The sequence below is a fragment of the Vibrio sp. Vb1980 genome (genome assembly GCF_033338615.1).
GTDB classification, from domain to species: domain Bacteria; phylum Pseudomonadota; class Gammaproteobacteria; order Enterobacterales; family Vibrionaceae; genus Vibrio; species Vibrio alginolyticus.
In genome coordinates this window covers 230,686-288,356 of record NZ_JAWOSZ010000002.1, presented here as the reverse complement: position 1 = coordinate 288,356, position 57,671 = coordinate 230,686, and the positions used below count along the sequence as shown (strand labels likewise).

The 57,671-nt window shown below is 44.9% G+C and carries 51 protein-coding genes (2 of these 51 only partly in view); 29 read left to right on the top strand and 22 right to left on the bottom strand.

What is annotated here, in order from left to right:
- Nucleotides 1-1,201, bottom strand: partial view of an MATE family efflux transporter gene (locus R7F64_RS04540; RefSeq protein ID WP_172563313.1) — the 5' portion only. It extends 176 nt beyond the left edge of the window; only the first 1,201 of its 1,377 coding nucleotides appear in the window; its start codon is at nt 1,199-1,201; its stop codon lies off the left edge, out of view.
- Nucleotides 1,202-1,295: 94 nt separating this feature from the next.
- On the opposite strand from R7F64_RS04540, the gene R7F64_RS04535 reads away from it, so the two are divergent.
- Nucleotides 1,296-2,747: a DUF2867 domain-containing protein gene (locus R7F64_RS04535; RefSeq protein ID WP_213967377.1), complete on the top strand. Its 1,452-nt coding sequence runs from the start codon at nt 1,296-1,298 to the stop codon at nt 2,745-2,747.
- Between the two features lie 30 nt (nt 2,748-2,777).
- On the opposite strand, the gene R7F64_RS04530 is transcribed toward R7F64_RS04535, so the two are convergent.
- The 3 genes from R7F64_RS04530 to rsuA form a co-directional block, all read right to left on the bottom strand.
- Entirely contained in the window at nt 2,778-3,440 is a 663-nt protein-coding gene (locus R7F64_RS04530; protein WP_238952274.1) for a DUF2913 family protein, read from the bottom strand.
- Nucleotides 3,440-4,642, bottom strand: coding sequence for a Bcr/CflA family multidrug efflux MFS transporter (locus tag R7F64_RS04525; protein WP_017820848.1), 1,203 nt, complete (start codon nt 4,640-4,642; stop codon nt 3,440-3,442). The genes R7F64_RS04530 and R7F64_RS04525 overlap by 1 nt, the downstream gene beginning before the upstream one ends.
- 436 nt (nt 4,643-5,078) lie before the next feature.
- Nucleotides 5,079-5,780 carry a 16S rRNA pseudouridine(516) synthase RsuA gene (gene rsuA, locus R7F64_RS04520; protein WP_053303189.1) on the bottom strand — a complete coding sequence of 234 codons (702 nt, stop codon included), beginning with the start codon at nt 5,778-5,780 and terminating at the stop codon, nt 5,079-5,081.
- A 121-nt stretch (nt 5,781-5,901) separates the two neighbouring features.
- On the opposite strand from rsuA, the gene R7F64_RS04515 reads away from it, so the two are divergent.
- From R7F64_RS04515 to rplY, 5 genes are all read left to right on the top strand, one after another.
- On the top strand, nt 5,902-7,653 hold the full coding sequence (locus R7F64_RS04515) for a DEAD/DEAH box helicase (RefSeq protein WP_054729964.1): 1,752 nt from the start codon (nt 5,902-5,904) through the stop codon (nt 7,651-7,653).
- 155 nt (nt 7,654-7,808) lie between these two features.
- Nucleotides 7,809-8,174 carry a PepSY domain-containing protein gene (locus R7F64_RS04510; RefSeq protein ID WP_372036143.1) on the top strand — a complete coding sequence of 122 codons (366 nt, stop codon included), beginning with the start codon at nt 7,809-7,811 and terminating at the stop codon, nt 8,172-8,174.
- Between the two features lie 76 nt (nt 8,175-8,250).
- Nucleotides 8,251-8,910, top strand: a complete 660-nt coding sequence (locus tag R7F64_RS04505) for a response regulator transcription factor (protein ID WP_005378073.1) — start codon at nt 8,251-8,253, stop codon at nt 8,908-8,910.
- Entirely contained in the window at nt 8,900-10,249 is a 1,350-nt protein-coding gene (locus R7F64_RS04500; RefSeq protein ID WP_025766856.1) for an ATP-binding protein, read from the top strand. Before R7F64_RS04505 ends, R7F64_RS04500 begins: the two co-directional genes overlap by 11 nt.
- Before the next feature lie 284 nt (nt 10,250-10,533).
- A complete protein-coding gene (gene rplY / locus R7F64_RS04495) occupies nt 10,534-10,812 on the top strand; it encodes a 50S ribosomal protein L25 (protein ID WP_005378066.1) in 279 nt (92 codons plus the stop codon).
- Nucleotides 10,813-10,959: 147 nt separating this feature from the next.
- Here rplY and R7F64_RS04490 read toward each other — a convergent pair whose 3' ends face one another.
- Nucleotides 10,960-11,382, bottom strand: coding sequence for a GNAT family N-acetyltransferase (locus R7F64_RS04490; RefSeq protein WP_021033829.1), 423 nt, complete (start codon nt 11,380-11,382; stop codon nt 10,960-10,962).
- Nucleotides 11,383-12,227: 845 nt separating this feature from the next.
- On the opposite strand from R7F64_RS04490, the gene ushA reads away from it, so the two are divergent.
- Both ushA and R7F64_RS04480 read left to right on the top strand, forming a co-directional pair.
- A complete protein-coding gene (ushA, locus tag R7F64_RS04485) occupies nt 12,228-13,916 on the top strand; it encodes a bifunctional UDP-sugar hydrolase/5'-nucleotidase UshA (protein WP_258623560.1) in 1,689 nt (562 codons plus the stop codon).
- A gap of 415 nt (nt 13,917-14,331) precedes the next feature.
- Complete coding sequence (locus R7F64_RS04480) at nt 14,332-14,553, top strand: hypothetical protein (RefSeq protein WP_005386686.1); 222 nt, start codon at nt 14,332-14,334, stop codon at nt 14,551-14,553.
- A gap of 135 nt (nt 14,554-14,688) precedes the next feature.
- Here the strand turns inward: R7F64_RS04480 and R7F64_RS04475 are convergent, their stop codons facing one another.
- On the bottom strand, nt 14,689-14,937 hold the full coding sequence (locus tag R7F64_RS04475; RefSeq protein ID WP_005378062.1) for a DUF1289 domain-containing protein: 249 nt from the start codon (nt 14,935-14,937) through the stop codon (nt 14,689-14,691).
- Nucleotides 14,938-15,121: 184 nt separating this feature from the next.
- On the opposite strand from R7F64_RS04475, the gene R7F64_RS04470 reads away from it, so the two are divergent.
- The 9 genes from R7F64_RS04470 to R7F64_RS04430 all read left to right on the top strand — a co-directional run bounded on the left by R7F64_RS04470 (nt 15,122) and on the right by R7F64_RS04430 (nt 25,408).
- Nucleotides 15,122-15,568, top strand: a complete 447-nt coding sequence (locus tag R7F64_RS04470) for an META domain-containing protein (protein WP_042522007.1) — start codon at nt 15,122-15,124, stop codon at nt 15,566-15,568.
- Between the two features lie 435 nt (nt 15,569-16,003).
- Nucleotides 16,004-17,164 carry an ABC transporter substrate-binding protein gene (locus tag R7F64_RS04465; RefSeq protein ID WP_158173801.1) on the top strand — a complete coding sequence of 387 codons (1,161 nt, stop codon included), beginning with the start codon at nt 16,004-16,006 and terminating at the stop codon, nt 17,162-17,164.
- Between the two features lie 9 nt (nt 17,165-17,173).
- Nucleotides 17,174-18,883: a thiamine ABC transporter permease gene (locus R7F64_RS04460; RefSeq protein WP_318071486.1), complete on the top strand. Its 1,710-nt coding sequence runs from the start codon at nt 17,174-17,176 to the stop codon at nt 18,881-18,883.
- Nucleotides 18,849-19,496, top strand: coding sequence for an ATP-binding cassette domain-containing protein (locus tag R7F64_RS04455; protein ID WP_065274385.1), 648 nt, complete (start codon nt 18,849-18,851; stop codon nt 19,494-19,496). The genes R7F64_RS04460 and R7F64_RS04455 overlap by 35 nt, the downstream gene beginning before the upstream one ends.
- Nucleotides 19,489-20,100, top strand: coding sequence for a CDP-alcohol phosphatidyltransferase family protein (locus R7F64_RS04450; RefSeq protein WP_054577935.1), 612 nt, complete (start codon nt 19,489-19,491; stop codon nt 20,098-20,100). Before R7F64_RS04455 ends, R7F64_RS04450 begins: the two co-directional genes overlap by 8 nt.
- A gap of 123 nt (nt 20,101-20,223) precedes the next feature.
- Nucleotides 20,224-20,703: a glycine zipper 2TM domain-containing protein gene (locus R7F64_RS04445; protein WP_005386695.1), complete on the top strand. Its 480-nt coding sequence runs from the start codon at nt 20,224-20,226 to the stop codon at nt 20,701-20,703.
- A 202-nt stretch (nt 20,704-20,905) separates the two neighbouring features.
- Nucleotides 20,906-22,435: a nitric oxide reductase transcriptional regulator NorR gene (gene norR / locus R7F64_RS04440; RefSeq protein WP_213870488.1), complete on the top strand. Its 1,530-nt coding sequence runs from the start codon at nt 20,906-20,908 to the stop codon at nt 22,433-22,435.
- Nucleotides 22,436-22,609: 174 nt separating this feature from the next.
- Complete coding sequence (gene hcp, locus R7F64_RS04435; RefSeq protein WP_182016155.1) at nt 22,610-24,271, top strand: hydroxylamine reductase; 1,662 nt, start codon at nt 22,610-22,612, stop codon at nt 24,269-24,271.
- 81 nt (nt 24,272-24,352) lie between these two features.
- Complete coding sequence (locus R7F64_RS04430) at nt 24,353-25,408, top strand: hybrid-cluster NAD(P)-dependent oxidoreductase (RefSeq protein ID WP_213986662.1); 1,056 nt, start codon at nt 24,353-24,355, stop codon at nt 25,406-25,408.
- Between the two features lie 213 nt (nt 25,409-25,621).
- On the opposite strand, the gene R7F64_RS04425 is transcribed toward R7F64_RS04430, so the two are convergent.
- The 3 genes from R7F64_RS04425 to R7F64_RS04415 all read right to left on the bottom strand — a co-directional run bounded on the left by R7F64_RS04425 (nt 25,622) and on the right by R7F64_RS04415 (nt 28,740).
- Nucleotides 25,622-26,563: a class I SAM-dependent methyltransferase gene (locus R7F64_RS04425; protein ID WP_318071485.1), complete on the bottom strand. Its 942-nt coding sequence runs from the start codon at nt 26,561-26,563 to the stop codon at nt 25,622-25,624.
- A gap of 31 nt (nt 26,564-26,594) precedes the next feature.
- Nucleotides 26,595-27,287 carry a TIGR01621 family pseudouridine synthase gene (locus R7F64_RS04420; protein ID WP_017634666.1) on the bottom strand — a complete coding sequence of 231 codons (693 nt, stop codon included), beginning with the start codon at nt 27,285-27,287 and terminating at the stop codon, nt 26,595-26,597.
- 82 nt (nt 27,288-27,369) lie between these two features.
- On the bottom strand, nt 27,370-28,740 hold the full coding sequence (locus tag R7F64_RS04415; protein ID WP_042522154.1) for a sodium-dependent transporter: 1,371 nt from the start codon (nt 28,738-28,740) through the stop codon (nt 27,370-27,372).
- Between the two features lie 430 nt (nt 28,741-29,170).
- On the opposite strand from R7F64_RS04415, the gene cls reads away from it, so the two are divergent.
- The 4 genes from cls (at nt 29,171) to R7F64_RS04395 (ending at nt 34,069) form a co-directional block, all read left to right on the top strand.
- Nucleotides 29,171-30,625: a cardiolipin synthase gene (cls, locus tag R7F64_RS04410; protein WP_017820861.1), complete on the top strand. Its 1,455-nt coding sequence runs from the start codon at nt 29,171-29,173 to the stop codon at nt 30,623-30,625.
- 211 nt (nt 30,626-30,836) lie between these two features.
- Complete coding sequence (locus R7F64_RS04405; protein WP_238966584.1) at nt 30,837-32,042, top strand: cystathionine beta-lyase; 1,206 nt, start codon at nt 30,837-30,839, stop codon at nt 32,040-32,042.
- A gap of 248 nt (nt 32,043-32,290) precedes the next feature.
- A complete protein-coding gene (locus R7F64_RS04400; protein WP_318071539.1) occupies nt 32,291-33,196 on the top strand; it encodes a triacylglycerol lipase in 906 nt (301 codons plus the stop codon).
- A gap of 12 nt (nt 33,197-33,208) precedes the next feature.
- Nucleotides 33,209-34,069, top strand: coding sequence for a lipase secretion chaperone (locus R7F64_RS04395; protein ID WP_053303201.1), 861 nt, complete (start codon nt 33,209-33,211; stop codon nt 34,067-34,069).
- A gap of 24 nt (nt 34,070-34,093) precedes the next feature.
- On the opposite strand, the gene R7F64_RS04390 is transcribed toward R7F64_RS04395, so the two are convergent.
- The 7 genes from R7F64_RS04390 to pspA form a co-directional block, all read right to left on the bottom strand.
- Complete coding sequence (locus R7F64_RS04390; RefSeq protein ID WP_053303202.1) at nt 34,094-34,660, bottom strand: DNA-3-methyladenine glycosylase I; 567 nt, start codon at nt 34,658-34,660, stop codon at nt 34,094-34,096.
- A gap of 72 nt (nt 34,661-34,732) precedes the next feature.
- Nucleotides 34,733-37,843: an efflux RND transporter permease subunit VmeI gene (vmeI, locus tag R7F64_RS04385; protein WP_053303203.1), complete on the bottom strand. Its 3,111-nt coding sequence runs from the start codon at nt 37,841-37,843 to the stop codon at nt 34,733-34,735.
- Nucleotides 37,840-38,937: an efflux RND transporter periplasmic adaptor subunit gene (locus R7F64_RS04380; RefSeq protein ID WP_318071484.1), complete on the bottom strand. Its 1,098-nt coding sequence runs from the start codon at nt 38,935-38,937 to the stop codon at nt 37,840-37,842. The genes vmeI and R7F64_RS04380 overlap by 4 nt, the downstream gene beginning before the upstream one ends.
- A gap of 1 nt (nt 38,938) precedes the next feature.
- Complete coding sequence (locus R7F64_RS04375) at nt 38,939-39,970, bottom strand: efflux RND transporter periplasmic adaptor subunit (protein WP_005378114.1); 1,032 nt, start codon at nt 39,968-39,970, stop codon at nt 38,939-38,941.
- 161 nt (nt 39,971-40,131) lie between these two features.
- A complete protein-coding gene (gene pspC, locus R7F64_RS04370; RefSeq protein WP_025766867.1) occupies nt 40,132-40,521 on the bottom strand; it encodes an envelope stress response membrane protein PspC in 390 nt (129 codons plus the stop codon).
- Nucleotides 40,514-40,747, bottom strand: a complete 234-nt coding sequence (pspB, locus tag R7F64_RS04365) for an envelope stress response membrane protein PspB (protein WP_005378117.1) — start codon at nt 40,745-40,747, stop codon at nt 40,514-40,516. Before pspB ends, pspC begins: the two co-directional genes overlap by 8 nt.
- 14 nt (nt 40,748-40,761) lie before the next feature.
- The gene (gene pspA, locus R7F64_RS04360; RefSeq protein WP_005378119.1) at nt 40,762-41,433 is read right to left on the bottom strand and encodes a phage shock protein PspA; all 672 of its coding nucleotides are present in this window, start codon (nt 41,431-41,433) and stop codon (nt 40,762-40,764) included.
- A gap of 232 nt (nt 41,434-41,665) precedes the next feature.
- Between pspA and pspF the strand changes: the two genes are divergently transcribed.
- From pspF to R7F64_RS04330, 6 genes are all read left to right on the top strand, one after another.
- Nucleotides 41,666-42,673, top strand: coding sequence for a phage shock protein operon transcriptional activator (gene pspF / locus R7F64_RS04355; RefSeq protein WP_017820869.1), 1,008 nt, complete (start codon nt 41,666-41,668; stop codon nt 42,671-42,673).
- Between the two features lie 205 nt (nt 42,674-42,878).
- Entirely contained in the window at nt 42,879-44,498 is a 1,620-nt protein-coding gene (gene sapA, locus R7F64_RS04350) for an ABC transporter substrate-binding protein SapA (RefSeq protein WP_033905101.1), read from the top strand.
- Nucleotides 44,498-45,460, top strand: a complete 963-nt coding sequence (locus R7F64_RS04345; protein WP_005378122.1) for an ABC transporter permease — start codon at nt 44,498-44,500, stop codon at nt 45,458-45,460. The genes sapA and R7F64_RS04345 overlap by 1 nt, the downstream gene beginning before the upstream one ends.
- Complete coding sequence (locus tag R7F64_RS04340) at nt 45,447-46,334, top strand: ABC transporter permease subunit (protein ID WP_005378123.1); 888 nt, start codon at nt 45,447-45,449, stop codon at nt 46,332-46,334. Before R7F64_RS04345 ends, R7F64_RS04340 begins: the two co-directional genes overlap by 14 nt.
- Nucleotides 46,334-47,329: an oligopeptide/dipeptide ABC transporter ATP-binding protein gene (locus R7F64_RS04335; protein ID WP_005378126.1), complete on the top strand. Its 996-nt coding sequence runs from the start codon at nt 46,334-46,336 to the stop codon at nt 47,327-47,329. The genes R7F64_RS04340 and R7F64_RS04335 overlap by 1 nt, the downstream gene beginning before the upstream one ends.
- Nucleotides 47,326-48,117, top strand: a complete 792-nt coding sequence (locus R7F64_RS04330; protein WP_005393308.1) for an ATP-binding cassette domain-containing protein — start codon at nt 47,326-47,328, stop codon at nt 48,115-48,117. Before R7F64_RS04335 ends, R7F64_RS04330 begins: the two co-directional genes overlap by 4 nt.
- An 82-nt stretch (nt 48,118-48,199) precedes the next feature.
- Here the strand turns inward: R7F64_RS04330 and R7F64_RS04325 are convergent, their stop codons facing one another.
- Nucleotides 48,200-48,589 (bottom strand): DUF2750 domain-containing protein, encoded by a 390-nt coding sequence (locus R7F64_RS04325; RefSeq protein ID WP_005378129.1) that lies wholly within the window; start codon nt 48,587-48,589, stop codon nt 48,200-48,202.
- 68 nt (nt 48,590-48,657) lie between these two features.
- On the bottom strand, nt 48,658-49,563 hold the full coding sequence (locus tag R7F64_RS04320; RefSeq protein WP_017634678.1) for a manganese-dependent inorganic pyrophosphatase: 906 nt from the start codon (nt 49,561-49,563) through the stop codon (nt 48,658-48,660).
- Nucleotides 49,564-49,749: 186 nt separating this feature from the next.
- On the opposite strand from R7F64_RS04320, the gene R7F64_RS04315 reads away from it, so the two are divergent.
- Nucleotides 49,750-50,964, top strand: coding sequence for a putative manganese transporter (locus R7F64_RS04315; RefSeq protein WP_171344588.1), 1,215 nt, complete (start codon nt 49,750-49,752; stop codon nt 50,962-50,964).
- 77 nt (nt 50,965-51,041) lie between these two features.
- Here the strand turns inward: R7F64_RS04315 and R7F64_RS04310 are convergent, their stop codons facing one another.
- From R7F64_RS04310 to torE, 4 genes are all read right to left on the bottom strand, one after another.
- Nucleotides 51,042-52,781: a glycoside hydrolase family 36 protein gene (locus tag R7F64_RS04310; RefSeq protein WP_205390804.1), complete on the bottom strand. Its 1,740-nt coding sequence runs from the start codon at nt 52,779-52,781 to the stop codon at nt 51,042-51,044.
- 198 nt (nt 52,782-52,979) lie between these two features.
- A complete protein-coding gene (gene torA, locus R7F64_RS04305) occupies nt 52,980-55,442 on the bottom strand; it encodes a trimethylamine-N-oxide reductase TorA (RefSeq protein ID WP_041156583.1) in 2,463 nt (820 codons plus the stop codon).
- A gap of 26 nt (nt 55,443-55,468) precedes the next feature.
- Nucleotides 55,469-56,653 (bottom strand): pentaheme c-type cytochrome TorC, encoded by a 1,185-nt coding sequence (torC, locus tag R7F64_RS04300; protein WP_005378139.1) that lies wholly within the window; start codon nt 56,651-56,653, stop codon nt 55,469-55,471.
- A gap of 50 nt (nt 56,654-56,703) precedes the next feature.
- Nucleotides 56,704-56,883, bottom strand: a complete 180-nt coding sequence (gene torE / locus R7F64_RS04295; protein ID WP_005378141.1) for a trimethylamine N-oxide reductase system protein TorE — start codon at nt 56,881-56,883, stop codon at nt 56,704-56,706.
- Between the two features lie 462 nt (nt 56,884-57,345).
- Between torE and R7F64_RS04290 the strand changes: the two genes are divergently transcribed.
- Nucleotides 57,346-57,671: the 5' end (the start) of an ABC transporter permease gene (locus R7F64_RS04290; RefSeq protein WP_213970486.1), read on the top strand. It continues 487 nt past the right edge of the window; 326 of the gene's 813 nt are visible here — the first part of the coding sequence; its start codon is at nt 57,346-57,348; its stop codon lies off the right edge, out of view.

The window sequence follows — 57,671 nt, the reverse complement described above, 5'->3', positions numbered from 1 at the left end:
CTTGATACAAACAAAACTTAACATCACCGCCCGCACGTAATACACCAACAATAGCCATCATCGGCACCGAGCGTAGCACGACACCCAACGCTAGAATCACCATAAACTGTTCAGCTAGCTCGCGAGTGTCCGTTGTCAGTGCACTAAACGCATTAAGGATCCATTGATTTGACACTATCAACAAGACGGCGACCACAAATGCGATAAGCACATTCAAAATGACCGTAGCCCATGCTTGATAATAAACGGGTTCAAAATTACGAGCGCCGAGCTGGTTCCCGACTAGAACTGCAGCCGCATTCGATAAACCAATCATCATCGCCAATGCGATCGACTCAACAGGTGTCATTACGGAAAGCGCCGCCAAACCTTGCACGCCTGCTTGCCCCATGATCGCGTGATAAGCAAACAACCCACCAGCCCACGCCAAGAAGTTAAATGTGGTTGGCAAAGAGAGGCTCAAGAAACGCGTAATTTTATCTAAGACCAATCCTGCGCGTATATCATCCCAGCCAAATGCGATTATGTGTTTTTTCAACCATAGATAACCAAACAAGCAACCTACTTCGATCGCGCCACTGATTACCGTTGCGATCGCTGCTCCCGTAATACCCAAAGCAGGAAAGCCTAATTGACCAAAAATTAAAACCCAGTTAAGAAAAACATTAGATAAAATGCCTATACCACTAAAAAAAGTGCTTAAGCCTGGTTGGTGCATCGCCCTTAGGCCCACCGACATACTGGCCACACATGCAACAGCAAACATGCTAACCGACGAAATAATGAGATAGCTGGCCCCTAGCTCAATCACTTCTTGTGAATCGGTAGTCAAACTCATGATGAGTTGTGGAAAAACAACAAACAAAGCAACAGCAATCGCAGCAAACATCATTGCGATCATCCATGTTAAAGCGGTACTGCGACGCACCCCAACTTTATCGCCAGCCCCCCAATATTGAGCGGTTAACAACGCACCGCCCGTTGTCACCCCAACTAACATGATGGTGGTGACGAAAGTCGCGCGTGCAGCAACTCCAACAGCGGCAATTTCAGCTTCACCAAGTTGACCAAGCATAAGAACATCGACGAGGCTTCGGCTTGAAAACATCATGCTTTGCAGTGTAATTGGTAACGCGATTGCAAATAAACGACGTAAGAATGCTTTATCTGCGTGTATTGAGAGTTGAGAAAGAAAAGTCACAAGCGCTCCAACGACAACTTATTGATAGAATGGGGAAAGTGTCTCATGATTATACTCTGTGGTGTTTATTCCACCAACGATAAAAGGACAGATAATGAAAAAGGTGTTGGTGCTAGGCGCCTCGGGTTACATTGGCTCTCAACTTCTTCCGTTACTTTTAGATAAAGGTTACGCCGTCACAGCAGCGGCGCGACATATTGATTATTTAGAGTCAAGAACTCAGCCTCACCCTAATTTAACGTTAAGGTATCTCGACTTGGCTGACGCAGAGACCACGAAGGCTGTAGTGAACGATTTTGATTTAGTATTTTTTCTCGTGCACGGGATGGCTCAAGGTGATGACTTTGTTGAGTACGAACTAAACCTTGCTTTGAACTTCAAATTTGCGTTGGAACAAAGCTCCGTCGAGCATGTTATCTATTTGAGCGCCATTCAACCTCAAACCGGAAACTCTCGCCATTTAGCCGCTCGTAAAGCCACGGGAAAAATAATTCGACAGTCTGGTATTCCAGTAACTGAATTGCGTGCTGGCGTTATCATCGGCCCCGGCTCTGCCGCTTTCGAAATCATGCGTGACTTTGTCTACAACTTACCTATTTTGACCGCGCCTAAATGGGTCGACTCAAAAGCGAACCCTATTGCCTTGCCCAATCTCAACCACTATTTGTTGAAGTTAGCAGAAGCCCCCTCTCCAGAAGAAAGTCAAATTTATGAAGTTGGTGGGCCAGATACACTTAGCTACCGCGAACAGTTCAAAGTCATTTGCCGAATCACGAACAAGCCGTATCGGCTGTGGTCGACCCCGCTACTTACTCCGAAAATGGCATCGTACTGGCTAGGTTTAGTTACCTCAGTGCCAACTAGTATCGGTAAAGCATTACTTGCGGGCTTAGAGCACGACTACATTGCAGACTCCAAAGCGATTGAAGAACGATTTCCTCAAACGCTGATCAGCTACGAGCAAGCGGTAACTGATACCATTCAAGATGAAGGCACATTTGTACGCAGTAATGTCTGGGGGTTTGAACCCGCAGCGCTTCGTCGATGGCAACCAGGATATGGCTATTACCCAAAACAAGCTGGAGCGAGCATTAAAACTCATGCCTCCGCTGCGGCATTATGGAAAGTGGCGCAAAAGATCGGGAGTCGCGAAAAAGGTTATTACTTTGCCAACATCTTGTGGCGTACACGTGAATGGCTCGATATCTTTTTTGGTGGCGGAAAACCGATTCGCGTTTCTCCTCCTGGACCAGAGCTTAAAGTCGGTGATTTTATTGACTCTTGGAAAGTGATTCGCTGCGATAATAATCAGTTTCTTTCACTGTTTTTTGGTATGAAAGGCCCAGGCCTTGGGCGTTTAGAAATTACCATCAAAGATCTCGGTGACGAACGAGAGCTGGATATTACCGCCTGGTGGCACCCGCAAGGGTTTCTTGGGCTGCTTTATTGGTTTGCAATGATGCCAGCCCATCTTTTCATATTTAAAGGCATGGTCAAAGCCATCGCGAAAGAAGCAAACCGTTTAGAAAACAAAAAGCCCCAATAACAGGGGCTTCTAAACACTCAAAATGTCACTTTAGTCAGCTTTGAACGAGAGTGGAATTTCGGCTAACTGGTTGCCTTCGTTTGCTGGAAAAATAAGGTACTCGCCATGGTATTTCACCATCGATTTGTAGTCTGTTACCTTATGTACCATAAAGCCCGCTTGCGCTGCTTTCTCAACAAACTCAGCATGATTGCCACGTACAAACCAACTCATTGGCTTTACGAGCAACTCGCCATCAAAACAGCTTTCGCATTGGTCTGCACATAACGCTAAAGAGTTTTGACCTTCAGTGAAGATTTGTACTTTGCCGCACCCAATCAGTTGCTCAGACGTCGAGACTTCCCAGCCTGCTTGCTCCATCAAATCAAGAAAAGACTCAATATCTGAATCTTTGAACACTTTGAAGTCTTCACCTTCAGGGAAGAATTGCGCATAAAAAGCAGAAATACGCTTGAAGATAAACAACAAACTAGCATCGTTCCCCTTTGAGCGACCTGCTTTTTGCCAACGCGTTAAGTCATCGCCTACCGTACGTCCGAAACGTTGTGATTTTAGCGCCTTTGTTACCCAACGCACTAAATAATGGTTATTCGCAACAGGGGCATTGGCTAACTTACCCGAGCGATGCTCTTGATCTAACTCTTCAAGTGCTGAGTTAACCAAGTTTTGAATTTCTTTGGTGTAATTCGACATTACGCCTTTCTTCCTAAAGTCCAATAAAACAGTGCTGAAAGCACAGAACAAGCAAACATTACGATGATCATCGGCCAAGCAACATTCCCGGGCAGTGATGCCACCAGCGCACCAACCAATGAACCGATACCGAATCTTAATGTCCCCGCTAGAGACGACGCCGTACCCGCCATTGATGGGTAACCACTTAAAAGCAGCGCCATCGCGTTACTACCTATCGTCGACAATGTACCGATAAACAGCACAACAAAAGGTACAATGCCCCATAATCCGAAGTCCATTAACCAACTTACGAATAAACCAATCCCCGCCAAAAGTTGCACGAACAACCCAAAACGAAGCATGGCATGGGAACCAACTTTCTTCACCAAGCGACCATTAATACTGGTCATGATGATCATCGCCACAATGTTCAAACCAAATAGGTAACCAAAGTGGTCTGGTCGAACACCATATAAATCAATATAAACAAACGAACCCGCCGTCAAAAATGCAAACATTCCGGAAAATGAAAACGCACCTGAGAGCATCAAACCGATCGCTTCAGGATTGGAGCATAATCTGGCGTAGTTTCTCAGCGTCGTGCGGAAACGAAGAGGCTGACGATTTTCAGGCTGTAACGTTTCAGGGATTTTCCAAAGTACGAGAAAAATCACAACTACAGCGAAAATAGCTAGTACCCAAAAAATGGAACGCCAACCAAACCAAATCGCGAGATGGCCACCGATCATCGGTGCCACCAACGGCGCAATAGTAATGACCAGAGTAACGAAGGACATTGCGCGTGCAAAGTCTTCACGGTCAAACATGTCACGCACGACAGCTTGGATAATGACCGCCGCTGCCGCGCCAGCAAAACCTTGTGCCGTACGTACATAGGTCAGCGCATCAATGCCATTTGTTGTCGCACTCACAACAGCAGCCAAGCCGAAGAAAAGTACGCCTAAAATCAACACAGGTCTTCGACCAAAGCTATCGGCAAGCGGCCCGTGAATTAACTGGCCGATCGCAAAACCCGCGGTATAAGCCGTCAACGTAATCTGAACCGCGCCAGGCGCGACCCCCAAATCTTTCGCAATTGTCGGCATCGCAGGCAAATACATATCGATCGCCAAAGGCGTCAAAGCACCAATCGCTCCTAGTACCAGAAACAATAGAAAACTGATTTGGGATTGCGGAGCACTTTGAGCTTTTTCTGTCATTCTTTTACCTCTTGTTGGAGCCCTACCGTCAATACTTGCAGAACAAAGTGAAAATAACGGAAGTTCTCATATCGCTGAATGTAGAAGCCAAAAACCTGTTCTATCCAACGTTCGAGAATCATAAGGGCAAATATGTACCAAGGTGTGACCTTGACGAACTCGACATAGAAAAGCATGTGAAAGCGAAATGTGTTTATGGGAAACAAACACAATGCAGTAAAAATGATGGCGTTGACACCATCATTCCATTCACCGTAGCCGAAGGCTTTGCAATAAGAGTATGCATGCATCAGCTAAATGCAAAGGCATATCACTGAGATGAGTAAGCACACCGGAATTGTCTAGGCACTAATTTTGGTAGGAAAATTTATTTTGAGCCAATTTCTACCAAAAGACTAGTTCCTATTAGGAACTAAAGAATTTCCCATGCCGACAATTAATTCCAAATAGAATCAATTTCTTCTTGCGTGAGGTAGCGATAATCACCTGGTTCTAGTGCCTCATCAAGTTCGATAGAACCAATACGCTCACGATGTAAGTACTCAACTTTATTTCCTAACGCCGCGAACATACGTTTCACTTGGTGATACTTACCTTCCACGATAGTCAACAATACTTCATTCTCGGCCTCGTTCACGATTTCCAAACGAGCTGGCAATGTTGCGTCTGATTCATTGCGCAAAATGATGCCTTGTTCGAGCTTTTCCGCGTAATCTGGCTGAATAGCATCGACGAGCCAAACACGGTACGTTTTCTCACACTTATGCTTAGGTGAGGTAATACGGTGAGACCACTTACCATCATCCGTAATCAACACTAAACCAGTTGTGTCGACATCTAATCGGCCCGCAAAGTGAAGGTTTTCAATTTTAGGCTCATCAAGCAATGCGAATGCAGTTTGGTTGTAGCCATCTTCATGTGAACAAACAAAGTCAGCAGGCTTATACAACATAATGTAACGAGGACCAGGAGCACCAATAACACGGTCTTCCCACATCACTTCCGCACCTTTAGGTACTTTAAATGCACCACTTTTTTGAACCTCACCGTCAACGGTGATGTCTCCACTTTTGATGATCTTTGTTGCCTGTTTGCGTGTTGCACCCAGAGCGTCACACAAATATTTATCTAAACGCATGAATACCTCATTGAATTATACCCAAGTGATCTCTAAATCTTGGTTTAAAGGTCACTTGGGTATAAAAGTCAGGTATTATAGCGTTCCTCGTTCGAATAGTTGAGCAATTTCACATATTTTCATGTACACACTTCGTCCTTATCAAGCCGACTCGGTTAAAGCCGTTATTCATTACTTTCGTAAACACTCGACACCAGCAGTGATCGTGCTGCCAACCGGTGCAGGAAAAAGCTTGGTGATCGCAGAACTTGCTCGCCTTGCGAAAGGACGAGTGTTAGTCCTCGCCCACGTAAAAGAACTGGTCGAGCAAAACCACGCAAAGTATGAAGGTTATGGTTTAAAAGGTTCCATCTTCTCAGCAGGATTGGGACGAAAAGAAACTGACCAGCAAGTCGTGTTTGCTTCGGTTCAATCGGTCGTACGTAACTTAGATTCGTTCAAAAACCAGTTTTCTCTGCTCGTTATTGATGAGTGCCATCGTGTGCCAGATGACAAAAACAGCAGCTACCAAAAAGTTATTACTCACTTACGAGAACTGAACCCTGGCATTAAGGTGCTAGGACTAACTGCAACGCCCTATCGTTTAGGAATGGGCTGGATTTATCAGTATCACACCCGAGGTCAAGTGCGAACCGAAGAGCCTCGATTCTTCCGCGATTGTATTTTCGAACTGCCGATCCGTTACTTGCTCGACGAAAACTTCCTCACTCCAGCCCGCATGATGGATGCGCCCGTTTTGTCTTACGACTTCTCTCAGCTGAAGCCCGCTAACACCGGACGCTACAAAGAAGCAGAAATGGACATGGTGATCGATAAAGCCAAACGTGCGACTCCACAAATTGTTGAGCAAATCATGCAATATGCGAAAGAGCGTCAAGGTGTCATGATCTTCGCTGCAACTGTTCGACACGCACAGGAGATACACAGTTTATTGCCAGAAGGCGAAACTGAAATCGTCATTGGTGATACACCTACGCCGGAGCGCGATGCGATCATCCAAGCGTTCAAGAATCGTCAAATAAAATACTTAGTCAATGTTTCGGTACTGACAACCGGGTTTGATGCGCCGCATGTCGATTTAATCGCGATTTTGCGACCAACAGAGTCAGTCAGTCTGTACCAACAGATAGTAGGACGAGGATTACGCTTATCAGACGGAAAATCAGAATGTTTAGTGCTTGATTACGCAGGCAACAGCTACGATTTATACCAACCTGAAGTCGGTGATCCCAAACCAGACTCTGACAGTGAAATTATCACGATTCCTTGCCCGGCTTGCGGATTCAATAACAACTTCTGGGGTAAGTTGGATAGTAACGGTTTCTTGGTTGAACATTTTGGCAGACGTTGCCAAGGTTACTTTGAAGATGAAGACACAGGCGAACGTGAACACTGTGGCTACCGTTTTCGTGCCAAATACTGCGGTGAATGTGGTGCGGACAACGATATCGCTGCACGAATTTGTCATGAGTGTGATGCAACGCTCGTAGACCCAGATAAAAAGCTAAAAGAAGCCCTTAATCTCAAAGATGCATTAATCTTTGAATGCACAGAAATGGACCTATCTGTATTTAAGTCCAGTGATGGTAAATCTCAGCTAAAGGTGACGTATTCTGGTGAACCATACCAAGGCGAAGGCAATGCGTTAGTTCATGAGTTTTGGACATTGAGTACCAAAAAACAAAAACAAACGTTTAAAGATCAGTTCGTACGCCCCCACTTAGCAGACAAGCATCGTCCTTTTGAAGAGGCTTCACCGACACGCGTTGTCGCTAATCAACATCGTTTCCGTTTGCCTCAGTTTGTTATTGCTAGAAAATCTGGTCGCTTTTGGAAGCTGCGAGATAAAATTTTTGAAGATGAGTTGAAATAACATCCACAACACATGGCAAAACTTAATTAGCTGATTCACTCTCTGTTCATCTATATCCGATATACTGCGGCTAACGCTCCAGAAAAGGTTTGACTATGTATAAAGCAACGACTTCTCTACATTCTGCGTTACTTTTCGGCCTTATTGCGACATTCATGTGTGCACCAAGTTTTGCCAAGCATGACAACGAGTACACATCACAAAATGGCCACGCCATCGTGCAAGATGTCGAAAAGCCAGGAACACGCATCGAATTCGATGAAGATCAAGATGAGGTCTACCGCGCGGTTCAACAAGGATATATACGACCATTTTCGGAACTTTACGCCGCAGTAGAAAACGACTTATACGGCCGCATCATCAAGGTCGAGCTTGAAGAAGATGATGATGCTTGGGTGTATGAATTGAAAATTCTGTACAACAATAGCGTCCTGAAAGTTGAGTACGACGCCGCCACGCTGGAAATGCTTGAGATCAAAGGTCGCAGCTTTAACAAAGCGTTAAAGCCGCAAAACAACTAAACTTGTCTAATGCGTAATCCAGACACGATGCGTAACTTACTTCGATAAAAATCCAAACATAATAAGAATCATCAATATGAAAATACTTGTTGTTGAAGATGATCCTCGTTTAGGCGAGCAAATCATCGAAACATTAGAAAGTACCGGCTGGGTACCAGAATTGTCCCAAGATGGCATAGACGCTCTGTATCGCGCGACTTCGGAAGAATGGGACGCCATTGTTCTCGACCTCGGCTTGCCAAAACTGGATGGTCTTACCGTCCTAAAAGGCATCCGAGATGAAAACATTAATACTCCTGTCGTGATTTTAAGCGCTCGCGACACCCTAACGCAGCGAGTTGAAGGCTTAAACGCAGGTGCAGACGATTACCTAACTAAACCATTTGAAATGGTTGAGCTTATCGCTCGTATTCGTGCACAGCTGCGAAGAGCCTCTGGTAATGCCTCTCCTGTGATGCAAATTGGCGACTTGAGCTTGGATACACGCACTTCTAAAGTCATGTGGCAAGGTCAAGCGGTAAGCTTGACGGCGCTAGAGTATAAAGTGGTCGCTTACTTTATGCATAACCCGGAAAAAGTGATTTCTCGAACCGAACTCGTCGAGCACATTTACAAACAAGACTTTGATCGTGACTCCAACACAATCGAAGTTTTTATCGGCCGAATTCGTAAAAAAATCGCACCAAAGATCATCAAAACTGTCCGAGGGTTGGGATACCAATTAAATGCCGAATAGAAACAGGCTACCGTTAAACGCAATAAAACGACTGAGTATCAAAAGTCGCCTCGTTTTAGCGGCGATCGTTTGGTTAACGGCAATGATCCTCGCCGCTGGTGTGACGATACCGACGCAGGTCTACAACTATATGGTTGATGACACTCGCTCACAGCTCAGCATTTTTATGGATGAAGTCGCCGCACAGTTAGAAGTCGATAACACCGGGCATCTTTCACTCACAGCTCAGCTATCAGACCCTCGATTTAACCGACCTTACAGTGGTTTGTATTGGAGTGCCTCTACAGAGGCAAGCCTCGAACGTTCTCGTTCTTTGTGGGACAAAAAAATCGAATACAAAGGTTTGGATAAAGATGCGTATGGAGCAAGAGGCGAAAAACTAATTACGCTAGAAAAAGCGCTGTATCTTCCTGATTACGATGGTCCTATTCACATTATTATTGGTATTGACGAAGAGCCCATTAAAAATACCCTTCAGACGTTAATCGGCCAACTTTGGCTTATTTTGGGTTTATTATTCGCGGGCGTGCTTACGGTCATTTTACTGCAAATTGCTTGGTCATTGAGTCCGCTTACAAAGCTACAAAAAGAATTAGCCGAGCTGAAGTCTGGTAATAAAAAGAGTCTAGAAGAAACCTACCCAAAAGAGATTTCTCCTCTAATCTTCGACCTCAATGCTCTGCTGTTCCATTACCAAGAATTACTAGAGAGAGCTCGCAATCATGCAGGTAACCTATCTCATGCACTTAAAACGCCACTTTCTGTTCTAAAAAATGAAGTTCAGACGTTAGAACCTGAGGCACAATCCCGTCTCCGAGCTCCAATCAATCAAATACAAGACCATATCGATTACCATTTGGGTCGTGCCCGTATGGCCGGATCGATGAACATATTATCAGTGAAGTCGAACCCAGCAGATCGTGTGGACGCTATCTCAATGGCGTTTGATAAAGTGTATGCGAGCCGAAGCATTACCTTAATTAATGAACTTGATTCAGAGCTGAATGTAGCAGTAGAGCAGACCGATCTCGATGAAATGCTAGGTAACTTGCTAGAAAATGGCTATAAGTGGGCCAACAGCATGATTCGTGTGCACTCCTCTCAGGATAAGGAAAATATACACATCATTATTGAAGATGATGGGCCAGGCATCCCTAAAGAGAAACTGAGTCAAGTAATCAAGAGAGGAGTTAGATTGGATGAAACAACCCCTGGCTCAGGTCTTGGTCTAAACATAGTCAGTGAAATGGCACACAGTTACCGAGGTCAATTAACATTGGATACAAGCGCTTTAGGTGGATTAAAAGCATCTTTAGTCTTACATCTCAGCCGAACATAAAGCATATAACACATAAACTTTGTTTTTCGGACCATGATCAGTAAACCGATGAAAATGAAGTCGATGTGAACAAAATCCAAGCAAAGCGTTAAAAGGGATAGCCTTCCACCCCGCTAAATCATACCTTTTTGTTGATTTGGATACGATTTGGGTTGCCCATTTATAAGTGGAATGATAGTATCCGCGCTCGCTTGAACAGTTCCTGTTTCAAGCTTTACCACGAACAACAAGGTCGCATTGTTGATTGTGAACATTTGATTTTTACTAATTTGAGAGTAAATACTATGAAATTCGAAGCAGTAGTACGTACTGAACTAGGTAAAGGTGCGAGCCGCCGCCTACGTCACGCTGGAAAATTCCCTGCAGTTGTATACGGCGGTGAAGAAGCAGCAGTAGCTATCGTTCTTAACCACGACGACATCGTAAACCAAATGGACAAGCCTGAATTCTACGAAGGCATCGTTCTAGTTATCGATGGCAAAGAAGTTAAAGTTAAGCCACAAGACGTTCAACGTCACGCGTTCAAGCCAAAAGTTGAACACATGGACTTCATCCGTATCTAATTCCCTACCAAGGAATTAATCGGATTAAATCCAAACCTTTTGCATAAAAGATAATCGGACTTACCAACCGAGACATCTAAAAAATTTCAAAACCCCGGAGTCTTACCACCTCCGGGGTTTTACTATATTTGGCATATAGCATTTGATTTATGAGCGGGCAATATACTTCACTAAAGTGAGATCGGTCAGCGTCATACTCTCAATCACTTCCGACTCTTCCTCTCCAGTACGCACAAAACCACACTTCTTGTAAAAGTTAAGCCCCTGTTGATTAGTATCCAGTGCTTTCAAACTGATCTGCATAACTGACGTAGAGAGCAAACGTGTCTCTAACTCATCTAACAGTGCACTTCCTGCTCCTTGCCCATAATGTAGCGGCGTAACGTAGCAACATGTCACTAATGCCGTTTTATCTTCGCTGGTGTGGTTAGGTAACTCGTAACTTAAAAAGCCAACAATTTCTCCTTGCCTCTCAACTACGATCAATTGGGCCAGTTGCTCCGTCATCACTCGTGCCCACATCCTTTCTCGACGCTCAATCGTAAACTGCTCTATGTAGCTCTTTGGCATTAATCCTTTATACGCCACCTGTCAAGAATCAACGTGTATCTTGGCGATTTGGGCTGCTTCCTTTTTGAGTGCGTCCCTTACTGTGTATCTCATAAGCATCCTTTATTAGCGTTCACCACTTACAAATTCTTTTAACCCTACCCTTTAAACCAAAGCTCAAAGATAACGGCTACAGTCGCAACGCTTTACATTAATCTATTTCATTTTCATTAATTAAATGATAGTTCACATCATAATATTCGAAGAAGAACGATCCATTATTTACTTTTCATTTTGACTCATTAGGTTGAATCTATTTGTTTAAACACTCGAGTGTCAAATTCGGAATAAGCACGATAAGGTATCGGATGAGGATAAATAAACGATGCCTAAAGCATAAGGTTTCTAAACGATCGCAATTATAGTAAAGAGATAAATACAATTTTTGATAGAGTTTGGCAGAATAAAGCCATGATCAAATGAGTTTAAGCTCTGTACTGTTCATTATGCATACAAACCGAGCCCCTCATCATTAGAGCGAAAATTTATAACGATTTGTGTCATACCTATTAGGAAAAACATAAACTTGGCAAAATAATCACCAAAAATCAGCGTAATACTTCGTAAAAATGCGCATTGATTCACACAAACAACACACATTCAATTAACTACCTCACAAAAAATAGAGCTAGCGATATAAAATAAATACTAAATACCAATTCTGTTTATTTATAGACGTAGTTTGCAGGCTTATTAATTCATTTCTCCGATAGAAGTATAAATAAGAGATAGATCACTAAAGTTTCACATTAATTCCGTATATTTCACGCCGTAACAATAACAAAATCACAAAGAAAGGATCCCTTATGAAGTTTTCCAAATCTCTTTTGGTAGTGGCAGTGGGCGCTGCGCTAGCAGGATGCGGCTCAGACAGCGACAATTCTCCAGTAACCTGCGAGACTGCAGATTCTTGTACTAAGTTCACCGTTCTCCACACTAACGATAACCATGGTCGCTTTTGGCATAACAGCGACGGCGAATACGGCATGGCTGCGCGTCACACTTTAATCGAATCTATCCGCGCAGAAGTCGAAGCAAAAGGCGGTGAAACCATTCTGCTATCTGGCGGTGATATTAATACCGGTGTACCAGAATCAGACATGCAAGATGCGGTTCCAGACTTCGTAGGGATGAACCTACTTGGTTACGATGCAATGGCTGTCGGTAACCACGAATTTGATAACTCACTAGATATTCTCGATATGCAAGCCGAGCTAGCTGACTTCCCTATGCTGGCTGCGAATATCTATAAAAAAGATACAAACGAGCGTTACTTCGCCCCTTACAAAGTATTTACTATCAACGGCCTTAAGATCGCTGTTATTGGTCTAACAACGCAAGACACTGCGAAGCTAGTCAATCCAGACAACGTATCAAACATCCACTTCGAAGACCCTCAAGTAGAAATCAAAAAGGTACTGAAGGAAATCGAAGAGAACGAAAAGGTAGACCTAGTATTTGCAACGACGCACATGGGTCACTACGAAGATGGTAAAAACGGTAGTGAAGCACCAGGTGACGTGAAACTCGTTCGCTCTCTTGAAGAAGGACAGCTAAACGCTATCATCGGTGGTCACTCGCAAAACCCTGTATGTATGGAACCAGGTACCAATGAGTATGCTGATTTCAAACCTGGGGATGATTGTGCCCCAGACCAACAAAAAGGCACTTGGATTATGCAAGCGCATGAGTGGGGTAAATATGTGGGTCGTGCAGACTTCGAATACTACGACGGCAAGCTTCACTTAGCGAATTACGCACTGATTCCTGTAAACCTTCTAGACGAAAACGATGAAGTTATCGGTGAACGAATTCAACAAGATGCAACGGTAAAAGCGTTACTACTGCCATACCAACAACAAGGTCAAGAGTTATTAGATGAGAAGATTTCTAATACGACGGGTAAGTTAGAAGGTGATCGTAACGTAGTTCGCTCTCAACAAACTAACCTAGGTCACCTACTCGGCGAGGCATACCGTACTTACAAAACGGTAAATGCTGACTTTGGTGTGATGAACTCTGGCGGCGTGCGTGATTCAATCCAAGATGGTGATATCACTTACCGTGACGTACTAACGGTTCAGCCATTTGGTAACTTCGTGACTAAAGCAACTATGACAGGTAAAGAAGTTAAAGAATACTTAGATGTGGTTGCGACGAAATCTGCAGGCTCTGGTGCTTACGCTCAACTAGATAACATCACTTTAGATGTAAATTGTGATGCTGGCTCAGTAACCATTACCGATATTAACAATAAAGGCTTCGATCTAAACGAAACGTACACATTCTCTGTAATCAGCTTCAGTGCTGCTGGTGGCGATAACTATCCAATCATCGATGTTCAATCTACACAGCTAACTGATGCATACGTTTTGCGCGAGTTCTTCGTAAACAACCCACAAATCTCTGCGGATAACTACGACAAGAACTTAGAGAACATCAAATACTTCAGTAATGGCCAACCAGTAAAAGGCTGTCCTGCAACTGGTAGCTAATACTCAACACCTTACCCCTGGCGCTAAGAGCTTTTACAAGCAATTTCGTCAGGGCTTTCCTTAAAACCGAAGCTTTGTGCTTCGGTTTTTTATTTTCGATAAATTACTGAAAACTCTCCACCTTCACAATATGTTCAAAAATTGTTCATTTGTGTTATTGACGCCCCTGTGTTGGGCTTCTATGTTTGATAAGGTCTTTTAAATATGCAGGTTCATCGGCTAAATTTCGCGAAACATTTTCAATCGCACAGTCAATGATTCTGAGAAAGATGTGAATGGCGTTACAAACACTGCTCTCAAACAATTTGTCTTTGGACTTCAAACGATGGTGATGTGCCTCCACGCGCACACTAATGAGCAGCGATCTGGACGTCAATGTGTTCAAACTGCTGCCATCGAGTTCTGGAGGTCAAAAATGAAACGAGCCAGCAATAGCTACAGACTCCAAATGATCAAAGAAGTAGTTACCCGTAGAGAGCGTGAAGCTTGTACGGATCCTATGGCGAGATACATTCATCAACTCATGGATGAACGCCCAACAAGTAAATTAGATGTTGAATTCAATCATCGATTTTCAGGAAATCACTTCGACGAACAAGCGGGAGGCTGGGTTAGCGACCGTTGGTCGATGAAATAACGCCAATTACCGCTTTATAGGGAAAATAGATAGGAGATTCCCGGTTCTTAAAGGACACCTTGCCGGACCGGGAATATGTAAAAGCCTAATCAGAACCGAAAGCGAAGGCGTAACCCCACAGACTGAACAAGAGTTCTAGAATAAGTCTTGTTGAGGCGATGACTCATCTTGAAGCTGTTCTGGCTTCGTCTTCCCTGCCAACATCTTTCTTCTGTACCTTTGACGACACAACTTAATAACGTGCAACTGCTGAGCGGGGGTTAAGTTAAGCCAATTAAACCTTTCCTCTCTCTTTCTCATACACCCCTTGCAATACCCTTTTTCATCGGAGGTACATACTCCAACACAAGGGCTTGGGACAGTAAAAAACTCCAGTTGCTCCATACTAAAACCGCTCTTTCCATATTAGGGCGTATTGGCCTAGTTTAAATAATGAGAAGATTAGTCAGCAACAAAACTTGCTATATGCTTCGTTATGTCAAAAACATACGAAACCATAACCTTATGCTGACAAAAACAGTGTTTTATTACTTATACTTACCGCGTTTATAAAAACGGAGTCTATAAAATGAAGCTTAGCCTAAAAACGTTAGTTACAGCAATCTCTCTCCCTGTTCTTATGACTGCTTGTGCTAGCAACGGTGATGATGTGAAAGAAATAACGGCTCAAGATTTGCAGCACCACAACTGGGAACTTGTTCAAGTTGATGGCAAAAATATCGTTCTAGACGAACACCAAAAAGCGGCTCGCCTAGAAATCGGTGAAAATCTAACCGCAAACGGCAACGCAGGTTGTAACAACTTCTTCGGTCAAGCCGAGCTGAAAAACAACCAACTACGCATCGAAAAAATGGGCATGACCATGAAGATGTGTATGGAAGATCAAATGAAGATCGAAAACGCAATGACACAAACACTATCTAACTGGAGCGATATCACGCTAACTACAGATGGTCTTGTTCTGAAAAGTGCCGATCACGAATTGACGTTTACACTACGTGACTGGGTAAACTAATCCCAACTAAGTAAACCAGATAGTATCTTAAAGCAGCCAAACGGCTGCTTTTTTTATATCGATGAATCGTTAGTCATGCATGCCAAAGTCATTTAAATGGCCAACTTTCTTTCTCTTTTCGCCCTCAATTCCATGCTTTAAACATCAATTTTGCTCTGTAAAACAACCTATTCATATCTCTGGGGACAATAATTTTCAATTACTTGAAAGAATATCCTCAAACAAACGGTCCGCTCCTAAAATGACACCAAATTTGTCCTTTCTTCGTTTTGCTTCACATTGAGAGTAATTCTTTGAATCAATGAGTGATTCCGTTTGGGATTGGCATTGATAATAGAGAGAGATGAATTACTATCCTTGTAACAGAGCGGAACGACTTGCGAAAACGTCAATAGAAACGAAAGCAAGCACCAAAAGACATAACACGGAATAGATATGAAAAAGCTACTCAGCAGCATTGGCATTTTAGCCACGACTTTTGCGACACCTTCTTTTGCCGATTCATCAGTGAATAGCGAATGGCAAAAAATCGAACAACAAGCCGACGGGCAATCCGTCTACTTTCATGCTTGGGGCGGAAGCCAAGAAATTAATCGCTACATACAGTGGGCGAGTAGAGAGCTAAAATCACGTTATAACGTGACGCTAAACCACGTTAAAGTAACTGATATTTCTGAGACCACTACTCGACTTATCGCAGAAAAAGCGGCAGGCAAAAACAGCGGTGGCAGTGTTGATATGGTTTGGATCAATGGCGAAAACTTCAAATCAATGAAGGATAACCAATTGCTATTTGGTCCTTTTGTCGAAGGTTTGCCAAGCTGGCAATATGTGGATAAATCTCTACCAATTGATGTGGACTTCTCCGAGCCAACAGAAGGTCTAGAAGCACCTTGGGGAGTAGGACAATTAGTGTTTATCCATGACGAGCAAACCCTCCATAACCCTCCAAAATCATTCGCAGAAATGCTGAGCTATGCAAAAGCGTTCCCGAATCGCCTGACTTACCCTCGACCACCAGAGTTTCATGGCACAAGCTTTATCAAAGCATTACTCATTGAACTGTCTAACAACGCCCCTGAGCTGCAACAACCAGTTACCGATAACACGTTTGAGCAAGTCACTCAACCGCTGTGGTCTTATCTAGATGAGTTCCATAAAGTCGCTTGGCGCGGTGGTAAGCAGTTTCCAGGCGGTACAGCAGAAACCCTTCAGCTACTAGATGATGGTCAGACTGACCTGGCGATTACCTTTAACCCGAACGCGGTTTTCTCTGCGCAGTCGAGCGGTAATCTTGCAGAGAGCACCAAAGCGTACGCAATGGACGCAGGAGCACTCTCAAATATCCACTTTTTAGCGATTCCTTGGAACGCAAATGCCAGTGCTGGTGCACAAGTTGCGATAAACTTTTTATTGAGCCCTGAAGCACAGTCTCGCAAAGGTAACCTAAACATCTGGGGCGACCCTTCGGTACTAAGCAACCAATACTTAACTGGTTCGGCCAAAAACACTCAACAATTCAAATCTATCGCTGAGCCACATCCAAGTTGGCAAGCGGCGTTGGAAAAAGAATGGTTGAAACGCTACGGGAATTAGTAAGAATCCATGTTAAGAGCGCTGTATTTAGTCATTATCTCAGTTTGTATTTTGCCTACCATTCCGGGACTACTTGGAGTGGTGGTCTCTGCGCTCGGTTATGTACCTCCTATCGGTCTACACCACTTTTCTTTTGATGGCTTCAATGCCGTCTTTGATTGGGAAGGTGTTTGGACATCCATCGGGCTTACTTTCTACTCCGCCATTTTCAGTAGCTACTTGGCTTGCTTCATCGCATTTGCAATTCTACAAGCCTCTTGGGGCAGTAAGTTTTGGCGAAAAATTGAAGTTAGCCTTTCCCCACTTCTCGCGATGCCGCACGTCGCGTTTGCAATTGGCTTTGCGTTCTTGTTTGCCCCAACTGGTATGGGCGTTCGTGTTCTCAACCAACTGTTTGGTTACGACCCGAATGCACAAACGGTGAATGACTTAGCATTGCTGATTAAGGACCCACATGCACTCGGTTTGATCATCATACTTGCGATTAAAGAAGTGCCGTTTTTATTGTTGATGAGTATTCCGATCCTTCAGCAATTGAAAGTCGATAAGGTTGAAAAAGTCAGTCACTCGATGGGCTACAGTTCCGCGCAAGCGTGGTGGAAATGCGTATTTCCGCAATGGTTAGCAAAACTTCGTTTCCCAATGCTGGCGGTATTGGCTTACAGTTTGTCCGTTGTCGATGTCGCCCTGATTATTGGCCCTACCAACCCACCCACGTTTGCGGTTTTGGTATGGCAATGGTTTAACGATCCAGATTTATCGCTCCTACCAAGAGCTGCCGCTGGCGCAGTAATACTGTTTGCGATCGCTAGCGTTTTGATTGGATTTGCACGCTTAATGGAATGGTGTATTACCAAAGGCTTCAAACGCTGGCAGTACTCTGGTCGAAACGGGTTTCGTTTACCCGGTAAAACCCTATTTTCACTGGTCGCGCTACTTGCACTTCTAATGATTCCACTCATGGTGCTGTGGAGCTTTGCCCAACGTTGGCGCTTTCCAGATTTGCTCCCAAGCCGTTACAGCCTGCGTTTTTGGGAATACGAATGGCACAGTATTCTAGGGACTCTAGAACAAAGTATGTCAATCGCCCTAATCAGCGCGACTGTCGCGCTAGTTCTTGCTTTAATAGCACATGAGTATCGTCTCCGTTATCGCTGGCAGGTGCCCGGTTACATCATCGCCATCCCAATGCTGATTCCTCAGCTATCCGTGCTATTCGGTATGCAAGTAGTGACGCTGTACTTAAACAGTAATGCGTATTTCTTTTGGGTATGTTGGGCGCATGTATTCTTTGCGTTCCCATTTATTTACCTCTCGCTAGACGGTCCGTGGCGCAGCTTCGATAACGGCTTAACTCGCGTCGCACTCAGCTTGGGTAAATCACCGATGCAAGCTTGGTTAAAAGTGAAACTGCCAATCCTCCTGCCTGCAATTGCATTCGCGTGGGCTGTCGGTATTAGTGTCAGCCTGGCGCAATACCTACCAACATTGGTGCTAGGGGCTGGGCGCATTAGCACCATCACAACCGAAGCCGTTGCACTATCCAGTGGTTTTGACCGACGTGTCACCGCTATTTACGCCATTTGGCAAGCTCTGCTGCCATTCTTGTTCTTTTCTTTTGCGATACTGCTTAGCCACTTGCACAGGAAGTATCGCCGCTTGTCTATAAAAGGTTTACTACTGAATGAGTCTTTGTCTCGAAAACCTCGCCATCCGTAAAACCAATGGCGACGCGCTTTTTTCAGCGTTCAACATGACCGTAGAAAAAGGTGAAATCGTTACCCTGATGGGGCCTAGCGGTTGTGGTAAATCCACTTTGTTGGATGCCATTGCCGGGCACCTATCCGCCGAGTTCAACTACTCTGGATCCATTACGCTTGATAACGAAAAGTTGGATGCCCTCCCTGCCCATAAGCGTCAGGTCGGTATTCTATTCCAAGAAGATTTGCTCTTCCCTCATTTAACGGTGTGGGAGAACCTTGCCTTCGCGCTACCAAACTCAATCAAAGGTGAAGAGCGTAAAGCTCACGCTATGCAAGCACTGAAGAACATTTCATTGACCAAACTAGCAGAGTCCTTTCCTGACCAAATTTCGGGAGGGCAACGTGCCCGTATCTCATTGACTCGTATGCTGCTAGCAAAGCCAAAAGTTGCGCTACTTGATGAGCCCTATAGCAAGCTGGATAAAGACCTGCGCGTGCAATTTCGCAATTGGGTGGTCGAACAATTGCAGCAAGCGAACATCCCTACTTTGATGGTAACGCACGATGAAGACGATATTCCTGATGGCAGCAGCTGCCTAAACTGGCCGTGGGAGACAAATCATGCTTGATAGCCTGAGTATAAAGCTCATCCGCAAACCGCTGGCACTCAGTGCGAAATATCTCGATAAATGTGGTATCACTGCAAATCAGACGACAGTGTTTGGTTTTGTACTTGGCTGTTTTGCCCTGCCGGCTTTGATCGCCGAACAGTACTTGTTGGCGTTGCTGTTTATTTTGCTGAACAGAATCTGTGATGGGTTAGACGGTGCACTGGCGAGGATTCAAGGCATTACCGATGCGGGTGGTTTTCTTGATATCAGCTTAGATTTTTTGTTCTATTCGTTGATTCCTTTTGGCTTTGTGCTTGCCAACCCAGAGCACAATGCCGTTGCAGGCGCATTTTTGATTTTTTCCTTCATCGGCACTGGTAGTAGCTTTTTGGCTTTTGCCATCATGGCAGGAAAACAAGGCATCGATAATCCGGTATATAAAAACAAATCGCTTTACTACATGAGCGGCTTAACCGAAGGTACAGAAACCATTGGCTGCTTGGTTTTATTTTGTTTGCTACCGCAACACTTTGCCGTCATCGCGTATATCTTTGGCGCGGCATGCTGGTTTACTACTTTTACACGTATTTATTCAGGGTTTCATACGCTTAACGATCATTAATACTGCTTAGACAATCGCGTTTCCTTAAGGGACAAGCCGCTAAGCCACTGTTTTATAAAGCACCAAAACGCAGGTTAAATTGGGGTATATACTCTTTGAATGAAGAAACCATTCGGAGGCTATATGAAAAAACAGATTAATTTAGGCATGTTGCTCACCATTACTTGTGCGCTCGTGCTTGGCGGCTGTAGCTCACCTAACCCGTACGGAGATGCATACGGCTCATCCGACACTCGCAAAGTTCAGCAGGTTTACTACGGCACAGTAGAAAAAGTAGAACCCGTAACCATTGATGCCTCTACCCAATCCAATGCCATTGGCACCATCGCTGGTGCTGCCGTGGGCGGGATCTTAGGCTCAAAAGTTGGGGGCGGTTCTGGCTCGGATATCGCTGCCATTGGTGGTGGTCTATTGGGTGGCTATGCAGGCAGCAAAGCGGCTGAAGCAACCGCGAAAAGAAATGGCGTGAATCTGACCATTCGTTTAGAGGACGGAAAGATTATCTCTATTGTTCAAGAAGCAAATCCAAACATGATTTTCCAACCAGGCCAAGCGGTCCAAATCAATGTTTCTGGTAATGACGCCAGAGTCGTTCCTCGTTAATTCGGACGAACCAAACCTTTGGCCTGCTTTAATTCAAACACCTAACCCGCGCAAGCTTACATCACTGGCTTGTTAACTTGCGCGTTTCTTTTCGTATCAAACTTGATCGTCGTCAATGGAACATCAATCTCCCACACCTTTCGATGTTCAAATGACATCAAGTTGCTAGCATGAGCCCATTCCAGATAACTTTGGGCTTGTTATGACTCCGACTGTTGACCACGTACTCCTTAATATCGCGCTAAACCTCAGCTCAAATCGCTCTCACGAGCAGCAATATCAAAACCTCATTGATGGGGTCGCGCAAGTATTCCCATGTGATGCGAGCTGCCTGTTTATCTTCGATGAGGATGGTTTTCTAACTCCTGTCGCGGTAAAAGGCTTATCCAGCTCGGTCTTAGGTCGTCGCTATTTCCCCAAGGCGCACCCTCGCTTAGATGCCATTATTCATAGCCGTGAACCGGTGCGTTTCGATGCCGATTGTTCACTGCCGGATCCTTTCGACGGCACACTATTAACTGAAGACCAATGCATTGATGTTCACGATTGCATGGGCTTTAGCTTGTATGTCGAAGGCCAACTTGTTGGCGCACTAACTATGGATGCACTAACGGTGGGCGCGTTTGATAGCATCGATCCTGTCGCTATCGAAACCTTTGCGGCTTTGACCGCTGCGACATTGCGTAACATTGCTCAGTTAAAAGCGCTCAAAGCGCAAAACCAGAAGCAAAAAAGCGTCACTCAAACCCTTATCCAGCAAGCCCGTTCTCAACATGGAGAAATGGTGGGGTTGAGTCCACAGATCAACCAGTTACGAAACAACATTGCGACTGTTGCTCAATCAGATTACGCAGTACTTATCACAGGAGAGACCGGTACTGGTAAAGAACTGGTCGCGCACTCGGTACACGCGCAATCTCATCGTAGCGATAAGCCGATGATTTACGTCAACTGTGCGGCCCTGCCTGAAGGTCTGGCTGAGAGTGAACTGTTTGGCCATGTCAAAGGCGCATTTACAGGTGCTAATAGCCACCGTGCCGGTAAGTTTGAACTGGCAGACGGTGGAACGATTTTCCTTGATGAAGTGGGCGAACTGCCTATGATTTTGCAAGCAAAATTGCTGCGCGTAATTCAGCAAGGCGAGCTGCAACGTGTGGGTAGCGATCAGCATTTGATGGTCAATGTGCGCATCATCGCCGCGACCAATCGACAATTAGAAAAAGAGGTCGAAGCTGGCACGTTTCGAGCAGACCTTTTCCACCGTTTAAACGTGTTCCCAATCCAAGTCCCCCCACTGCGTGCCCGTGACGGGGATATTCCCGTTTTAGCAGGATACCTGTTAGAAAAAGTACGCCAACAATTTAATGCGCCCAACCTGCACGTTCACCCTAAGGTGTTGGCTCAACTGGAGTCTTCACCTTGGTACGGAAACGTACGCGAGCTCGAACACACTTTAACTCGCGCGGCTTTACACGCCATTCAACAAGGCGCAAGCACGATCATGCTTAACCATTTCGACACCTCATTGGCTCTCGATGATGTAAAAAACACATCGCATTATCTGCCTAAAGAAAGCCAGCCAATGCGAGAGCTAATAGAAAGTTATCAACGTGATTTAATTGAACATGCTTTGAGCCAAACTGGTGGGGTTTGGGCAAAAGCAGCGGAGTTTTTACAAATGGATCGTGGGAACTTATATCGGATGGGTAAAAAGCTCGGGATCAATAAATAACCGACTACAAGAAGCCGATGTGATTAAGACATCAACTGCGTTGTCTTAATTACATCAACCACTCTCCTAAATCTGATAAAATCCAATGCAAATCAACAAGATAACAATTGGCACACATTCTGCTCTCTAGTGGTCAACATCACGACTATTAAAACAATCACTGGAGAACCCAATATGTTCTGTATTCAATGTGAACAGACAATTCAAACCCCTGCTGTTAAAGGTTGTTCTTTTGCACAAGGTATGTGTGGTAAAACTTCTGAAGTATCTGACCTTCAAGACGTGTTGGTTTACACACTGCAAGGGGTTTCTTTTTGGGCATCAAAAGCACTTGAATTCAACATCATTAACGATGAAATCAACCAATGGGCACCAAAGGCATTTTTCTCTACATTGACGAACGTAAACTTTGACCCTGAACGTGTCCTAGAGCTAACTTCTCAAGCGGCAACGTACAAAGCATTGCTAAAAGAGCAAGTAATGTCTGCTGCAACACTCGCCGATACCGAAGTTGCTGACATCCCTGTTGTTGCTCACTTTGAGCTACCAAAAAGCGCAGAAGCAATCTTAGCTTTTGCTCCTCAAGTCGCGGTTAACCGTGGTAAGGACCAAGTACATGAAGATGTGATTGGCCTACGCCTACTTTGCCTATACGGCCTTAAGGGTGCCGCAGCATACATGGAGCACGCACGTGTTCTTGAGCAAACCAACAACGATATCTATGCCGAATACCATGAAATCATGGCGTGGTTGGGCACAGACCCTGAAGATCTTGGCGAACTACTTGATTGCTCAATGCGCATTGGCCTGATGAACTACAAAGTGATGGAAATGCTCGACCAAGGTGAAACAACGACCTTCGGCCATCCAGAACCAACCACGGTGAACGTCAAGCCAGTAAAAGGTAAATGTATTCTTGTTTCTGGCCATGATTTGCATGACCTAGAAAAAATCCTGCAACAGACCGAAGGCAAAGGCATTAACGTTTACACCAATGGTGAAATGCTGCCTGCACACGGCTACCCTGAGCTGAAGAAATACTCTCATCTTGTCGGTAACTACGGCAGCGCATGGCAAAACCAGCAGAAAGAATTCGCCAACTTCCCTGGTGCAATCGTAATGACGTCAAACTGCTTGTTGAATCCAAATGTGGGTCAATACGCAGACCGTTTATTCACTCGTAGTATTGTTGGCTGGCCTGGTGTGGCTCACATCGAAGGCGATGATTTTAGCCAAGTGATTGAATGTGCTCTAGCGCAAGATGGTTTCCAACACGATGAAATCGAACACCACATCACGGTTGGTTTTGGTCGAAATGCACTGATGAACGCCGCCCCTGCGGTTATCGACCAAGTGAAGCAAGGCAACATCAAGCACTTCTTCCTAGTCGGCGGTTGTGACGGCGATAAAGCGGAACGTAGCTACTACACCGATTTTACGGCTGAAGCACCAGAAGACACGCTAATCCTGACCTTGGCGTGTGGTAAGTTCCGCTTCAACAAGAATACGTTTGGCGATATCAACGGCATTCCTCGCCTATTGGATGTGGGCCAATGTAACGATGCTTACTCTGCAATCCAGCTTGCACTTGCACTGGCGAAAGAGTTTGACTGTGACATCAATGAACTGCCACTCACGCTTGTGCTTTCTTGGTTCGAGCAAAAAGCGATCGTTATCTTGCTAACGCTATTTGCATTGGGCGTGAAAGGCATTTACACAGGCCCTACTGCACCGGCATTCCTAACGCCAAACCTAATCGCCATCATCCAAGAGAAGTTCGATATGCGCAGTATTGGCAATGTTCAGGATGATCTAAAAGCCATCCTAGCAGCTTAATAAACTTGCTTGTTACGCGCCTCCTTACGCGGAGGCGCTATCTATTTCGAACCAAAAATAGCCACAACCAAAGAGATTGTTATGTTTTTTGAATGGCAAGGTAACCAGCCCGTCACACTCCGTTGCATCGACAAATACTTCGAAACACACGACACCGTCAGCATAAAATTGGCCGAACTAACCGAATCACTTCTGTTTCAGTTTAAGCCTGGCCAGTTTATTAACTTGGGCGTCGAAATTGATGGAAAAATGGAGTTTCGTGCCTATTCAATCAGCTCGATCAATGAAGACGATCACCTTCAACTCACCATCAAACGAGTATCTGGCGGTAAAGTATCGAACTACATCGTTGACTCGCTGCTGCTCGGTGATACTGTTCAAGCATTACCACCAGCAGGCGAATTTAACTGCATCGACCATCCACCCGTGTTACGTGATGGCGAAACAAAAGCCTTGCTTATCAGTGCAGGTTGCGGCGTCACGCCCGTATTTTCGATGGCAAAACACTGGCTGAGTAATCAAGATGAAAACGACAACGATGTGGACATCGCATTTCTTCATATTGCACGCAGCCCAGAAGAGACGATTTACTACGATCAGCTAGAAACGTTAGACGCTGTGTATCCCAACTTCAATTTAAAGTTGTTGCTGAAAAACCGCGAAGGAACATCGCATCCACAAGGTCGTTTGAATGCCGACTGGCTTAAAGAGCTTGTTCCTGATTTCAAACAGCGCACCGTTTACCTGTGTGGTCCAAGCCAGTTTATGCAAGATGTTCACGGCTATTTGAATGACCTTGGTTTTGACATGACGAACTTCTACCAAGAGAGTTTTACGCCAGCGACTGGCGCAGAATCATCGGTCTCCGATGAGACGGTTAACGTTTCTGTTCCTGATTTTGCTCAAAGCATCGATGCTCAAAAAGGTCAGGTACTGGCCGATGTGCTCGAAAGCGCAGGTTTACCATTAATCGTCGCTTGTCGAAGCGGGATTTGTGGCTCGTGCAAATGCAAGGTTCGTAAAGGCAACGTCTCTTCCACCAGCCTAGAAACATTGACGCAAGAAGAAATTGAACAAGGCTATGTGCTCGCCTGCTCATCAACCATCGAAGCGGATCTTGAAGTGCAGATCGGTTAATGCTGCTGGTATCGATCTTTTATTGTTTACCGTCATTCCGACGAGCCTAGGCGAGGTCAGGAATCTAATATCAGCGTGTTAGGAATAACTCACTCTGATAATAGACTCTGAATCACACTCGCGTCTCGCTATTCAGATTGACGGGGTATCGCGGAGATGCCAGCCTTACTCAAACGGCTGGTATTATAGATAGGTACAACTTTCGTTTCGTCGTCATTGCTTCTCGCTAAACAGCAACACTTTCAATGCTGCTTCGCTGTCTACGTCCATAAACTCTGGTGGGTTATCCAGACGCTCACGGAATGTCAACTCTGGCGCTTCTTCTTTCATGCTTTCAATCAAGAAGTCGCTTGTCACAGATGGCGAGTTCACACATGCCATCACTTGACCACCGTCTGCCAACAAATCCGGCAACCGACGTAAAATCTTTTTGTAATCTTTAGTCAGCGCAAAGCTGCCTTTCTGGAATGAAGGCGGATCGATGATAATCAAGTCATACTGACCAGATTTCTTAATCTTACCCCACGATTTAAAGATATCGTGCCCCATAAAGCTTACCTGGTTGATGTTATGACCATTTAGCTTGTGGTTCTCACGACCTTTAGACAGCGACGCTTTTGCCATGTCGACGTTAACCACTTTATCTGCGCCACCCGCAATGGCAGCGACAGAAAAGCCACACGTGTAAGCAAACAAGTTAAGCACGTTTTTATGCTTCGCATTTTCCCGTACCCAATCACGACCGTAGCGCATGTCCAAAAACAGACCGAAGTTTTGATTGCGGCCAATATCCAATTGGTATTTCAAACCGCTTTCTTCAACGACAGGGCGAGCGTCTAATTCACCGACAAGCACTTCTGAAGGCGCACCATCGGCATAACGGTGCTGAAGAACCATAGTGCGACCTTGCTTGTCTGCCCACAGTGGTGATAGTGCCAACGCATTGAGGCCGCTTTTCAGCTCAGCGAGAAACGCGTCGTCGACTTCTTTAAACAAGTTGATGATCAACTGACCTTGTAACCAGTCACAGGTGATTTGCTCTAGGCCCTCAAAACGACGACCACGACCATGAAACAGTCGACGAATTTCATTCGGAGCTTGCGCGAGCTCGGTTTCTAGATGCTGAAAAAACAGCGAAAGTTGTGATGCTTGCATCGAGTTCTCTTATTAGTTTTCTTTGTGACGGTTATTTGATCGTAGGCCAGTTCAGTTCCCAGGGGGAAAGCCAAGTATCCAAACCCTGAGAGACGGTTTCACTGTGCCATTTGTTACCAAGCACTTTGTATTCTCGTGGATCGCAAACAAAGCGATATTGCTCATCTCGGTATTGGAAGCAAAGTGAAAATGCGTGCAGATAACCGCGATCAGCCTCATTGCCTGCATTGTAAATCGGGTCGCCAACAATACCTGAGCCAACCGATTTTAATGCCACGCGGATTTGATGCGTTTTACCAGTGTGTGGCTTACATAAAAATAGGCGCTCTCCGGGCTCTGCCGCAAGAGAGAAAAACTGGGTAACGGCTGGGTTATTTTTGCTGTTGACCAGCTTCCATGATGAACGGCGCGAACGCTCCATATCACCAACGACCAAACCTTGTTTCTTTTTCGGCTTTTTAGAGCCAATCGCCAGATAGAACTTTTCCACTTGGCGGTCAGCAAAAGCTTGCGATAACGCACTGGCCGCTTTGGCGTTGCGTCCGAGGAGCAGAATACCCGATGTCATTTTATCCAAGCGATGGATAAGATAGAGCTGCTGCTCACCACTCTGCTTAGCCACTTCTTGCAGCAGCATTGTGTCGCCATCGTCTTTATGAACAGAGACGTTGGGATGCTTATTGATGATCAGAAAATCGGGATGGGTATGTAGAATATCGAACATAAAAAACTGGCTCCACGTTTGGAGCCAGCAGTATACATAAGTTACCGGACAAAGCTATCGAGGCTTGCCCCCAAGGTCTTTGCTAAAGCTTCTTCGAGAAAATGCCAGCAAGACCAATGATTGCGATACCCAGCAGCATGATTTCACCTTTGCCACTATCAAAGCCAGACTTAATCCCCATGAAGGCAACAATAGCAATCGCAACAGGAATCAGGTATTTAACTAGGTTGTACCACAATCCAAATAACGGGAAGGATACTTCGCCGTCATTAGTGATCTCTTTTTCTAGCTCAGCACGGCTTAGGCGCCATCCAGCAAAGATACAAACCAACATACCACCAACCGCTAAGAAGATTTTGTCCGTTAGTAAGTCAAAGATATCAAAGGCACCGGTACCAAACAGCGTTGGTCCCATTCCACCTAACGATAGTGACGCAAAAATACATAATGCCGCCATAACTGCACTTGCAGACAGAACAGCGTTAGAGCGCTTCATGCCTTTCTCGTCGATTAGGTAAGACACGACAACTTCCAATAATGATACTGAAGAAGTTAATGCCGCCACCGTCAAACCGATGAAAAATAGCAACGCGAATAGCAACCCAATTACTCCGCCCATTTCAGCAAATAGCTGAGGAACGACAACAAATACAAGACCAGGGCCTGCCGCAGGCTCCATGCCAAAGGCAAACATAGCTGGGAACATAGCAACACCAGCAAGAATCGCGACACCAGTATCCATCGCTGTAACCATACCGGTTGTTTGAACTAGGTTCTCTTTCTTCTTCAGGTAAGAACCGTACGTCATCATACAACCCATACCTAAGCTAAGTGAGAAGAACGCTTGCCCTAGTGCAGCAAGAACCACGTTGCTGTCGACTTTAGAAAAGTCGGGCATGAATAAGAACTCAAGGCCAGCCATTGCACCTGGCAGCATTAAGCCCTTAACAGAAACAACGATTAGGATTAAGAACAGAAGCGGCATCAGAACCTTACCGGCTTTCTCAATACCACCCGAAATCCCTTTCATCACAATCATGACGTTAAGGAACAGGTAAACACCCATCCACATTAAAGGTTGAATCGGATCTGAGATGAAACCGCCAAAGCTGTCGCCAATTGCTTCTGGCGCGCTGAGTAGACCACCGCCCACTTTAAAGATGTAGGCCAATGCCCAACCACCAACCACAGGGTAGAAGCCCATGATCAAAAGACCACTGAAAACTCCCATAACGCCAGTGAACGTCCAGCGTCGGTCAGTTGTTTTGAATGCACCTACGGCAGAAAGACCTGTCTTACGACCAATAGCGAACTCTGTCAGCATCACGCTAAAGCCGATAAAAATTACAAAGATAAGATAGATAGCAACGAATGCACCGCCGCCACTCTCACCTGCTGTGTAAGGGAATTTCCATATATTGCCTAAACCGACAGCGGAACCCGCTGCTGCCATTACGAAGCCTAGTTTAGACCCCCACGTATCACGTGGTGCTGCTGTATTAGTTGTAGCCACGCTTTTTCTCCAAAATTAGTTTGTTGTGTATGCATAGAGATAGGCGTCTAAAAAGTTTATGTAAAAATTATTGTACACTTATAAAATAAGCGTTCGACGCACTATATCTAGAAAGTAAAGCAGCTCCCCTTTAAAATTGGAACCCCAAAAAAGTACATTTATCGCACAAGTGTCGAGTTACGCAGGTTAAATGCTGCTTTTTTGTTCAAAAGTTAAAGAATGACCTTATTTTTCACATTAAAATAACAGAATCAGCTGTTATGAAACTCGTTCCTCATATAAGGTCAATCCCACGTCTAAATGGGAAATCTATTCCCCCAACCCACTTTTATGCTTAATATCCTAGAAGGGCATATTACTCTGAGCGTATATGGACAAGTTTTATCACTTTCTTACTTTAGCTGGCATCGGGCTATATTGGTTACTGGTCGCAGGTGTGACCATTCGTGTCGTTTTAAAGCGCCGTGCAGTGAGCGTGTCTTTAGCTTGGCTAATGATCATTTATATCCTTCCCGTTCTGGGTGTCGCATGTTATTTCCTCTTCGGTGAACTGAACTTAGGCAGAAAGCGAGCCGAACGTGCGAAAGAGATGTTTACACCATTCGAGAAGTGGTTCAGTCAGCTTAACGACTGTAACGCGCACAACCCAGAAACGATGGGAAGGCACATCTACCGAATTGATGAACTTTGTAACAACCGCCTTGGTCTTCCCGCATTGAGCGGTAATACATTGTCGCTGCAACAGTCACCTAATGAGATTTTGCATTCCATTATTGAAGACATCGAAAACGCGCAGAGCAGTATTCGAATGGTATTCTACATTTGGCATCCGGGTGGTTTGGCTGACTCTGTCGCTTCTGCGCTTATTCAAGCGGCTAAACGCGGCGTAGATGTCAAACTATTGCTCGATTCAGCAGGTAGTCCACGTTTTTTCAGAAGTCCTTGGTATCGAATGATGCAGGATGCTGGAATTGAAGTTATTCAAGCGCTAGAAGTGAAGATGTGGCGTATTTTCTTACGTCGTCTTGATCTTCGCCAACATCGCAAGATCATCGTAATTGATGATGAAATTGCTTATACAGGTTCAATGAACTTGGTTGACCCGGCTTACTTCAAGCAAAATAGTGGCGTTGGGCATTGGGTGGATATCATGGTTCGCATTACAGGACCAACGGTAAACGTATTGAGTGCCATCCACTGTTGGGATTGGGAAGTCGAAACTGGCGAACGTCATTTACCAAGACTACCTGAATGCAAGATCGATGAGAGTGAATTCCAACACCCTATTCAGGTTGTGCCTTCTGGCCCAGGTATGCCGGAATATCTGATCTATCAAGTATTAACATTGGCAATAAACCAAGCCAATCGCTCGGTACGAATCACAACACCATATTTCGTGCCCAATGCTGATTTACTCGAAACGTTAAAGATGACAGCACAACGAGGCATTAACGTTGAACTCATTATTCCCCATAAAAATGACTCTATGATGGTGCAATGGGCTTCACGCGCTTTTTATAGTGAGCTCTTGAGTGCAGGGGTCAAGATTTATGAGTTTTATGGTGGTTTGCTGCATACAAAATCTGTCGTAATTGACGACCAATTCTGTTTAGTTGGCACCGTAAACATGGATATGCGCAGCTTGTGGCTGAACTTCGAAGTGACCCTCGCCGTTGATGACGAAGAGTTCACCAAGCAAATGTCTTGGTTACAAGATAGCTATATTAAGCAATCTCACACTGTTGTATTGGAAGAGTGGGAGAAAAGGAGCCTATTTTCTCGGTTCTTAGAGCGAGTGTTCTATCTCTTCAACCCACTCCTCTAATACCTCAAATACACCGACTAAAAAACCTCCAGCGCTACATGCATCCTGCTGGAGGTTTGTTCTTTTAGCTCCCTATCTACACGATACCTCTCGACATCATTACCTGTTCATCTTGGCTGTTATTGGCTGATAGTCGACTTTTCCCTTGCATAACCTACGTCGTCCATGTTTTAAATATTCAAAACCGCAATATTTAAGACAGGGAACTTTTATGTCAGAGGGAAAAAAAACCAAACTCATTACCGCTGGCCGCGATAAAAAGTGGACAAATGGTGTTGTAAACCCACCCGTTCAACGCGCTTCAACTGTGGTATTCAATACCGTTGCAGAAAAGAACCAAGCCACCATTAATCGTGCAAACAAAACGTTGTTTTATGGTCGCCGAGGCACCAACACGCACTTTGCTTTCCAAGACGCAATGGTTGAGATTGAAGGTGGAGCTGGTTGCGCGCTTTACCCTTGTGGAACGGCAGCAATTTCAAACGCCATCCTCTCTTTCGTTGAAACTGGCGATCACATTCTAATGGTGGACACTTGTTACGAACCAACTCGTGACTTTTGTAACACCATAATGAAGAAAATGGGCATCGAAACCACCTATTATGACCCAATGATCGGTGAAGGTATCCGAGACTTGATTCAGCCGAATACCAAAGTCCTTTTCTTGGAGTCTCCTGGTTCAATAACCATGGAAGTCCAAGATGTACCTACATTAGCGCGCATTGCCCACGAGCAAGATATCATCGTGATGCTTGACAACACATGGGGAGCAGGCGTGAACTTCTCTCCTTTCGAGCATGGCGTAGACATTTCCATTCAAGCGGCAACTAAGTATATTGTTGGACATTCAGATGTCATGCTAGGTACTGCTGTGGCTTCTGAAAAGTATTGGGATCAGCTTCGTGAACAAAGCTACCTGATGGGTCAGTGCGTTTCTCCTGACGACGCATACCTAGGTCTTCGAGGTATTCGCACGTTGGATGTTCGCCTAAGACAGCACGCAGAAAGCAGTTTAAAAGTCGCTCAGTGGCTCGCTTCTCGCCCAGAAGTTGATCATGTCCGCCATCCAGCTTTAGAAACAAGCCCTGGCCATGAGTTTTTCAAACGAGACTTCACAGGTGGAAACGGCTTGTTTTCATTTGTTCTCAAAACGTCTTATCCAAAAGCGACGACGGCTCTGCTTGATGGTATGAAACACTTCAGTATGGGTTACTCTTGGGGCGGTTATGAAAGCCTCATTCTAGCTAACGAACCTAAGAGCTTTAACAGCCTGAGAACCGTAGCTCACCCACACTTTGAAGGTACTTTGGTTCGTATTCATATTGGCTTAGAAGACGTAAATGACTTGATCGCTGATTTAGAGACTGGTTTTGCGCGTTATAACGCCTTAATGCTTGAAAAAGAAGTCTCCCTATAACAATGATTGAATCGCCCTGCATTGCGGGGCGTTTTTATAACCCCCTGACTTAATTAGAATTTACTAACATTCACCCACGCCATTAATTAATGTTAATCATTTGTGTTGTTTTTCAATTGAGCAGTCACAGAATGAAATAATGTGCTATAAATAGGCTTTCCAAATTTAGAGTTTCTCTCCTACTTTTTATCATTCATAAGAGGTCATACCACAAGGAGATAGTTTTGAAACTCAAATTTATAGCGCTAATGCTTTTTACCTTAATTACCGTCCCAATAACCTCCGTATCCGCTGCAACAGGTTATACCCAAACCAAGTATCCGATTGTCTTGGTTCACGGTTTGTTTGGTTTTGATACCCTGGCAGGCGTTGATTACTTTTTCGGAATACCACATTCCTTAACAAAAGATGGTGCTAAAGTTTATGTTGCACAGGTATCCGCGACCAATAGCAGCGAAGTTCGAGGGGAGCAACTGCTTGCTCAAGTAGAAACCTTACTTGCAGCTACAGGCGCAGAGAAAGTCAATCTCATTGGTCACAGTCATGGTGGTCCAACAACGCGCTATGTTGCCTCTGTCCGTCCTGACCTAGTCGCATCAGTTACGAGTATAGGAGGCGTTAATAAAGGGTCTAAAGTGGCAGATTTAGTTCGTGGCACCGTATCTGAGGGTTCGGGTAGTGAGCAGCTCGCGGTAAAACTGGCGCAAGGCTTAACTACTCTTATTAATCTTCTATCAGGTGGTTCTGATCTCGACCAAGACCCTTTGGCCTCATTAGCAGCATTAACCACGGAAGGATCATTAGCGTTTAACCAACACTACCCTGAGGGAGTCCCTACCAGTGAATGTGGTAATGGTGACTTGCTGGCTTCAAATGGCGTTTATTACTACTCATGGACCGGATCATCCACTTTTACAAACGTTTTCGATCCGACTGACGCTGCCATGATGGTACTTGGCTTAGCCTTTGATGGGCCAAATGATGGCTTAGTTGGTGCGTGCAGCACACATTTGGGCAAAGTCATACGTGATGATTATCAAATGAACCATTTGGATGAAATTAACGGCCTACTCGGTATTCATCATCTTTTTGAAACCGATCCAGTCACGCTTTATCGCCAACATGCAAATCGTCTCAAACTTCAAGGTTTATAAGAGGTCATCACAATGAAGAAAGTCGCTCTCACCACTTTTATCCTGCTCTCGATATTTGGCGTGGGAGCGCTTTCTCTGTTGCAAAGCGACAAACAACAAGAGATAACCTCTAACCATTCGCCATCTCAGCAAGATATAGCCGCCGATGTCTCTTCCCCAAAAGACTTCTTCGAATATTCTCTTAGCCGGCTGGGCGAAGAAGATCTCGATACGATCAAAGCGGAAGTTAATGATGACACTTTAGCAAAGCAAACTCTGAATATTGATGCCACACTTTTTCAAGCCTACCTTTCCTACAAGCAAGCACTCACTGCATTAGAGCCTTTTGAGCACAACCACCTAACGCTTGAACAGTTAACCATGCTGAATGAAGCAATACTGAACTTACAGCTTCAATACTTTAACGAGGTGCAGATAACCCAATTGTTTGACGAAGAAAACCGACTTCGCCAACTTGCTTTAGAAAAGCTGACGATTAAAACACAGGCATCGGATATCGAGAGTCAAGCACACCTTCTCAATCAAGCGTTATCAGAACAACCGGATTACATACGAGAAAGTGAACGCAATAACGCATTAGCAGAGCAGCTCGAGCAAGCTTCTCAGCTTGATTCACAAGATAAGTACATCGCCCGTGTTGCTCTGGTAGGAGATGCCGGAGCGCAGAGGCTGCAAAAGCTTGATGAGCAAAGAGCATCATTTGAGACTCAACTCGCCACTTACTTAAAGCAGCGTCAAAATATTCTGAATAGAGATTTTCTAGGGCAAGACGAAAAACAGGCAGAAATCATTGCTTTAAGAAAACAAAGCTTCAATGCCACTCAATGGCGTCGAATCGAAGCTTTGGAACGTATTCATGATAGCCAGAACTAACAACATTAGCTTAATCGCCAAACGTTACTTATTCTGCTTTTTAGGACATCCAACGATATGGTCATCCACCATGCCGACGGCTTGCATGAAAGCATAACAGATGGTTTCACCGACAAACTTGAAGCCTTTCTTTTTTAGGAATTTACTCATGGCTTTGGATTGCTCTGTCGAAGCTGGTACGTCACTCATATGTTGCCATTGATTGACGATTGGTTCACCGTCCACGAACTGCCACAACGCGTCTGATAAACTCCCGTATTCAGCAATTAACGCTTTGGCCGCTTTGGCATTACTGAATACCGAGTTAATCTTTCCGCGATGTCTCACAACATCGAAGTTTTCCACGATGTATTCAGTGCGTTCTTCATTTCTTTGTTCCAACGCATCTAGATCGTAATTCTCGAACGCTTCTCTGTAACCTTCGCGCTTTTTAAGGATGGTGATCCAACTAAGACCAGCTTGCGCACCTTCCAAAGTAATAAATTCAAACAGGACTTGGTCGTCATATACTGGCACGCCCCATTCGGAATCATGATATTCGCGCTCTAATGGGTGATTCATCGCCCACGCACACGTTTTTTGTTCTGTCATTATTCTTCCTTAAAAAGCGCCTCTAACTGATGAGCTAGAGGCGCGATATTTTTCATCGTTATATCAGTAGCACTAAGCCTGTTTCGGTACTGCCACTTTATGGAACAAACGATACAACACTGGCACGACAATCAGTGTCAGGACTGTCGCAAAACCCAAACCAAACATAATCGTAACCGCCATTGGTTTGAAGAAAATATCTGGCAACAGTGGGATCATACCAAGGATCGTCGTGATAGCAGCCATACAAACGGGACGGACGCGACTTACCGCAGCATCAACGACCGCGTCATAAGCCTCTTTACCGGACTTCATTTCAATTTCAATTTGGTCCAGTAATACGATGCCATTTTTGAGCACCATTCCCGATAAGCTTAAGAAGCCGAGCAATGCCATAAAACCAAACGGCGTGTTGAGTGCCAACAAACCAGTGGTGACACCAATTAACGCCAGCGGCACGGTAAGCCAAACAATGAGTGGCTCTTTGATAGAGTTAAATAGGAATACAGTGATCAAGAACATGAACAAGTACCCCATTGGCATAGTAGTAAACAGTGACTCTTGAGCATCACCTGAAGATTCGTATTCACCACCCCACTCTAAGGAATAACCTGGTGGTAATTGAATCGCTTCGATTTGGGGCTGTAAGCGTTTTTGCAACGTCGATGCGGTTTCTTCACCTAGAATATCTGGGTCTGCCATCACAGTGAGCATACGCTTACGGTTCTTACGCACAATAATAGGATCCTCCCAACGCATGTCGTAACCCATTGTGACTTGTTGAAGTGGGATAAACTCACTCTGTGCTGGACTCCATATTTTCATGCCTTCGATGTTACGAATATCAATGCGTTCATCTTCAGGTAAGCGAGCCACGATAGGCATGAGCGTAGTGCCGTCTCGGTAAAGACCTATCGTCATTCCAGAGAATGACATGGACAAGAAGTCATCGACATCTGATTTTGTAATGCCATAGCGACGTGCCTGACTCTCGTTAAACTGAGGTTCAAGAACTTGGGTTCGTTCACGCCAATCATGCCTGATATTTGTTGCCTGAGGATCGGCGTACATGATGTCCTTGACCTGAGCGGCTATCGTACGAAGGACGGTTGGATCTGAACCAATAATGCGCGCTTCAATTTTTGCACCACCACCAGGGCCTAACTCAATCTGTTTGAGCTTGTAATTGATTTCTGGGTAGTTGGCTTTTAAATACTCTCGAAACTTCGCCATTAATGGTTTTAACGCTTCGTAGTTTTCCATACGAGTGGTTATCTCACCATAAGCCGCATAACTTTTCTCTGGCGCGTACGTTAACATGAAGCGCTGTAAGCCTTTACCCACGGTCGTCGTGATATGGTCAACATGCTCTTGCTTAGCTAACCAACTTTCTAACTCTTTAAGCGTTGTGTTGGTTGCTCGAATATCAGTTCCTTCTGGCATCCATACATCTAACTGAAAAATCGGCGTTGTCGAAGATGGGAAAAACGCTTGCTTCACAAAGGTGAACCCGTAAACACTTGCCGCTAATCCCGCAATCAGCACCACAACGGTAAACCAAGCACGACGCATACAAAACTGAAGAAACTTTTTATAAATAACGAAAATAACCCCGTTATATGGATCATTTTCTTCCCCTTCACCTTGTTTAATCTTCTGGCCTTTAAAGAAGATGTCAGCAAAGAACGGTGTCAACGAGATAGCGGTAAACCAACTCAACATCAATGAGATCAGCAGAACCGTAAACAAAGTGCCACAGTATTCACCCGTCGAGTCTTCAGACAGTCCAATGGGCGCAAATGCAGTTACAGCAATCACAGTTGCCCCAAGTAATGGCCACTTGGTTTGGGTAACGATGTCAGTCGCCGCTTGGAGTCGAGTTCGCCCTTTTTGCGTACCAATCAAAATCCCCTCAACCACGACGATTGCATTGTCCACCAACATACCTAACGCGATAACCAAGGCACCTAATGAAATCCGCTGCAAATCTATCGCGAGATACTTCATGAAAATGAACGTACCCAACACCGTCAGCAGTAAAATTAAACCGATAAGCAGACCTGAACGTAGCCCCATAAAGAACAGAAGTACGATAATGACGATACCGACAGCTTGAGCCAAGCTGACAACAAAACCGCTAACCGATTTATCCACCTCTTTAGGCTGACTGTAAATTTCCGAGATTTCGATACCAACAGGTTGTTGGTACTTTAGCTCTCCAAGGCGATGATCAAACGCTTTTCCGACTTCAACGACGTTGACGCCTTCAGCAAAAGAAACACCCACGTTTAGTGCGAGGCTGCCGTTAAAATTAATAATATTATTCGGGACTTCTACGTAACCACGTTTTATTTCCGCCACATCTTTCAAGAAGATGAGCCCCTGAGCACCCGACTCAGTAATCAACAAATCGCCTAGCTCATCCACACTCTGGAACTCGCCAGTCGGCTGAATTCTGATGTACTCATCACCAATTCTGATCGCTCCTGCGTCAGAAACTACGTTTTGCGTCGAAAGAAGATTAAACACGGTATCCGGAGCAAGACCTATACTGCTCAATTTTTTCATCGATACTTCGATGAAAACTTGCTCTTGCTGTTGCCCGGATACCGAAACTTTACTCACACCATCAACCAGTTCGAGCTCTCGGCGTAAGTAATCGACGTAATCCAGTAGCTCTTTATAGCTATAACCGTCGCCAGTCACCGCTAACAAAATCCCGTAAACATCACCAAAATCATCGATCACTTGAGGTTCATTCACACCTGGAGGCAACGTCCCTTTAAGGTCGTTCACTTTACGGCGCAACTCATCCCAAATTTGTGGTAGATCATCAGGGCCATAATTGTTCTTCATCGTGACCGTGATTTGCGATAATCCTCGGCTAGAAATCGAATTGACTTCATCAACATAAGTAAGCTGCTGAATCGCTTTTTCGATTGGATACGTCACTTCTTCTTCGACTTGTTGCGGTGTCGCACCAGGGTAAGAGGTCACTACCATCGCATCTTTAATAGTAAAAGCAGGGTCCTCAAGACGCCCTAAACCAAAGAATGCGGCGATACCACCAATCAAAAATATCAGTGCGACCATCCAACTGATGACGCGATTTCGGATGAAGTACGCAGCAATACCGGTCACATCATCATCACTTTGAGGCGCTGATTTATTAAGATCGCTCATAGACCGGCCTCCTGCGTAGCCATTTCCTGTATCACTTCCACTTTCATGCCATCCCTTAATCGAGAAACACCGGCAATCACAACTTTGTCTTTGAGCATGAGACCATCAAGGATTTGAATGGACGTTTTAGATGCCTTACCTGCTCGCACCTGTTTGCGCGATACCGTATTGTCGTCATTCAGTACCCAAACAAATTTGTTTTCGCGCCCCAGCTCGTCACCATCCGCATTAAAAATGGCTTCGATAGGAACATTAATTCCTAGGTTGAGATCAAGCCCAACATTCTCGTCTTTAGACGTTACCTCAACAGCCATACCATCTAGGATGTACTCTTCTTCCGGCATAGGAAGCGACAGTGTGACAGTAAACGTACCTGTTGTTGGGTCGGGTTCGGTTGTAAATTCTTTTACCATCGCGTTATATTCGTTACCGCTGGGCACGCGCACCAATGCTTTGATCGCGGTGAGTCTTTCTTCCGTTGGCGGTTGGTTCACATAGAGGCGGTCTGGAAGCTGAATCAACACTTCGACTCGCTCCAAGCTGTGAATATTAACGATATGCTGTCCGACTTGAACATTTTCGAATTGGTCGATATTAACTCGCGAAATAATCCCATCCACGGGCGCTTTTAAGGCAGTAAATGATAGACGAAGTTTGGCTAACTGAAGCTCAGCTAAGGCGATTTGTCGTTGTGCTGCAATTTCATCAAACTGAGACTTAGCTAATAGGCCTTTATCAACCAAAGGGCGTGAGCGGCGATACTGACTGTCGACAACAGAAAAACGCGCACTCGCATTATCTACATCCAACTCATAGTCCGTGGGATCTAGCGTTGCAATAACATCACCCTTCATGACTTTGTCGCCCTCTTTTACCATGATGCGGCTGACTTCTCCTGTCACTCTGAAGCTCAAATGAGAGCGATCCGCTGCATTCGCAACCGCAGGGAAGTACAAGTTGTCATCCACCTTGTTTCCCGCTAATGACGTAACTCTAACTCGTGGCGTTTCGAGCTCTTTTTCTGGCGCCTTATCCCCACAGCCAACGAGAAAAAGCGTTGAAAGTAAAGTCGCTAGAGAGATGATTCCTTTCATATTACAACCCTCTTTCCTTAATCCACGCTCTTACCTTAATTCCGGGTTCAATTACACTGACACCCGAGATAATGATTTGGTCGCCATCGTTAAGCCCAGCTAACACTTGATTTTTGTCATTCATCTCAATTGCGGCTTTAGACACAATGCCTTGCTCATCGACACGCCAAACGTATGTTTTGCCGTTTTCTTCTAGCAACGCGGAGTTAGGAATCTTTGTCGCTCCTGCACTTTTGGACAGGAGGTAAGCATTGCCAGACATTCCCGGCAAAAGGCCTATTTCTGCTGGCCGCTCCATGACCATCGTGACTTTGTAACTGCCCGTTTTAGGGTCGGCTTCTGTATCGATTTCCTGAAAGGTTAAGTCAAAGGCTCGCTCGGGGAACGCATCAAATATCATTCTGGCAGAGACATCGCTCCCCTGGGTGTAACGATTTAGAAGATAGTCTGGGATTTGGAATATCACTTTGAGGAGTTGGTTGGACTGAATATTCATCACCCCTTCTTTCGCGGCAACATATTCATGGTTTTCTGCTGGAATGTACGAAATAGTGCCATCATATGGCGCGACAAGTTTGGTATATCTTAAGTTTGCCTTTGCTTGATTCCATTGAGCTTTTGCCGAGTTGTGGTTCGCTTTTGCCTCATCAAAATCTTGCTCAGATACTACTTGGTCTTTACGTAGCTTTTGGTATCGCTTGTATTGCACATCTGCGAGCAAAAAATTTGCCCGAGCTTGCTGTTCGAGCAGAGAATATTCATCTGGGTTTAATGACGCCAAAACATCACCTTTACTGACGACTTGACCTTCATTCACTTCTATCGTTTGAAGAAGCCCTGGAACTCGAAATGTCAGTACTGCTCTATCGCCAGCTTCCGTAGTGGCAGGAAAATGTCGCTCAAACTGGGCATTGCCAACAGATACTGTAAATAGCTTCGCAGGGCGCGATTCAGGTTCAGGAACAGGAGGAAGTTCTTTACCGCACCCCGACAAGACAGCCGAGATGGCAATAGGAATGAGCAATTTTCTCATTACATTCATCCATAAAAATTGGGGGATTATTTTTAAAGTAGATGAATTTTGAACGAACTTCCAGAGCAGAAAAGATTAATAGTGCTTTAAAATTAGTAATTTGTGATAAAAAAGCAGGCTTTATGCCTGCTTCAGTTAAATCTTCTTTGGATACAAAATGCCTAGAGCTTACTGAATTCTCTGTTCACCCTATATGTATCAGACGTAACATAAGCTTCCATGTTACGAATTTTGCCATCAAGACGGTCAAAATCCCTTTCCAACACACTGAGCAGTTGATCAGGGCTTTGCCCTTTCTGCCAAGGCTTACTTTTGAGCGTATGCTCTTGCTGCGCTCTGATATTTTCAGAATACGTTACTGGTTGCTTTTCTAACATAAACGCCATCGCGATGTACGCTAACAATACCAAAAACGTACCACCTAACAGCGCTGCAGAAATCACTACAATACGAATCAACCAAACTTCTGCACCAAAGTAGTTGGCAATACCGGCGCAAACACCGGAGATTTTGCCATTTACTGGATCACGATACAGTTCTCGATTATTCATACTTGCGTCTCCATGTTGGTGACTCAGCATCCAAGATGCGCTCCAATGTATCAACTCGGGACTGCATCGCTTCTGCTTTTTCAGATAGTACCTGAAGGCGCTCTAAATCCTGGCTCGACAGTGCACTATCTGTTTTGCGTTTGCTGCGATAGTGTAAGAAGAGCCATAGTGGAGCGACAAAGATTAAAAAGACAATCACTGGTCCTGCTATAAAAAATGCCGACATAAATGGCTCCTTTCTTATTTATCTTTCGATGACATCTGTTCTTTCAGTTTTGCCAACTCTTTTTCAATTTCGTCTTGTGCCTGCAACTCTGCAAACTCTTGTTCTAGCGATTTAGCATTACCGGTTTGAGCATACAGGTCTGCTTCCGCTTCCATTTCATCCACTTTACGTGAGTATTGCTCGAATTTCGCCATCGCTTCATTAGTACGGCTAGTGTGCAGGTGTTTTTGCACATCACGACGGTTAGATGCAGTTTGGTTACGAATTGCTAGTGCTTGCTGTTTTGCGCGCGTTTCAGCAATTTTGCTTTCCAACTTACCAATCTCGCCAGTAAGCTTATCGATCGTTTCTTCCACTAAGGTTTGCTCAGTGTGGAGGCCTTTAATCACTTGCTCTAGCTTTTGCTTTTCAATTAACGCTGCACGAGCTAGATCTTCACGCTCTTTAACTAATGCTAAGCTCGCTTTTTGGCCCCATTCGCCAATTTGCTCTTCTAACGTTTCAACCTTACGAGCCAACTCTTTCTTGTCTGCAATCGCTTTAGCCGAGTTAGTACGCACTTCAACAAGTGTGTCTTCCATTTCTTGAATGATAAGACGGATCATTTTTTCAGGATCTTCCGCCTTGTCCAGTAATGCACTGATGTTTGAGTTAACGATATCTGCAAATCGAGAAAAAATACCCATAACGGAACTCCTCTTTTTTCCTATTAAAACTCGACAAGGTGGTGATTAACCTTGTGTCTCCCTGAATATATAACAAGTAACGTGCCAACTTATAATTTTCTTTTAAATCAGAGTGTTATTCATTTTGTTGTCGTTACACACTATTGTGCTATGATGTTTTTCACCAACTGTTGGTGAAATTTACCAACTCTATCTCTAAATCATGGCTCGGCTGTTAAATAAGAAGGACTTTATGAAGCAAAACCTGATTGGTGAATCACCTGCTTTTCTCGCTGTACTAGATAAAGTATCACAACTTGCACCCATTGAGCGCCCTGTCCTCATCATTGGTGAACGAGGTACGGGTAAAGAACTCATCGCTCAGCGTTTGCATTATTTATCAAGACGTTGGGATAAACCACTACTATCACTCAACTGTGCGACATTAAGCGAAGGGCTAATAGATTCCGAATTGTTTGGACATGAATCCGGCTCCTTCACAGGCTCTAAAGGTAAGCATAAAGGGCGTTTCGAGCGTGCCGAGGGCGGTACTTTGTTTCTTGACGAGCTGGCGACCGCACCACTTTTAGTTCAAGAAAAGCTATTACGCGTCATCGAATATGGTGAATATGAGCGAGTTGGCGGTCATACCGCTCTCAATGCGGATGTTCGACTTGTTTGTGCAACCAATGCCGACCTACCAAAATTGGCAGAGCAAGGTGATTTTCGTGCAGATCTGCTCGACAGGCTAGCCTTCGATGTCATTATGTTACCGCCTCTTCGCGAGCGCAAAGAAGACATTCTCTCTTTAGCAGAGCACTACGCGATGAAAATGTGTCGTGAACTGCAACTGGAATACTTTGTCGGTTTTACCCCAAAAGCGCAGCAGTCGCTTATTGAATATGAATGGCCCGGTAACGTCCGCGAACTAAAAAACGTGATTGAACGTGCGATTTACCAACATGGTCTGAATGCTCACCCAATTGATGAACTGGTTTTCAATCCTTTTGAAACGGTTTGGCACAGCGCGCTTGGCCATAGTGCAAAACAAGCAGAACAACAAGAAGAGGAAGCATCAAGCAACACCATCCAATTCCCTCTAGACTATAAACAATGGCAAGAGGAACAAGATATCCATTTACTCAATCGTGCATTGGAAGAAGCCAAGTTTAATCAACGACAAGCAGCCGAGCTACTTGGCTTGAGCTATCACCAATTACGAGGGATGGTTAGAAAATATGGTTTGGTCGGACAAAGCTAACTTGACCGAGAGTACTCAATCAATACACGAGCTCGTGACTGCGCTCTAATTCGCATGCATTTATGGCATAACACCTTACAGTGTATGGATTTTATGTTTGGAGCAAGTTCACAAAGGTGATAAATTAGCGAGATCATTTTCGCTTGTTAGCTTTGAAAGAGTAAGATCAAACGAAACGAGCAAGATCCAATGAACATTTCATATTATGAATGCTTTTATAAGATTATCGCTGAGCCTTATTGGGATTAGCCTACTGACCGCTTGTGGCGATGAAATTGACCACAATGATATTCGCAAAGCTGGCTTTGTGTTTTGCGGACAAGGTAAGCCGACCACGTTTAACCCTCAGCTTATTGATAGCGGTATTACCGCAGAGGCTCTGAGCCCGCAGCTGTACGATACGCTGCTCACGCTCGATCCTAAATCACATCAGCCCGTGGCAAGCATCGCCGAGAGTTGGTCAGTAAATGAATCAGGGACGGAATACACGTTTAAGCTTAAACGTGGTGTTAAATTCCAAACCACACCTTGGTTCACACCCACTCGCCCATTGAATGCAAAAGATGTGGTATTTAGCTTCAAGCGAATCATCGATGTAGACCATCCTTTTCACCAAGTAGGTGGTGGTTTTTATCCATGGTTTGCAGGGTTAGATTTTCAAAACCTACTCCAAGACGTGGTTGCAATAGATGAGTATACGGTAAGGTTTACGTTATCTCAGCCAAACTTTTCTTTCTTGGCCAATATTGCCACCAGCCATGCGGTTATCTTGTCTGCGGAGTATGGACAGCAATTGGCAGCAAAAGATCATAAAGAAGAAATCGACCAACTTCCTATCGGTACCGGCCCTTATCAATTAAAAGAGTACCAAGTGAACGACTTGATTCGATTAGAGCGTCATTCAAATTACTGGAAGTCACCAGCAAAAATGGAACAAGTGGTGTTCGATATCTCTCACAGAGGGACGGGTACATTAGCTAAACTTTTAAGAAACGAGTGTGACGTACTCTCTTCACCTATTTCGAGCCAAATACCTGTCATTCAAGAAAATGACAACCTTGAGCTGACGGCTACACCAGCTAACAACGTTTCCTTTATTGCGATAAACACAGAAACCACCGCGCTGAGTGATGCTCGAGTTCGCCAAGCTCTTAACTTAGCGATCAACCGTCAAAATATTTTAGATTCGGTTTACTACGGAACTGGCTCCCAAGCTTATACCTTGCTACCACCTAATTCATGGGCTTATCAAAAAGACAGCGTAAAAATTCGTTATGACCGGAATTATGCATTGGCACTACTTCGAGATGCAGGCTACGAAGACGGCCTAGAATTGACCATGTGGGTACCACTTGAACCACGTGCTTTTAACCCAAGCCCTCGCAAGACCGCAGAGCTAATCCAAGCGAATTTTGCCGATATTGGGGTTAAATTAACGCTACTTACCGATGATAGGTTTGAACGTGTGGATTTGGAGAACATCAACGATATCGATTTACTTTTAACTGGTTGGATTGGTGATACCGGGGATCCTGACAACTTTTTCCGCCCTTTATTATCTTGCGAGTCTGACCGCGTTGGCCTTAACGTGTCCATGTGGTGTAACGATGACTTCGATTTCTTGCTCGATTTGGCTTTAGAAACTCAAGAACCGCGTTACCGTTTGAACCTATATCGCCAAGCACAGAACATTTTGAATCAAGAGTTCCCGGTTATTCCTCTGGCGCATGGCGTGCAGTTCCGTGTGCACGACAAATCGCTGACAGGCTTCAAATCAAGCCCTTTCAATGCCCAACCGTTTGATAGAGTTGAGAGAATTCACTGATGTTTTGGTATACCGTTCGACGCTTTAACCTATTTATCATCACTTTGATGATCCTTACATTAGTGGGTTTTTCTCTGCTGCGCCTTGACCCTCTCTCGCACTGGGCAAACGTTGATTTTTGGTCTGGTTGGCAAACTTACTTAATCAACCTTTCTCAGCTTGATTTTGGCATAAGTAAAAACGGCAACGCGATTTATGACGAGCTCGCCGTTGTATTCCCAGCCACTTTGGAATTGTGTTTCTTTGCCTTTTTGGTGTCCCTTTTGATCGGTATTCCACTTGGAACCGTGGCTGGGATGAAGCAAGGTAAATGGCTCGATACCAGCATTTCATTCATGTCAATGTCTGGTTATTCCGCCCCAATCTTTTGGGTAGCTCTGCTACTTATCATGGTCTTTTCATTGGAATACCAACTATTTCCCGTTGCGGGACGGTATGATTTACTTTACGAAATTGATCATGTAACCGGGTTTGCCATTATCGACGCATTCATGGCGAAAGGCGAATACCGCGCTCACGCACTGCAAAGCGTTATTGAGCATATGGTGCTGCCATGTTTGGTGCTTGCTTTGGCTCCAACCACCCAGGTTGTCGGACTAATGCGCTCCTCGGTAGCGGAAGTGATGAGCCAAAACTACATCCGTGCAGCGAGAATCAAAGGTCTTTCTAACCGCGAAATCGTAACTCAACATGTATTGCGGAATGCGATACCGCCTATCATTCCCAAGGTTGGTGTTCAACTTTCGAGTATGATTACCTTAGCTATCATCACGGAGTCTATTTTTAACTGGCCAGGTATTGGTCGTTGGCTTTTAGATGCGCTAGCAAGCCAAGACTATGCATCTATCCAAGCTGGCGTGATGGTACTTGCGACTTTGGTTCTTACCGCTAACATACTCTCGGATTTGATTGGCGCGATGATTAACCCTTTAGTTCGAAAGGAATGGTATGCTAACAAATAACGTTTATCAGGAAGAGCGCATTCCAACACAGTTTGAGCGTTTTTGGCGAAGCTACCGCGCCAACGGACTAGCCATGTTTGGCTTGTGGTGCTTGGTGTTTATCGTCCTTATTACCATTTTTGCCCCCCTACTTGCACCATTTGACGCCCAAGCACAGTCAGGTGAGTTGCTTGTGCCGCCATCATGGGCTCCAGCAGGAACGGTTGATTACTTTTTGGGGACCGATGACTTAGGTAGAGATATTCTTTCGCGCCTGATTATGGGCTCTCAGCTGACATTTGGCGCTGCTGTCGCCATCACCGCAATTGCTGCCGTTGTAGGCTGTTTAATTGGCGTATTGGCAGGTATGACGAAAGGCTTACTGTCGAGTACTCTCAACCACTTGCTCGATACCGTCATGTCGATCCCGTCGCTCTTATTAGCAATCATTTTTGTGGCATTTCTAGGCTTTGGTGGGTTCAATATTTTACTCGCAATCTGCTTGGCTTTGATTCCGCGTTTTATTCGCTCCGTTTATATCGCAGTCCACACCGAAGTTGAAAAAGACTACATAATGGCAGCACGCCTTGATGGCGCTAATGATTTCTACTTACTGTGGAGTTCAATTCTTCCTAACATTCTGACGGTCATTGCCGCTGAAATCACACTCGCGCTCTCTGCTGCGATTTTAGATATTACGGCACTGGGTTTTCTTGGCCTAGGCGCACAGGCACCAAGCACCGAGTGGGGAGCAATATTAGGTGACTCTGTCGAGCTTATTTATATTGCACCTTGGACAGTGACCCTACCCGGCCTGACCATCATGTTTACTGTTATTACCCTAAACTTAGTAGGTGAAGGTGTACGTCAAGCGCTTAATGCGGGGATCGAATAATGCCGTTGTTAGATATTCGACATTTGACCATTGAGATCGAAACACCTCAAGGGTTGGTCAAAGCCGTTGACCGAATGAGCCTAACTTTGAACGAAGGCGAAATTCGTGGTCTTGTAGGTGAGTCTGGTTCAGGGAAAAGCTTAGTTGCAAAAGCGATTGTCGGTGTGAGTAAAGATAACTGGCGCATCACCGCTGACCGTATGCGCCTTGGCAATATTGACTTGCTTCAGCTTACGCCAAAAGAGCGTCGGCGCGTCATTGCTCGTGATATTGCGATGATTTTCCAAGAGCCTTCAACTTGTCTTGACCCTTCAGAGGAAGTCGGGCGTCAATTGATTGAATCCATTCCATCTCGCGCATTTGAAGGGAAATGGTGGGAGCGATTTAAATGGCGTAAAAAACAGGCCATCGCGCTTTTGCATAAAGTGGGTATTAAAGATCACAAGCGTTTAATGGGTAGCTACCCTTATGAACTGACTGATGGTGAGTGTCAAAAAGTCATGATTGCCATGGCGATAGCGACCAAACCAAAGTTGCTGATCGCAGATGAGCCAACCAACGACTTAGACCCAATTACTCAATCGCAAATTTTGCGTCTGTTGAGCCGCATGAACCAACTTAATAACACAACCATTTTGCTTATCGGCCACGACTTAGCGACCATAACACAGTGGGCAGGACGTATTACGGTAATGTATTGTGGTCAGTCGGTGGAGTCTGCCGATACCAGTAAAATCATTGCGGCACCCAAGCACCCGTACACCGATGCCTTGCTTAAAGCGATGCCTGACTTTAATGATTGGGTACCACACAAGCAAAAACTCCAATCCCTACCGGGCTCGATTCCGCCATTGCAGCATCTACCTATCGGTTGTCGCCTCGGACCACGTTGCCCATATGCGCAGAAACAATGTGTAGAAATTCCACACACCAGACGAATTAAGAATCATAAATTTAACTGCCACTTTCCATTGAACACGGAGAAAAAGTCATGAGTGCGTTACTTGAAGTCGATAATTTATCGAAGCAATTTGTTACGCGCTCCCGTCTGTTCAAACGCCAGGTTAATGAGGCAGTAAAACCGGTAAGCTTTACTTTAGAGCCAGGGCAAACTATTGGTTTTATTGGTCAAAACGGGTCAGGAAAATCCACACTAGCTCGTATGCTTGCTGGCGTTGTTGAACCAAGCTCCGGAGAGATCCGTGTGAATGGCGAACGATTGGAGCACAAAGATTACGCGACACGCTGCAAGCTCATCCGCATGATTTTCCAAGATCCAAACACATCGTTAAACCCACGAATCCAGATTGGTCGTATTTTAGAAGGTCCGCTAAAGCGAAATACCAACATGCCGCCAGATGCGCGCATGCAGCGTGTAAAGAACACCCTGCTCCGCGTAGGATTGCTGCCTGAGCACGCCTATTTTTATCCACAAATGCTAGCTGCCGGTCAAAAACAGCGCGTATGTTTGGCTCGTGCACTTATTCTTCAACCTTCCATCATTGTCGCTGATGAGGCGTTAAACGGTTTGGATATGGCAATGCGCTCGCAGATCATTAACTTATTCCTCGAGTTGCAAGAAGAGATGGGATTGTCATTTGTGTACGTGTCTCAGCATATTGGCATTGTTAAGCATATTACTGATAAAGTGATGGTGATGCATGAAGGTGAAGTGGTCGAGTTTGGCGAGACCAACCAAGTACTGACTCATCCCGAGCATCCTATTACTCAACGATTAGTCGAAAGCCACTTTTACAAAGCGCCAAGCCATCAAACAAAATAGCTTATCAAAGATGTAATCGTGCAAATGTAAAGAAGCCTGCTTTAACGCAGGCTTCTTTATTGCATGGGTACTAATCAAAAAACTAACGGCGGCTCGCTTGTTTGCGCAGTTCAAAATCAAACTCGTCAGGAAACAATACGACCCCTTCTTCATTTTGATTTGGGAATACAACAATCGATAGCTCGTCATCCTCTAGACCAGAGGTCCAACGGCTGTGCCACTTGTTTAGAGAGATCGCTTCTGGCTCGCAATCTTCCCAATCACCATTCGCCCATTGCAAAGCGAACTCTTCGTTTGGCCATACTGGTACACAATCATCATCTTCTGTATTTAACATGACACAGCCATGTTCGTCTTTCAGAATCCAAACCTTACGATTCGCCACAATCTCTTTTACGCAGTACTTTAAACGTTGCTCTTCGTTGTAGCGATTAATGGTATCCATCTGCTCTTGGGTCAGTTGCTCAGACATATTCGTCTCCTATTTCCCATAGAAAAATGCCCGCAGCTAGGCGGGCATTTAAAGTATATGCTAGAAAATTAAGCTAGCTCAGTTTGAAGCCAAGGCCAACCTTGCTTCTTACGACTTAGCGTGTTTTCCATCATTAGCATGCCGTCTTTTTCGTGCTTAACAAGCTTCTCAGCCCACTCACCTTTGTATAGAAGACGAGTTTGAGCAGTCGTGATGTCTGTTAGCATTACAGCAGCGAACGCTAGGTTATCTTTCTCACAACGAGATTCTAGGTCTGCTTCTAGTGCTTCGATCATACCGTCAACTTGCTCAAGAGTTGCAAGTTCAACTTGCCCAACCACTACGTCACGACCGTTGAATGGGTAACCTTTAAGGTCTTTCTCAACAAGCTCAGCCGCTGATAGACCTTCGATGTTTGTTTTAGCAATTAGAAGATCTTTAGTGAACGCGTCAACATCTTGTACGTCTGCGATTGCCGCTAGTTCAGCAACGGCATCTTTGTCTTTTTGTGTACAAGTTGGAGAAGCAAAACCTACTGTGTCAGATAGAATTGCTGACATCATTAGCTTAGCAATTTGTGGAGTAATCGCGTGACCTTCAATCTTGAACATGTTGAATAGAACAGTGTTGGTACAACCAACAGGCCAGATCCATGCTTCCATTGGGTTTACTGTCATCACGTCACCTAGACGGTGGTGGTCAACAATACCCGCAATTTCAGCTTCTGCGATATCGTCTGGTGCTTGTGCTAGATCTGAGTAATCTACTAGCCAAACGGTCTCACCCGCAACTGATGTGCGAAGCTCAGGAACTTCAGCGCCAGCAACTTCTAGGATGTGCTGAGTTTCACGGTTGATTTCGCCTTGGCGAATTGGCATAGCTTCAACGCCACGCGCTTTTAGAAGTTCAGTTGCAACGAGTGCACTACAAATACTGTCACTGTCTGGGTTCTTATGACCTACAACTAGAATCATGTTTCTTCCTATTCAAGTCAATTTTATACGCCGCCTAATACAGTTAATTAGGGCGTGTTTGCTCACAAAGGCCGATACTTTACCTGATTTCAGAGAGTTTGACACGAAGAAAAGTTCACAATGCTATTGCGAATAAATCTCATTTACATATAATGATAATTATTCCTATTTGCATTTGAGTAAACGATGAACGCGACCCAATTATTACACTCTGCACAGCAGTTGTTTCAGCCTACTCAGTTTCGTTTAGCTTATAAGCGATTGCTGATCCCTATCGTCATGCTCATTTTGCTAGGCAATGAAAATACACGTGACGTAGCCGTACAGACGCTATCCGACTCATTCTGGGCGGTGTCATGCTATGTTGCTGCCACATTGGCTATTTATCATTATCTTTCAAACTTTATGTCGAAAACCAATCGAATTACCGAGCTATATCATCGCTCGCGTAATCATCAGGTTTTCTTTGCTTCTTTGTTGGGTGCTTTGCCTGGCTGTGGTGGCGCTATTGTTGTGACAACGCAATTTATTAGTGGCCGAGTGGGATTTGGTGCGATTGTCGCGGTACTTACTTCAACAATGGGTGACGCTGCCTTTTTACTTCTTGCCGCCAAGCCAAGTGTAGGATTAGGCGTGGTTGGATTAGGCATTATCGTGGGTACTCTTTCAGGACTGGTCGTTAATGCTTTTCATGCTGATAACTTTCTGCGACCAGAACCAAAAGAAGCACCTCAGACACATGCTTGTTGCCAACACCAGACAGACCGACACACACCTCTTGAACAACGTGCAATCAATCTACAAGGCGCATTTTGGAAATGGCTTATTGTGCCTGCTAGTGTCGTTGCTGTGTTAATGTCTTTCCAAATAGATATTAATCAGCTGTTGTCTTTGCAGACCAATACCATTGAATGGCTAGGCGCTATCTTCGCGGTGATCACAATGTCGTTGTGGGCGATGACAAAAGAGCTCGGCGATTATCAGTCAACGGTCTCTGAAGATGAAAAAATCGTGGACTCACATCCGATTCAAAAAGCAGCACAAGATACGAATTTCGTCAGTGCTTGGGTGATCGTTGCTTTTCTGGCGTTTGAGCTGACAACCTATTTTTCTGGACTCGACCTTGTAGAAACCTTTTCTCATTGGGGAATTTGGATGCCATTAGCTGGCCTAGCCATTGGTATGTTGCCTGGTTGCGGACCGCAAATTTTAGTCACTAGCCTATACATTTCTGGTGCAGCGCCACTTTCTGCGCAACTGGCCAATGCGATTTCTAACGATGGTGACGCCCTATTCCCCGCCATTGCAATGGCACCGAAAGCTGCTTTGGTCGCGACAATTTATTCGTCCATTCCTGCGTTTATTGTTGGATACGGGTATTACTTTTTATTCGAGTTCTAACGCCCAGAGCATCAAAACGAGAAAGGAGCCGCAATAGGCTCCTTTCTTGATCTCGGTATTGGGCGATTTACTTCACGCTATGCTGTAACGATCGCTTTCGCATTGAGCCCTTTATCCACGCTCACCATTAACAACTGGCAAGGTTCTTGGTTTAGCTTTTCCCCTGTCCAGTAATCATACCAGTCCACCGGTTGATCAGACGTCAGCGTAAATTCCATCGCTCCGTAACTCGCATAATTAAACAAACAATGGAGGTCATTCTTCGTCGTTAGTTTTAAAAACGCGTGATTTAAACTCAAAGCGGTAAACTTTGCAGATTGTTGGTTACGTTGTTGACGTAACATGAGCTTAGACAGTGTCTTCTTAGCAAACGGTGTAATCTCAGGGAGCGGGTCACCAGACAGCAGCAAACCACCACTCGCTAATAACACCGTGCGATGAAATTCATACTCTTCTCTGGATGCAGATTGATTAGCTAATGAAGTGAACGTGGCGCAATCCGGGTCAATTTGCCACAATTTTCGGTGCTGCCAACTACGGTAAAAGGTTTCTTTGGCTATCTGTTCGAATCGACGACTATGACGCTCTACATCGTCAGAAACACGCATTGCATCCACAAGCCCCAGAGATGGCCACATTGGCGCGTTGCAACCTAAAAGCCACGCATCACCAGCGCCTTTGGCAATCGCTTCCATTCCTAAGCGATACGCCTCAACGCCTGTAATACCAGATTGTTTACGAACACCTTTTAAGGTGCCCCAGTAGTTTGCGTCTAATTTGAATAGCTCAACGCCCCACTCTTGACGCATAACAGAGACCACATGCGTCAGATGGTCTTGCACTTCTGGGTTTGAGGTATCGAGTATGTACCAGGGCGTGCATCGCCAACCACCGTATGTGACATCTTCTGCTTTAAGTAAGCCACCATCCTTGTGGAGAACAAACCAATCTGGATGCTGTTTGAAGATCTCCGACTCAGGCTGTGCAATGAAAGGCGCCATCCAAATTGCCGGCTTTTTTCCTTTTGCACGGATATTATGAATGAGCTCTTTTACGCCACCAGAAAACTTATCTGATGGGGTTAACCAATCGCCCATAAAGGCTTGATAGCCATCATCCAGAAGTAGCCACTCTAGGTCTTCGAGCTTATCTTGCATGCAATCCACGTTCTGCATGATGTTTTGCTCTGTCACGTCCGCGTAGTACGCGTACCACGAACACCAACCAACAGGCGCATCTTGTGTCACACCTTGGCGAACAGGATGATGCTTTGCAATCATCTCGCCATAGGTTTGATAAAGCTCGGACAGCGATTGACCACAGAGTACCGCCACGGATTCAAGTTGATTACTTTCCCAATCCGCCACTTGAGTCAACTCACCATCAATTGCGGCTGATAAAACCCAATGCCCATCACGCAGCACAACATCAAAATAGCCTGCAAAGCGATGACATGATGTGAAGCCAAATAATGTGTAGCCCGCTGAACCTTCCACCACTAAATAGTTGTAATAACGCTTAGGGGCATCTTTAGGGTAGATTCGATAAGAAGGATTATTGTCTGGGCAGCGACCAATATCAACGGGGTGATTGATCGTTCCCGCCGTTTGCGCCAACATTTGAAAACCATCCCCAATTACGTTGGCCTCGTGCTCGTACAAAAACGGCATTTCGAATAACACTTCACGGTCCGTAAAGGTTTTATTGTGAAGACCAGCAAAAGAAAAATGTAATTGATTACCCTCGACTTCAACTTGGAAGTCATTGTTATTCACAGTGATCTCAGTGTGATTTGCTAATTGAATGCTCTGAGCCATAAAGAGTCTACTCACTTAATTATTATTGTTTAGCTTGGCGCATTATCTCCTGCTTGTCTCACCCAATTCGTTACCATCATCACGAATACCAGTCTCGTTTAACGTTATGAAGTTACTATTGAGACAACGCTCACTGAAATTTTGATAAAAAAATACCAGCCCTGAGGCTGGTATTTGGATTTATGCAAACTGCACTAATTAAGCAACTTCGATCGGACCACCAAATGAAGTGACTGGCGGCACTTTACCTGTGAACTTCTCGAAGTCTACGATACATGTGTTCGCAGAAGTCGCCTGTGCAAGCTCAGAAGAACCGATGTCTTGCGTTAGCGTGTTAGGATCACCGTAGGTACAGATTGCGCCTTCTTTCTCGTTTAGAGGACCGTACCACGCACCTTCTTCGATACGAATAACGCCACGTGGGTAGCTGTCAGTCAAAACAGCACCAGCTAATAGCTGACCACGACCGTTGAATACACGTACCAAATCACCATCTTTGATGCCTTTTGCTTTGGCATCCGCTGGGTTGATGTAAACCGGCTCACGACCTTGTACCGCGTAAGTCGCGCGGAACTCTTCAGACTCACACATTTGAGAGTGCAGACGCTTATCAGGGTGGCAAGACTGCAACCAGAATGGGTATTTATCTGAACCAGGACCACCGTGTGAACGCTCTGATTTTTCGAACCACATTGGGTGCTCTTGACAGTGTTCGTAACCGTAACGGCCGATCTTACGAGACGTGATCTCGATGAAGCCAGACGGCGTACCTAGTGGATTCAGCTCAGGGTCTTTACGGAAGTCCGCATGACGAACCCAAGGTTTACCTTCACCGAAGTCTAGTACGCTCTTCTCCCAGAACTCGTTGAATTCTGGCATTTCAAACTTACCTTCGTTCGCTTTTTTACAATCGTTGTAAAGGCTTTCGATCCATTCCATCTCACTCATACCACGAGTGTATTCTTCGCGGCGACCAAAACGCTGAGTGAGTTCACTCATGATTTGGAAATCAGGCTTAGATTGGAACAATGGATCAACGAGGCGATGCATCGCAATCAGACCTTTGTTCGAGTATGAACCGTATACGTCGATGTCGTTACGTTCCCATTGCGTACACGCCGGTAGAACGATATCTGAGAAACGACATGTCGCAGTCCAAGCAAACTCGATCGTTACAACCGTTTGAAGTTTGCGGAACGCTTTCTTCATGCGGTTACGATCTTGATGGTGGTGCCATGGGTTACAACCCGAGATCACCATCATCTTGAAGTCTGGCAGTTTCACTTTACCGCCGTTGTAGTTGATCTCTTTGCCTGGCTCAAGCAGACAGTCGATCCAACGTGCAACTGGGATAGTACGGCTGTAACCGTTAAAGTCGTTGTTGTCCCACTTCGGCTTCATACCTTGGTCAAGGTTGCGAGGGAAACCACCAGGGCCCGCGAAACCAGTTGAAGGTACACCGATACTTGAGTAGTGGTGACCGTAAGAGATACCACCGCCAGGTAGACCGATTTGACCAACCATTGCAGCAACCACAGCCGCTGCCCAGTATGGCTGCTCACCGTGCTCTTGACGCTGGATACACCAACCCATCAGGATCTGTGTACGACCACTTACTAGCATACGCGCGAATTCGCGAATCTTGTCCGCTTTCACGCCACAGATAGCCGCAGCCCACTCTGGTGTTTTCTCTACTTTATCTTTTGTCTTACCTTGAACGTATTGAATGAACTCTTCAAAGCCTAGACAGTAAGTATCAATGAACTTCTTATCGTACAAATCTTCGTTGTACAGCACGTGCGCCACAGCAAGCATGAATGCTACGTCTGTCAGCGGGTTGATGTACAAGTGATCGTTCTCTAAGTAGCGCTGAGTCTTGTTCTTCACTGGGTCTACAGATAGAACGTTGATCTCACCTTTCGCTACTTTTTCTTTTAGTTGTGCTAGGTACTTGAACGACTCATGCGTTTCACAGTTCCAACCTACTTGAAGGTTTTTCACTGGGTCGTTAGCCCAGAGAACGATGTTGTCAGAGTTCTCTAGGATTTCAGACCAAGACGTACCTTGTGCGTAAACTTCGGTTGAACCAAGTACGTAAGGCATAATGGTTTGACCTGCACCCGTCGAGTAGTCACCTACTTTCGTGATGAAGTTGCCGTGCATACCTACTGCACGTTGCATGTGCGCGGTACAGTTGTTGAATGAACCTGTTTGGTTCCAACCCGTTTGACCTGCGTGTAGCGCCCATGGACCGTAGTCTTTTTGAATACGTTCTAGTTCGCGGTAGAACAAGTCTAGCGCTTCATCCCAAGTTACTCGAATGAAACGGTTGTTACCGCGCGTATCTGCGCTGTATTTATGTTTCTTCAACCAATCTAGACGAACCATTGGGTAACGCACACGTGAAGGGCTGTAAATAATGCCCTTGATACCGTTCAACATTTCTGTTGGGTTTTTGTCTAGCTCTAGCGGCTTGATCTCTTGAACTTTACCCGCGTAGATGTGGGCGCGGAACGCGCCCCAGTGAGAACCGGTTACTTTCCAAGTACCTGTCGTCTCAACGGCATTTGCAGAGGCGGACGCCAATAAGCTAGGACCAATTACTGACGCTGCACTTGTGGTTGCTACACCTTTAAGAAAACTTCTTCGTGTAATAGCCATTTAAAATTACTCCAATCCGACGCTTATTAGTGGTGACCTTCAGCATAATCTGAAGAGTGTTTCTGTAGATACTTCAAGATCAGTGCTTCACTGTCTGTATCTAGGTTAACGAACGCCAACATACCGTCGAACATACCTGGCCAGGTGTTCGCGTCGAAGTGCGCTTCCGCAGGTTGAGTGTGACATACAGAACAATTGGTCTTGTAGGCTTCACGAGATTTTTCCCAAACAGGATTGATGTCGTTCAGCATAGACTCTTTCTTAATCCATACTTTCGCCGCTACTTTTTCCCAAGGAAGGCCTGTTAGCTCATCCACTTTTTTCTCACCAGTCGTCACAATGTTGCTGTCTGTTGCTGCTTCTTTCATCAGAGACGCAGTCGCAATGTTCTTACCGAAGTCTTCTTGAATTACACGACCAAAACCTTTTGCTTTGCGCCAACCGTCAATTTCGATCTCAACAAACTCGCCTTTGTCTTCAAGAACTTTAACGGTCGATGCAGGATTAAGAAGACCAGCTTCTTTACTGCCTTGCGCATCAAAGTAAATTGGTAGGTGACGAACGCTCACGAGTTGCTGACCAACGCCGTAATCCGTGTTAGAAGTCATACCCTCTAGATCACCCACGATACCGCCAATGCTGTCCATGCCTGCTGGTAGGTTGTGCGCAATACCCTTGTGACAGTCAACACAGCTTTGATCTTTCTCAGCGGCTTGCTTCATTTGGATACGAGCCGTAGGAGACATTTGCTCGAAATCCATCGATTCATAGTTGTGACAGTTTTTACACTCCAGAGATTTGTTTGCCGAGAAACGATCCCATTCGTGTTTAGCAAGTTCGATACGACGCTCTTCGAACACACCCGGTTCGTCGTAGTTGCCAAATACTTGTGCAAATACTTCTTTAGAAGCTTGCATCTTACGAGCGATCTTATCTGTCCAGTTATGTGGAACGTGACAATCAGGACAGGTAGCACGAACACCAGAGTGGTTTTTCCAGTGCACCGTTTCTTGCAGCTCAACGTACACGTTGTCACGCATTGTGTGACAGCTAATACAGAATTCTTCTGTGTTGGTTGCTTCTAGAGCGGTGTTAAAGCCACCCCAAAAGATAACACCAGCAATAAAGCCGCCCATAGTCAGCACACCTAGGCTGATATGTACAGCTGGGCGCGTCATGGTACGCCACAGTTTAATGATTAATGATTTCATTATTTGCTCTCTTAAAATCTTTTCAAAAGTGTGGTTATGAGCTCACTGGCTTACATGCCGTGCGCGCCTGGAGGCCCAAAGAAGAAGACTTGCAACATCCAAACGATGAACCCGTAGCCGCCAACAAAGGCCACACTCAGAATTGGGAAGAGAACAACTGCAATGAAGAGGAACGACTTCCACTCCAGGGAGCGTTTTTCACCACTCTCAATTTTATTAACATCACTCATACATTTGCCTATTTTGTATCTAGTGTTATTGAAAAGCCCGCGTAACCAAGCTTAAGTTTTTTACAATCTCTAATGGAAAATGTTAGACCATACTAATAGTAGGGTTCAATCAAATAAGCGACCTCAGACCTTGTAATTCAACACTTTTTTGAGCTCATCCAGAGATATGATGGATTGATGTTATTTATTAAAAAACATGAACAGATGTGACAAAATAAGTCTTTTAAGGAGTTGTTAAATAACCAACATTTAAGAAACATCGATCACATTTAAATCGTAATTACCATGCCATAAATCGACTTAAAAACTCCGAAAAAGATAACCACTTGTAAACAGAATGCTGCGTATTAATGTCTAAAATAGCACTCAAGGTTTACTTTAAGAACAGCAAAAAGTGCACATAGTGGTTCATATAAAGGGGAGGCTTAGATACAATTATTCGCGTATTTTCAAGGAGCGATTATGGATAACGTGGTGGATATAAGCTGGGTCAAACTGGCACTGTTTGGTTTGATTTTATTGGTCCCCTTCTTTATCAATGCCCGCTACAAATTAGGGATAGCAAAAGACACGATAATCAGTGTTATCCGAATGACATTTCAGCTCATATTGATTGGCGTGTATTTAGAATATCTTTTTCAATTAAACAGCTTACTTGTCAATATACTTTGGCTTGCCATCATGCTACTGATTGGTGCCAGCTCAATTGCGGGAAAAGCTCGCTTACCTAAAAAGCCACTTATGCTTCCGCTACTAACGGGCCTTACCTGTGGTCTAATACCACTTCT

What these genes read in the sequence shown, in the direction of transcription:
- R7F64_RS04535 (WP_213967377.1), top strand. Translation starts at nt 1,296, where the DNA reads ATGAAAAAGGTGTTGGTGCTAGGCGCCTCGGGTTACATTGGCTCTCAA.
- R7F64_RS04530 (WP_238952274.1), bottom strand. Translation starts at nt 3,440, where the DNA reads ATGTCGAATTACACCAAAGAAATTCAAAACTTGGTTAACTCAGCACTT.
- R7F64_RS04525 (WP_017820848.1), bottom strand. Translation starts at nt 4,642, where the DNA reads ATGACAGAAAAAGCTCAAAGTGCTCCGCAATCCCAAATCAGTTTTCTA.
- rsuA (WP_053303189.1), bottom strand. Translation starts at nt 5,780, where the DNA reads ATGCGTTTAGATAAATATTTGTGTGACGCTCTGGGTGCAACACGCAAA.
- R7F64_RS04515 (WP_054729964.1), top strand. Translation starts at nt 5,902, where the DNA reads ATGTACACACTTCGTCCTTATCAAGCCGACTCGGTTAAAGCCGTTATT.
- R7F64_RS04510 (WP_372036143.1), top strand. Translation starts at nt 7,809, where the DNA reads ATGTGTGCACCAAGTTTTGCCAAGCATGACAACGAGTACACATCACAA.
- R7F64_RS04505 (WP_005378073.1), top strand. Translation starts at nt 8,251, where the DNA reads ATGAAAATACTTGTTGTTGAAGATGATCCTCGTTTAGGCGAGCAAATC.
- R7F64_RS04500 (WP_025766856.1), top strand. Translation starts at nt 8,900, where the DNA reads ATGCCGAATAGAAACAGGCTACCGTTAAACGCAATAAAACGACTGAGT.
- rplY (WP_005378066.1), top strand. Translation starts at nt 10,534, where the DNA reads ATGAAATTCGAAGCAGTAGTACGTACTGAACTAGGTAAAGGTGCGAGC.
- R7F64_RS04490 (WP_021033829.1), bottom strand. Translation starts at nt 11,382, where the DNA reads ATGCCAAAGAGCTACATAGAGCAGTTTACGATTGAGCGTCGAGAAAGG.
- ushA (WP_258623560.1), top strand. Translation starts at nt 12,228, where the DNA reads ATGAAGTTTTCCAAATCTCTTTTGGTAGTGGCAGTGGGCGCTGCGCTA.
- R7F64_RS04480 (WP_005386686.1), top strand. Translation starts at nt 14,332, where the DNA reads ATGAAACGAGCCAGCAATAGCTACAGACTCCAAATGATCAAAGAAGTA.
- R7F64_RS04475 (WP_005378062.1), bottom strand. Translation starts at nt 14,937, where the DNA reads ATGGAGCAACTGGAGTTTTTTACTGTCCCAAGCCCTTGTGTTGGAGTA.
- R7F64_RS04470 (WP_042522007.1), top strand. Translation starts at nt 15,122, where the DNA reads ATGAAGCTTAGCCTAAAAACGTTAGTTACAGCAATCTCTCTCCCTGTT.
- R7F64_RS04465 (WP_158173801.1), top strand. Translation starts at nt 16,004, where the DNA reads ATGAAAAAGCTACTCAGCAGCATTGGCATTTTAGCCACGACTTTTGCG.
- R7F64_RS04460 (WP_318071486.1), top strand. Translation starts at nt 17,174, where the DNA reads ATGTTAAGAGCGCTGTATTTAGTCATTATCTCAGTTTGTATTTTGCCT.
- R7F64_RS04455 (WP_065274385.1), top strand. Translation starts at nt 18,849, where the DNA reads ATGAGTCTTTGTCTCGAAAACCTCGCCATCCGTAAAACCAATGGCGAC.
- R7F64_RS04450 (WP_054577935.1), top strand. Translation starts at nt 19,489, where the DNA reads ATGCTTGATAGCCTGAGTATAAAGCTCATCCGCAAACCGCTGGCACTC.
- R7F64_RS04445 (WP_005386695.1), top strand. Translation starts at nt 20,224, where the DNA reads ATGAAAAAACAGATTAATTTAGGCATGTTGCTCACCATTACTTGTGCG.
- norR (WP_213870488.1), top strand. Translation starts at nt 20,906, where the DNA reads ATGACTCCGACTGTTGACCACGTACTCCTTAATATCGCGCTAAACCTC.
- hcp (WP_182016155.1), top strand. Translation starts at nt 22,610, where the DNA reads ATGTTCTGTATTCAATGTGAACAGACAATTCAAACCCCTGCTGTTAAA.
- R7F64_RS04430 (WP_213986662.1), top strand. Translation starts at nt 24,353, where the DNA reads ATGTTTTTTGAATGGCAAGGTAACCAGCCCGTCACACTCCGTTGCATC.
- R7F64_RS04425 (WP_318071485.1), bottom strand. Translation starts at nt 26,563, where the DNA reads ATGCAAGCATCACAACTTTCGCTGTTTTTTCAGCATCTAGAAACCGAG.
- R7F64_RS04420 (WP_017634666.1), bottom strand. Translation starts at nt 27,287, where the DNA reads ATGTTCGATATTCTACATACCCATCCCGATTTTCTGATCATCAATAAG.
- R7F64_RS04415 (WP_042522154.1), bottom strand. Translation starts at nt 28,740, where the DNA reads ATGGCAGCAGCGGGTTCCGCTGTCGGTTTAGGCAATATATGGAAATTC.
- cls (WP_017820861.1), top strand. Translation starts at nt 29,171, where the DNA reads ATGGACAAGTTTTATCACTTTCTTACTTTAGCTGGCATCGGGCTATAT.
- R7F64_RS04405 (WP_238966584.1), top strand. Translation starts at nt 30,837, where the DNA reads ATGTCAGAGGGAAAAAAAACCAAACTCATTACCGCTGGCCGCGATAAA.
- R7F64_RS04400 (WP_318071539.1), top strand. Translation starts at nt 32,291, where the DNA reads ATGCTTTTTACCTTAATTACCGTCCCAATAACCTCCGTATCCGCTGCA.
- R7F64_RS04395 (WP_053303201.1), top strand. Translation starts at nt 33,209, where the DNA reads ATGAAGAAAGTCGCTCTCACCACTTTTATCCTGCTCTCGATATTTGGC.
- R7F64_RS04390 (WP_053303202.1), bottom strand. Translation starts at nt 34,660, where the DNA reads ATGACAGAACAAAAAACGTGTGCGTGGGCGATGAATCACCCATTAGAG.
- vmeI (WP_053303203.1), bottom strand. Translation starts at nt 37,843, where the DNA reads ATGAGCGATCTTAATAAATCAGCGCCTCAAAGTGATGATGATGTGACC.
- R7F64_RS04380 (WP_318071484.1), bottom strand. Translation starts at nt 38,937, where the DNA reads ATGAAAGGAATCATCTCTCTAGCGACTTTACTTTCAACGCTTTTTCTC.
- R7F64_RS04375 (WP_005378114.1), bottom strand. Translation starts at nt 39,970, where the DNA reads ATGAGAAAATTGCTCATTCCTATTGCCATCTCGGCTGTCTTGTCGGGG.
- pspC (WP_025766867.1), bottom strand. Translation starts at nt 40,521, where the DNA reads ATGAATAATCGAGAACTGTATCGTGATCCAGTAAATGGCAAAATCTCC.
- pspB (WP_005378117.1), bottom strand. Translation starts at nt 40,747, where the DNA reads ATGTCGGCATTTTTTATAGCAGGACCAGTGATTGTCTTTTTAATCTTT.
- pspA (WP_005378119.1), bottom strand. Translation starts at nt 41,433, where the DNA reads ATGGGTATTTTTTCTCGATTTGCAGATATCGTTAACTCAAACATCAGT.
- pspF (WP_017820869.1), top strand. Translation starts at nt 41,666, where the DNA reads ATGAAGCAAAACCTGATTGGTGAATCACCTGCTTTTCTCGCTGTACTA.
- sapA (WP_033905101.1), top strand. Translation starts at nt 42,879, where the DNA reads ATGAATGCTTTTATAAGATTATCGCTGAGCCTTATTGGGATTAGCCTA.
- R7F64_RS04345 (WP_005378122.1), top strand. Translation starts at nt 44,498, where the DNA reads ATGTTTTGGTATACCGTTCGACGCTTTAACCTATTTATCATCACTTTG.
- R7F64_RS04340 (WP_005378123.1), top strand. Translation starts at nt 45,447, where the DNA reads ATGCTAACAAATAACGTTTATCAGGAAGAGCGCATTCCAACACAGTTT.
- R7F64_RS04335 (WP_005378126.1), top strand. Translation starts at nt 46,334, where the DNA reads ATGCCGTTGTTAGATATTCGACATTTGACCATTGAGATCGAAACACCT.
- R7F64_RS04330 (WP_005393308.1), top strand. Translation starts at nt 47,326, where the DNA reads ATGAGTGCGTTACTTGAAGTCGATAATTTATCGAAGCAATTTGTTACG.
- R7F64_RS04325 (WP_005378129.1), bottom strand. Translation starts at nt 48,589, where the DNA reads ATGTCTGAGCAACTGACCCAAGAGCAGATGGATACCATTAATCGCTAC.
- R7F64_RS04320 (WP_017634678.1), bottom strand. Translation starts at nt 49,563, where the DNA reads ATGATTCTAGTTGTAGGTCATAAGAACCCAGACAGTGACAGTATTTGT.
- R7F64_RS04315 (WP_171344588.1), top strand. Translation starts at nt 49,750, where the DNA reads ATGAACGCGACCCAATTATTACACTCTGCACAGCAGTTGTTTCAGCCT.
- R7F64_RS04310 (WP_205390804.1), bottom strand. Translation starts at nt 52,781, where the DNA reads ATGGCTCAGAGCATTCAATTAGCAAATCACACTGAGATCACTGTGAAT.
- torA (WP_041156583.1), bottom strand. Translation starts at nt 55,442, where the DNA reads ATGGCTATTACACGAAGAAGTTTTCTTAAAGGTGTAGCAACCACAAGT.
- torC (WP_005378139.1), bottom strand. Translation starts at nt 56,653, where the DNA reads ATGAAATCATTAATCATTAAACTGTGGCGTACCATGACGCGCCCAGCT.
- torE (WP_005378141.1), bottom strand. Translation starts at nt 56,883, where the DNA reads ATGAGTGATGTTAATAAAATTGAGAGTGGTGAAAAACGCTCCCTGGAG.